This window comes from Aliihoeflea sp. PC F10.4 (assembly GCF_054612275.1).
The window spans coordinates 2,990,267-3,047,937 of sequence record NZ_JBTSWH010000001.1 but is presented as its reverse complement, the minus strand read 5'-3'; the positions used below and the strand labels follow the sequence as shown (position 1 = coordinate 3,047,937).

At 60.6% G+C, this 57,671-nt stretch carries 43 protein-coding genes (2 of these 43 running past the window's edge); 29 read left to right on the top strand and 14 right to left on the bottom strand.

Annotation, left to right across the window (positions count from 1 at the left end; genetic code table 11):
- The 3 genes from ACX82Z_RS15250 to ACX82Z_RS15240 form a co-directional block, all read right to left on the bottom strand.
- Window positions 1-6,404: the 5' portion of a GH36-type glycosyl hydrolase domain-containing protein gene (locus tag ACX82Z_RS15250; protein ID WP_459589928.1), read on the bottom strand. Its footprint begins 2,122 nt before the window's first position; only the first 6,404 of its 8,526 coding nucleotides appear in the window; it begins with the start codon at window positions 6,402-6,404; its stop codon lies off the left edge, out of view.
- Window positions 6,405-6,616: 212 nt separating this feature from the next.
- Window positions 6,617-9,697 (bottom strand): efflux RND transporter permease subunit, encoded by a 3,081-nt coding sequence (locus ACX82Z_RS15245; RefSeq protein WP_459589927.1) that lies wholly within the window; start codon window positions 9,695-9,697, stop codon window positions 6,617-6,619.
- On the bottom strand, window positions 9,694-10,857 hold the full coding sequence (locus ACX82Z_RS15240; protein WP_459589926.1) for an efflux RND transporter periplasmic adaptor subunit: 1,164 nt from the start codon (window positions 10,855-10,857) through the stop codon (window positions 9,694-9,696). The genes ACX82Z_RS15245 and ACX82Z_RS15240 overlap by 4 nt, the downstream gene beginning before the upstream one ends.
- A 126-nt stretch (window positions 10,858-10,983) precedes the next feature.
- Here ACX82Z_RS15240 and ACX82Z_RS15235 point away from each other — a divergent pair, with 126 nt between their 5' ends.
- Window positions 10,984-11,556 (top strand): TetR/AcrR family transcriptional regulator, encoded by a 573-nt coding sequence (locus ACX82Z_RS15235; RefSeq protein WP_459589925.1) that lies wholly within the window; start codon window positions 10,984-10,986, stop codon window positions 11,554-11,556.
- Here the strand turns inward: ACX82Z_RS15235 and ACX82Z_RS15230 are convergent.
- On the bottom strand, window positions 11,534-12,268 hold the full coding sequence (locus ACX82Z_RS15230; protein WP_459589924.1) for an SDR family oxidoreductase: 735 nt from the start codon (window positions 12,266-12,268) through the stop codon (window positions 11,534-11,536). The genes ACX82Z_RS15235 and ACX82Z_RS15230 overlap by 23 nt on opposite strands.
- A 140-nt stretch (window positions 12,269-12,408) precedes the next feature.
- Here ACX82Z_RS15230 and ACX82Z_RS15225 point away from each other — a divergent pair, with 140 nt between their 5' ends.
- The 3 genes from ACX82Z_RS15225 to ACX82Z_RS15215 are packed head-to-tail and all read left to right on the top strand — an operon-like array spanning window position 12,409 to window position 19,000.
- On the top strand, window positions 12,409-15,714 hold the full coding sequence (locus ACX82Z_RS15225; protein WP_459589923.1) for a transglutaminase family protein: 3,306 nt from the start codon (window positions 12,409-12,411) through the stop codon (window positions 15,712-15,714).
- Between the two features lie 8 nt (window positions 15,715-15,722).
- Window positions 15,723-18,101, top strand: a complete 2,379-nt coding sequence (locus ACX82Z_RS15220; RefSeq protein WP_459911815.1) for a circularly permuted type 2 ATP-grasp protein — start codon at window positions 15,723-15,725, stop codon at window positions 18,099-18,101.
- The gene (locus tag ACX82Z_RS15215) at window positions 18,098-19,000 is read left to right on the top strand and encodes a transglutaminase family protein (RefSeq protein WP_459589922.1); all 903 of its coding nucleotides are present in this window, start codon (window positions 18,098-18,100) and stop codon (window positions 18,998-19,000) included. Before ACX82Z_RS15220 ends, ACX82Z_RS15215 begins: the two co-directional genes overlap by 4 nt.
- On the opposite strand, the gene ACX82Z_RS15210 is transcribed toward ACX82Z_RS15215, so the two are convergent.
- Window positions 18,985-20,388: a mannose-1-phosphate guanylyltransferase/mannose-6-phosphate isomerase gene (locus ACX82Z_RS15210; RefSeq protein ID WP_459589921.1), complete on the bottom strand. Its 1,404-nt coding sequence runs from the start codon at window positions 20,386-20,388 to the stop codon at window positions 18,985-18,987. The genes ACX82Z_RS15215 and ACX82Z_RS15210 overlap by 16 nt on opposite strands.
- A 60-nt stretch (window positions 20,389-20,448) precedes the next feature.
- Here ACX82Z_RS15210 and ACX82Z_RS15205 point away from each other — a divergent pair, with 60 nt between their 5' ends.
- Window positions 20,449-21,855 (top strand): phosphohexomutase domain-containing protein, encoded by a 1,407-nt coding sequence (locus ACX82Z_RS15205; protein ID WP_459911813.1) that lies wholly within the window; start codon window positions 20,449-20,451, stop codon window positions 21,853-21,855.
- Window positions 21,856-22,015: 160 nt separating this feature from the next.
- A complete protein-coding gene (glmS, locus tag ACX82Z_RS15200; RefSeq protein ID WP_459589920.1) occupies window positions 22,016-23,839 on the top strand; it encodes a glutamine--fructose-6-phosphate transaminase (isomerizing) in 1,824 nt (607 codons plus the stop codon).
- Here the strand turns inward: glmS and ACX82Z_RS15195 are convergent.
- Window positions 23,826-24,776 carry an NAD-dependent epimerase/dehydratase family protein gene (locus ACX82Z_RS15195; RefSeq protein ID WP_459589919.1) on the bottom strand — a complete coding sequence of 317 codons (951 nt, stop codon included), beginning with the start codon at window positions 24,774-24,776 and terminating at the stop codon, window positions 23,826-23,828. The genes glmS and ACX82Z_RS15195 overlap by 14 nt on opposite strands.
- A gap of 231 nt (window positions 24,777-25,007) precedes the next feature.
- Between ACX82Z_RS15195 and ACX82Z_RS15190 the strand changes: the two genes are divergently transcribed.
- On the top strand, window positions 25,008-26,981 hold the full coding sequence (locus tag ACX82Z_RS15190) for a polysaccharide biosynthesis protein (RefSeq protein ID WP_459589918.1): 1,974 nt from the start codon (window positions 25,008-25,010) through the stop codon (window positions 26,979-26,981).
- Window positions 26,982-26,993: 12 nt separating this feature from the next.
- On the opposite strand, the gene ACX82Z_RS15185 is transcribed toward ACX82Z_RS15190, so the two are convergent.
- The 5 genes from ACX82Z_RS15185 to ACX82Z_RS15165 all read right to left on the bottom strand — a co-directional run bounded on the left by ACX82Z_RS15185 (window position 26,994) and on the right by ACX82Z_RS15165 (window position 32,462).
- Window positions 26,994-27,560 carry an acyltransferase gene (locus tag ACX82Z_RS15185; protein WP_459589917.1) on the bottom strand — a complete coding sequence of 189 codons (567 nt, stop codon included), beginning with the start codon at window positions 27,558-27,560 and terminating at the stop codon, window positions 26,994-26,996.
- Window positions 27,560-28,552 carry a Gfo/Idh/MocA family protein gene (locus ACX82Z_RS15180; RefSeq protein ID WP_459589916.1) on the bottom strand — a complete coding sequence of 331 codons (993 nt, stop codon included), beginning with the start codon at window positions 28,550-28,552 and terminating at the stop codon, window positions 27,560-27,562. Before ACX82Z_RS15180 ends, ACX82Z_RS15185 begins: the two co-directional genes overlap by 1 nt.
- A gap of 23 nt (window positions 28,553-28,575) precedes the next feature.
- The gene (locus ACX82Z_RS15175) at window positions 28,576-29,691 is read right to left on the bottom strand and encodes a GumC domain-containing protein (RefSeq protein WP_459589915.1); all 1,116 of its coding nucleotides are present in this window, start codon (window positions 29,689-29,691) and stop codon (window positions 28,576-28,578) included.
- Window positions 29,691-30,989 (bottom strand): nucleotide sugar dehydrogenase, encoded by a 1,299-nt coding sequence (locus ACX82Z_RS15170; protein ID WP_459589914.1) that lies wholly within the window; start codon window positions 30,987-30,989, stop codon window positions 29,691-29,693. The genes ACX82Z_RS15175 and ACX82Z_RS15170 overlap by 1 nt, the downstream gene beginning before the upstream one ends.
- 129 nt (window positions 30,990-31,118) lie before the next feature.
- Entirely contained in the window at window positions 31,119-32,462 is a 1,344-nt protein-coding gene (locus tag ACX82Z_RS15165; protein WP_459589913.1) for a DUF2793 domain-containing protein, read from the bottom strand.
- Between the two features lie 448 nt (window positions 32,463-32,910).
- Here ACX82Z_RS15165 and ACX82Z_RS15160 point away from each other — a divergent pair, with 448 nt between their 5' ends.
- The 22 genes from ACX82Z_RS15160 (at window position 32,911) to mnhG (ending at window position 54,192) form a co-directional block, all read left to right on the top strand.
- Window positions 32,911-34,269 (top strand): hypothetical protein, encoded by a 1,359-nt coding sequence (locus ACX82Z_RS15160; RefSeq protein WP_459589912.1) that lies wholly within the window; start codon window positions 32,911-32,913, stop codon window positions 34,267-34,269.
- Window positions 34,270-34,289: 20 nt separating this feature from the next.
- On the top strand, window positions 34,290-35,357 hold the full coding sequence (gene wecB, locus ACX82Z_RS15155; RefSeq protein ID WP_459589911.1) for a non-hydrolyzing UDP-N-acetylglucosamine 2-epimerase: 1,068 nt from the start codon (window positions 34,290-34,292) through the stop codon (window positions 35,355-35,357).
- Between the two features lie 101 nt (window positions 35,358-35,458).
- The gene (locus ACX82Z_RS15150; RefSeq protein ID WP_459589910.1) at window positions 35,459-35,980 is read left to right on the top strand and encodes a GNAT family N-acetyltransferase; all 522 of its coding nucleotides are present in this window, start codon (window positions 35,459-35,461) and stop codon (window positions 35,978-35,980) included.
- Between the two features lie 307 nt (window positions 35,981-36,287).
- Window positions 36,288-37,400 (top strand): glycosyltransferase family 4 protein, encoded by a 1,113-nt coding sequence (locus tag ACX82Z_RS15145; protein WP_459589908.1) that lies wholly within the window; start codon window positions 36,288-36,290, stop codon window positions 37,398-37,400.
- Between the two features lie 4 nt (window positions 37,401-37,404).
- Complete coding sequence (locus ACX82Z_RS15140; RefSeq protein WP_459589907.1) at window positions 37,405-38,208, top strand: glycosyltransferase family 2 protein; 804 nt, start codon at window positions 37,405-37,407, stop codon at window positions 38,206-38,208.
- Window positions 38,205-39,287, top strand: coding sequence for a dTDP-glucose 4,6-dehydratase (rfbB, locus tag ACX82Z_RS15135; protein ID WP_459589906.1), 1,083 nt, complete (start codon window positions 38,205-38,207; stop codon window positions 39,285-39,287). The genes ACX82Z_RS15140 and rfbB overlap by 4 nt, the downstream gene beginning before the upstream one ends.
- Entirely contained in the window at window positions 39,284-40,153 is an 870-nt protein-coding gene (rfbA, locus tag ACX82Z_RS15130; RefSeq protein ID WP_459589905.1) for a glucose-1-phosphate thymidylyltransferase RfbA, read from the top strand. Before rfbB ends, rfbA begins: the two co-directional genes overlap by 4 nt.
- Window positions 40,153-40,557, top strand: a complete 405-nt coding sequence (locus ACX82Z_RS15125; protein WP_459589904.1) for a sugar 3,4-ketoisomerase — start codon at window positions 40,153-40,155, stop codon at window positions 40,555-40,557. Before rfbA ends, ACX82Z_RS15125 begins: the two co-directional genes overlap by 1 nt.
- Window positions 40,550-41,017, top strand: coding sequence for an acyltransferase (locus ACX82Z_RS15120; RefSeq protein WP_459589903.1), 468 nt, complete (start codon window positions 40,550-40,552; stop codon window positions 41,015-41,017). The genes ACX82Z_RS15125 and ACX82Z_RS15120 overlap by 8 nt, the downstream gene beginning before the upstream one ends.
- Window positions 41,014-42,117: a DegT/DnrJ/EryC1/StrS family aminotransferase gene (locus ACX82Z_RS15115; protein WP_459589902.1), complete on the top strand. Its 1,104-nt coding sequence runs from the start codon at window positions 41,014-41,016 to the stop codon at window positions 42,115-42,117. Before ACX82Z_RS15120 ends, ACX82Z_RS15115 begins: the two co-directional genes overlap by 4 nt.
- A gap of 107 nt (window positions 42,118-42,224) precedes the next feature.
- A complete protein-coding gene (locus ACX82Z_RS15110) occupies window positions 42,225-43,343 on the top strand; it encodes a DegT/DnrJ/EryC1/StrS family aminotransferase (protein WP_459589901.1) in 1,119 nt (372 codons plus the stop codon).
- 6 nt (window positions 43,344-43,349) lie between these two features.
- Window positions 43,350-43,901, top strand: coding sequence for a sugar transferase (locus ACX82Z_RS15105; protein WP_459589900.1), 552 nt, complete (start codon window positions 43,350-43,352; stop codon window positions 43,899-43,901).
- Window positions 43,902-44,070: 169 nt separating this feature from the next.
- Window positions 44,071-45,246, top strand: a complete 1,176-nt coding sequence (locus ACX82Z_RS15100) for a lipopolysaccharide biosynthesis protein (RefSeq protein WP_459589899.1) — start codon at window positions 44,071-44,073, stop codon at window positions 45,244-45,246.
- A 105-nt stretch (window positions 45,247-45,351) separates the two neighbouring features.
- Complete coding sequence (locus ACX82Z_RS15095) at window positions 45,352-47,307, top strand: acyltransferase family protein (RefSeq protein ID WP_459589898.1); 1,956 nt, start codon at window positions 45,352-45,354, stop codon at window positions 47,305-47,307.
- Window positions 47,304-48,392 carry a hypothetical protein gene (locus tag ACX82Z_RS15090; RefSeq protein ID WP_459589897.1) on the top strand — a complete coding sequence of 363 codons (1,089 nt, stop codon included), beginning with the start codon at window positions 47,304-47,306 and terminating at the stop codon, window positions 48,390-48,392. Before ACX82Z_RS15095 ends, ACX82Z_RS15090 begins: the two co-directional genes overlap by 4 nt.
- A 206-nt stretch (window positions 48,393-48,598) precedes the next feature.
- Window positions 48,599-50,914 carry a hydrogen gas-evolving membrane-bound hydrogenase subunit E gene (gene mbhE / locus ACX82Z_RS15085; RefSeq protein ID WP_459589896.1) on the top strand — a complete coding sequence of 772 codons (2,316 nt, stop codon included), beginning with the start codon at window positions 48,599-48,601 and terminating at the stop codon, window positions 50,912-50,914.
- Window positions 50,915-50,918: 4 nt separating this feature from the next.
- Window positions 50,919-51,326, top strand: coding sequence for an MnhB domain-containing protein (locus ACX82Z_RS15080; RefSeq protein ID WP_459589895.1), 408 nt, complete (start codon window positions 50,919-50,921; stop codon window positions 51,324-51,326).
- Window positions 51,323-51,706 carry a sodium:proton antiporter gene (locus ACX82Z_RS15075; RefSeq protein WP_459589894.1) on the top strand — a complete coding sequence of 128 codons (384 nt, stop codon included), beginning with the start codon at window positions 51,323-51,325 and terminating at the stop codon, window positions 51,704-51,706. The genes ACX82Z_RS15080 and ACX82Z_RS15075 overlap by 4 nt, the downstream gene beginning before the upstream one ends.
- Window positions 51,703-53,214: a Na+/H+ antiporter subunit D gene (locus tag ACX82Z_RS15070; protein WP_459589893.1), complete on the top strand. Its 1,512-nt coding sequence runs from the start codon at window positions 51,703-51,705 to the stop codon at window positions 53,212-53,214. The genes ACX82Z_RS15075 and ACX82Z_RS15070 overlap by 4 nt, the downstream gene beginning before the upstream one ends.
- The gene (locus ACX82Z_RS15065; RefSeq protein ID WP_459589892.1) at window positions 53,211-53,558 is read left to right on the top strand and encodes a Na+/H+ antiporter subunit E; all 348 of its coding nucleotides are present in this window, start codon (window positions 53,211-53,213) and stop codon (window positions 53,556-53,558) included. The genes ACX82Z_RS15070 and ACX82Z_RS15065 overlap by 4 nt, the downstream gene beginning before the upstream one ends.
- Window positions 53,555-53,845 (top strand): monovalent cation/H+ antiporter complex subunit F, encoded by a 291-nt coding sequence (locus tag ACX82Z_RS15060; protein ID WP_459589891.1) that lies wholly within the window; start codon window positions 53,555-53,557, stop codon window positions 53,843-53,845. Before ACX82Z_RS15065 ends, ACX82Z_RS15060 begins: the two co-directional genes overlap by 4 nt.
- Window positions 53,842-54,192, top strand: a complete 351-nt coding sequence (mnhG, locus tag ACX82Z_RS15055) for a monovalent cation/H(+) antiporter subunit G (protein ID WP_459589890.1) — start codon at window positions 53,842-53,844, stop codon at window positions 54,190-54,192. Before ACX82Z_RS15060 ends, mnhG begins: the two co-directional genes overlap by 4 nt.
- A gap of 63 nt (window positions 54,193-54,255) precedes the next feature.
- On the opposite strand, the gene ACX82Z_RS15050 is transcribed toward mnhG, so the two are convergent.
- The 3 genes from ACX82Z_RS15050 to ACX82Z_RS15040 form a co-directional block, all read right to left on the bottom strand.
- The gene (locus ACX82Z_RS15050; RefSeq protein ID WP_459589889.1) at window positions 54,256-55,308 is read right to left on the bottom strand and encodes an NAD-dependent epimerase; all 1,053 of its coding nucleotides are present in this window, start codon (window positions 55,306-55,308) and stop codon (window positions 54,256-54,258) included.
- On the bottom strand, window positions 55,305-56,672 hold the full coding sequence (locus ACX82Z_RS15045) for a UDP-glucose dehydrogenase family protein (protein WP_459589887.1): 1,368 nt from the start codon (window positions 56,670-56,672) through the stop codon (window positions 55,305-55,307). Before ACX82Z_RS15045 ends, ACX82Z_RS15050 begins: the two co-directional genes overlap by 4 nt.
- Window positions 56,673-56,824: 152 nt before the next feature.
- Window positions 56,825-57,671, bottom strand: partial view of an O-antigen ligase family protein gene (locus ACX82Z_RS15040; protein WP_459589886.1) — the 3' portion only. The gene runs 389 nt beyond the window's last position; the window shows 847 of its 1,236 coding nt (coding positions 390-1,236); the start codon falls outside the window, past its right edge; it ends in the stop codon at window positions 56,825-56,827.

The window sequence follows — 57,671 nt, the reverse complement described above, 5'->3', positions numbered from 1 at the left end:
AGCGGCGAAAACGCGTCACCTGTGTCGCGGTCGATGATGTAGATGCCTTCGCCCGGACGGTTCGTGACGGGATCGTTCGACCATGGCGTGACCTGAAAGTCGCGGCTGTTGCGGCTCCAGGTAAAGGCCGCGCCTTCGGCGGAGACATGGAAGCCGAAATTCTCGTTGGCGATCACGTTGATCCAGGGCTGCGGCGTGTGCTGCTTGGCGTCGAGCCGCACGACGTAGGAGCGACCCTTGTCGGCAAAGCCGCCATAGCCGTTCCAGTATTCCAGCCCGTCGCCGTTGGCGGTCGCCACCGGAGCCAGACGCGCGAGCGGCTTGGCGGCCGGCTTCGCCGCGTTTGCGCGCTGTTGCTGCGCCCACGCCTGCTGTTCGGTAGCTTCGGCACGGTCGATCTGGTCGAAGATCGTTCCGTTGCGCGTATGAAGGACGACGCGTGCGACGGACAGAAGCGTCTTGTAAGTCTCGTTGTCCATCAGGTCGCGGCGAACGGCGAAGATGTGCTGACGCGGCCCAAGTTCGCGCCCGCGCAGGCGGCTGTTGTCGCAAAGCTGCTCGATCGCCTGTTGCAGATCCTGCACATAGGACGCCGCCTGCTCGTTGACGATTACGAGGTCGGTAACCATGCCGTGCGCGCGCAGATATTCCTGCATGCGAAGCGCTGAGGAAACGATCTCCAGATCGGCGACATCCGCGATACGCAGCGCGAAGATCGGGAAATCGCCGGAGATGCTGGTCGGCCATAGCGCCGACTGGCGGCCGAGACCGTCCGCGATGAGTTCGGCAGGCGCGCGCAGCGCGGGTGTCGGGTAGAGCAAATATCGCGCCAGCCGCTGGACGCCTGCAGCGTCCGCGAGCGACAGCCCGACATGGCGGGTCTGAACCTGCGAACGCGTCCAGGCGAGCATCGCCTGACGCTCGAAGGAGCCGGGATTGCCGAAACGGATCGCCGATGCGCGCGCGTCGTCTTCCGTCGCGGTAACCAGCGTCCAGTAAGTCAGCGACACTTCCTTGCCGGCCGGCACCCGTACCTTGCAGCGGATCGACATGACCGGATCGAGCGTGAAGCCCTCACTTCCGCCAAATTGCGCATCGCGGTCGAAGGCCGCCGGATCGACGACCGAGCGGCCGCGTCCGAGAAACGCACGCCGGTCCGTTTCCGCGCGCGCCTCGCGCGGGATGCCGACGCCTGCGGTGACGAAATGGGCGAGCGCCACGGGCGCTTCGCTTTCCGCGCGCTTGTTGCGGCGCGCCAATATCATGCTGCCATCATTGGCGATGGTCGTTTCGACGAACATCTTGGAAAAGGCCGGATGCGCCTGATCGCTCGCGTCAGGTGCGAGCGCGATCTCGCCATAGGACGTGATTTCCAGATGCCGGTCGGTGTCGCCGCGATTGGTGATCGTGATGCGCCGGGCCTCGCCATTGGCTTCCGCCACGACGATCGCCTCGACTTTGGTGGTGAGCGTTCCCGCTCGCTTGACGAACGTCGCCTTGTCGTCGCTGAAGACGGCCTCGCAGCTTTCGCCATCTGCCGTTTTCGGATCGCCGGTAGCCGACCACCATGCGCCCGTCGCGGTATCGGTGACGAACAGGAACGTGCCCGACCGATCCTCGACCGGATCGCCGGACCAGCGCGTGACCGCGATTTCGCCGCTGCGGCTGTAGCCTGTGCCACGCGCGGTCAGCATGACGCTGTAATAGCCGTTCGACATCACGGTCGTTGCCGGAAGCGCGTTGACCGGATCGGCGATGACGCGCATGTCTGAACTGGTCTCGGCTTCCTCTGGCGTCGGCTGGTCGCCGGCTTCGGCGCGGGCCTTCGTCGCCGGCACGTCGCGCGGTGCCTTTTCCTGCAGAAGCAGTTCGGCCGCCTCGATAACCGCATCCGAATGGAAGCGATCGCGCATTCGGCCTTCGAAGATCACGTTGGCGACCGCGACGATCGACATGCCGGTGTGGTGCGCCATGTAGTTGCGCACGACGGCGTGGTCGGCCCCGGTGGGAACGCGTGTCGGGGTGAAGTCGATCGCGTCGTAATAGCCGTAGCGTCCGCGTCCGCCGATCTCGTCGATCTCAGCCAGATTGGCGACGGCCTCGCGTGGCTTGAACTGCGCGGCAAGAAGCGTGGCGTAGGGTGCAATCACGGTGTTCTGCGCAAGGCCGCGTTTCAGGCCCAGCCCCGGCACGCCGAAATTGGTGTACTGATAGGTCATCTCGCGGTCGCGTGCATTGTAGGCGCTTTCGGAAATCCCCCACGGAATCCCCTTCGAGCGCGCGTAACGGATCTGGCGCGTGATGACGAGATTGTTGGTCTGGTTCAAAATGCCGCCGAGCGGCTCCTTCATGACGAGCGGCGGCATGAGGTATTCGAACATCGACCCCGACCACGAGACGAGCGCGCCATAAAAGCCGACCAGCGTGACGGGTCTGCCGAGCCGCATCCAGTGATCCGTCGGCACGTCGCCCTTTGCGATGGCGAAGAGGCTCGTCAGCCGCGCTTCGGAGGCAAGAAGATCGTAGCAGGCTTCGTCGAGCTGGCGCTGATCGACGCGGTAGCCGATGGAAAGCAGCTTGCGATCCTCGCGCAGAAGGAACGAGAAATCCATTTCGAACGCGTATTTGCGCGACCGGTCGCGCAGTTCGACCAATTTGGCGCGCATGCTCGCGATGCGTTCGTCCTCGATATACGAATCCGAGATGTGGGACTGGCACGATGCGTCGAGCTTGTCGGCCCAAAGGGCCAAGGTTTCGCTTGCCTGGGAGCCGATCTCATCATGGATCGCGCGCGCGAGCTTGCGGATTTCGGCGGTAAGGACCGCAAGGTTGATGGTACGGATCGCTGCCGTTTCCGGTTCACTGCGGATCGTTTCAACCGCGCGGCGCATGCCGTCGATGCGCTCGCGAAGGCGCTGTCGAAGGGGGCGCAGCGGCCGCCTGTCATCCGGCAACTCGTCGAGGCTTTCGGCAAGGATCGTGACGGTATCGATGATGCCCGTATAGTCGCCTTGAAGATGCGCTGCCGGTGCCTGCGCCCAGATATTGCAGGTCGCCGCGACGGTCACGAGATGCCCGGCCAGGTTGCCGCTGTCGACCGACGAGACGTAGAGCGGCAAAAGCGGTTTCAGGGTCTTGGTATCGTACCAATTGTAAAGATGGCCGCGATGGCGCTCCATCCGCTCGATGGTGGAGATCGTCTGGTCGATCCTGTGAACGGCCTCGGCAAGGCTGATCCAGCCGAAGTCGCGTGCCGAGACGATCGAAAGCAGATAGATGCCGACATTGGTCGGGGACGTTCGCGGTGCGACGACCGGGGTCGGTATTTCCTGATAATTGTCCGGCGGCAGGTAATTGTGCTCGGCGGTCACGAAGGTTTCGTAATAGAGCCATGTGCGCCGGGCGGCGGTGCGCAGCTTGGCACCGTCGGCGGCGGTGACGATCAGCTTGTCTTCGGTTTCGGCCGAGCTGCTGATCAGCCAGGCGAAGGCTGGCGCGCCGCCCCAGAAAAGCAGGAACAGGCCGGCGACGACCATGCCCGAATGATCGGCGATGACGGCGAGCGAAAAGCCGATGAGGCCGATCACCACCGAGCCGATCATCATTGTATAGTAGCTCTGCAAATCCTCGCTGCCGGCGCGTGCCGCGTCGGAGGCCGTGCGCCATTCGAGCAGATGCCGGCGGCTGACGAACATGCGGTAGAGCGTGCGCAAGATGGCGTCCGCCGAGGCCCACGCCTGATGGGCGATAAGCACAACCTTCAGCACCACCTGACCGGTTGCGAATGCGACTTCGCGGCCGAGCGCGGAAAAATGGCTGCGAAGCGTCGCTTCGTTGTCGCGCGGCATCAGCGCGTCGACGATCGAATAGGTGAGGGCGAGCACCAGGCTGAGGATAAGGAGTGCCTGCCACTGCACGGCGTAGGCGAACGGCAGGAGCATCCATCCCGCAATCGACGCAAGCACCCATGCAATCGGTACGAGCGAGCGGCGAAGATTGTCGATCATCTTGAAGCGCGAGAGACCGGGCACGCCGGAGCGCGGATCGAAGATGAAGGGGAGGAGCTGCCAATCGCCACGTATCCAGCGATGGTTGCGCGAGGCGTCTACCGAATAGCGCGTTGGGTAGTCCTCGATCAGCTCGACATCGGTGACGAGTGCGCAATGCGCATAGGCGCCTTCAAGGAGGTCATGGCTCAGAACGGAATTTTCGCCGATGCGGTCCTTGAGCGCGGCCTCCATCGCGTCGATATGGTAGAGACCCTTGCCGGTGAAGGTGCCGGAGTCGAACAAATCCTGATAAACGTCCGAAACGGCGAAGACGTAAGGATCGACACCGCGATTGGCCGAAAAGATGCGCTGGAAGAACGAGGCTTCGTTGCCCGTTGTCAGGGAGGGCGTTACGCGCGGCTGGAGAATGCCGTAGCCGCTGACGATCTTGCCCGTCTTCTGATCGACGACCGGCCGGTTGAGCGGGTGCGAGAGCTTTCCGACGAGCTTGGCGACGGCGTCGCGGGTCATGCGCGTGTCGGCGTCGAGCGTCAGCACGAACTGCACGTCTTCGGGGAGCGGCGTCGTCGGCGCCATGAAGGTCGTGTCGAGATCGCCGCGCAGGAGCGCGTTCAACTCATGCAGCTTGCCGCGCTTGCGCTCCCAGCCCATCCACACGCCTTCGACATCGTTAAAGAGCCGGCGGCGATGTAAAACGTGGAAGCGCGGCCGCGCGTCGCGCGGATAGCGTTCGTTGAGCGCGACGACGCGCTTTTGAGCATAGGCGAGAAGTTCGGTGTCCTCGCTCGTCTGCTCCGATGCGCTGTCCTTCCAGTCGGAAAGGATGGCGAAGTCCAGTTCGCCGTGCATGTTGGCGAGATAGTGGACCTCCAGATTGTGAAGCGCGTCCTCCACATCGTCGCGCGACCCGATGAGGATCGGCAGCGCCACCAGCGTGCGTGAGCCTGCTGGCACGCCGTTCTTGTATTCGTAGCCGATGAGGCGCGTCGGCTCGACGATCAGGGAGGCGATCGTGTTGTAAAGGCCAAAGGCAGCCTCGCTCGCCGGCAAAAGGAACAACGCCAGAAGCAGGATCACCGCCCCCGCCGGAAGACCGATGCCGCCGAGTGTGAAGCCTACGACCGCCAGAAGTATCGCTGTGAGAAGGGCGGCCGGCAGGACGATCCCGGCCCAGCTCGTCAGCTTGTAGAAGCGGCGGATACGCGTTTGCCATTGCGGTCTGTAGCCGATGGCATGTTCCAGTTCCTGCCTTTTGGGGCCGACGACGAACAGGCCGATATCGGGCTGTGTGGCATGGCCGAACGCGCCGACGCGGTCCTGCGCCATCGCGATCGCGCGTTCGGTGACGTCGCCTTCGGTAAGGTCGGTGCCGCCCGCCAGTTCCTCGATGGCTCGGCGGTACTGGTCGCGCGAATGAAAGTCGAGATTGGCAAAATCCGTATGCGCGCGCAGCATCTGATCGACATGCGAAAGTTCCTCGAACCAGACCGTCCAGTCCGCATCGTCGACGAGCCGCAGACCCTTGATGATATTGCCTGTAGTCACGTTTCCGGCCGAGAGCGTCGCATGTTCGCGCCGCGCGATTTCCTCGGCGTCGAGGTCGAAGCGTTCCAGTTCGGTCTCGAGCCAGGCCAGCGCGCTTGACGCATATTGCGTGCCGTCGCGCAGGCGGAACAGAAGCTGGGTTGCAAAGGTGGTGTCGCGCGCATGCGCCTCATAGGTCGCCAGAACGCGCAGTTCCTCCTCGACCGAGCCTTGTGCCAGCGCCTGGTCGGCAACCTTGTTGGCGACGTCCCGCATCTCGTGGGCGCGCTTCACACGTACCGCCAGACGGCGCAGGTTTTCGACGAGCACAAACCGGAGCAACGAGGGCAGGGCCCACAATTCGCCGATGGCCAGCGGTTCCACTTCCTGAAAGGCGGCGACCATGGTCTCGAAGCCCGCGACGGAAATCGCGCTGTCGCAATGCGCGACATAGGTCCAGGCCAGGATCAGCGCGCGTGGCACGCTGCGGCCATCAGGCAGGGTCGTCATGCGCAGCTTGCGAAAGAAGCTCGACGGCAAGTCGCGCCGAACCTGAACGATCGTGTCCTCGACGAGATAGTGATTGTCGAGAAGCCATTGGGCCGCTGGTGTGATCGGGTCGGCGTTCTGCTGGGCGTGCCCAAGATAGGTGACGACGGACAGGATCGTGTCGGCATTCGCGGTCGCGCGTGCGCGTAGGTCCAGATCGTAAAGATCGAAATCAGGTTCGTAACGACCTGACGCAAGGTCGTAACCGAGCGCCTGAAGCGTGAAGTCGTTTCCGGGGGCAAAGCGAATGGGCGTGTCGACAGCGGCAGGCAGGAGCGGAGCGGCGTCGCTGATGCGGGCCGGGTCGGTCTGAATATTCATGCGTCAAAAAAATCCGTGAAGTGGCTGCCGAAAGCGCGACACAAGCCGAGCAAACGTTAAACCGATTCAGCGGGGAAAGGTTGCAACGTATTTTAGCGAACGCTACACGAAAAATGTCGCAGCGATATAGTCGCGTGCCAAGTGGGCCGACCCACCATAAAAAAGGGGCGACGCGGATGCCGCGTCGCCCCTTTTGATTTTGTTCCGAAGCCTTACTCAGCCGGTTGCGCGGACGCCTCGGTTGGAACGTGGCGAGTTGCCTCCGAACGCTCGCGCGAAGTGATGAACGTATAGAACATCGGCACGACGAAAAGCGTGAAGAAGGTGCCGATCAAAAGGCCCCAGAAGATGACCGTACCCATTGCCTGACGTGCGGCCGCGCCAGCACCGTCGGCGATCATTAGCGGCACGACCGCCAGAGCGAGTGCCGCCGTCGTCATCAGGATCGGGCGCAGGCGCACCTTGGCCGAATGGACGATCGCTTCGCGGATCGACATGCCTTCGTCGCGTTGCTGGTTCGCGAACTCGACCATGAGGATGCCGTGCTTGGTGATGATGCCGATCAGTGTGATCAGGCCCACCTGCGTGTAGATGTTCAGCGTGGCGATACCGAGATTCAAAGGCAGGATCGCGCCGAAGATCGACAGCGGGACCGACATCAAGATGATGAACGGATCGCGGAAGCTTTCGAACTGCGCCGCAAGCATCAGGTAGATCACGATGACTGCGAGCGAGAAGGCGATCAGGATCGTATTGCCTTGCGTGACCTCCAGTCGCGACTGACCCGAATAGTCGATGAAGAACGAATCCGGCATCGTGTTGCGGGCGATATCGGTGATCGTCTGGATCGCCGTACCGGTCGTCACGCCCGGCATCGGCATCGCCTCGATCGTCGCCGAGTTCAACTGGTTGAACTGTTCGATGGCAGCGGGCGATGCGTTGGTGGTGATGGTCACGACAGCCGAGAGCGGGATCATGGCGCCCGTCGTGGAGCGGATAAAGAAATCGCCCAGCGCTTCGGGATTGTTGCGATACTCCGCCGGCACCTGCGTGATGATGTCGTAGCTGTTCGACTCGCGGTCGAACTGCGAGATGGCACCGCCGCCGACCAGTGCGCCGAGCGTCGTTCCGATATCGCTGACCGGAACGTTGAGCGCTGCCGCCCGCTCGCGATCGATCGTAACCGTTACCTGCGGCGCGTCGAACGACAGCGAGTTCTGGACGATAATGAATTGTCCCGTCGCCTCTGCTTCCTGACGGATGCGGTCGGCGACATCGAACACTTCGGAGGCCGCGCCCGTCGACTGGATGATGATGGAGACCGGCAGGCCGCCACCGGCGCCGGGAAGCGTCGGCGGTGCGAAGACGAAAGACTGCACCCCGTCGACCCCGTTGATGCGGGCCTGGATGTCCTGCTGGATCTCAGCCTGACCACGCTCGCGATCGGACCAGTCATGAAGCCCCCAGACCACGAAACCAGTATTCGTCTGGCCGGGTCCAAGACCGATGATCGAAAAGCGCGTCTTAACGTCGGTGATGTCGGTCGTGACCTCGTTCATCTCCTGTGCGTAGCGCTGGGTATAGTCCACCGTCGCATAGCGCGGGCCGTTGACGATGGCGAACAGCGCGCCGACATCTTCTTCGGGTGCAAGCTCGCTCGACGTATTCATGAACATGAAGCCGGTGACCGCGACGAATGCGATCGTGATGAACATCGTCACGGGACGATAGTTCAGCGAACCCGAGACGAGGTTCTCATAGAAATTGGCGAGCCGGTCGAAGGAGCGGTCGACGAATTTCTGGAAGCGGCTGTGGCCGCCGGCTTTCAAAAGCCTTGCCGACATCATGGGCGTGATGGTGAGCGCCACCATGCCCGAAATGACGACCGCTCCTGCAAGCGTGAAAGCGAATTCGCGGAACAATGCGCCTGTCAGGCCGGCGGTAAAGCCGAGCGGCATGAAGACGGCGACCAGCGTCAGCGTCATCGCGATGATGGCGAGCGCGATTTCCTTCATGCCCTTGATCGTCGCATCCATCGGGCTGAGGCCCTCTTCGATGTGACGGTGGATATTCTCCACGACGATGATGGCGTCGTCGACCACGAGGCCGATCGCCAGCACCATCGCCAGAAGTGACAGAAGGTTGATCGAATAGCCCAGCATCATCAGGAAGAAACAGACGCCGATGAGCGACAGAGGGATCGTGACGACCGGCATGATGACCGAGCGGAACGAACCCAGGAAGAGCAGGATGACCACGACGACGATGACGACGGCTTCGGCGATCGTGACGAAGACTTCTTCGACGGAAGCGCGGATCGTGTCGGTGGCGTTGTAGACCATCTCGACGCTCATGCCTTCCGGCAGGCTTTCCTGGATCGACGGCAATTCTGCGATGACGGCGTCTGCAGTATTCAGCGGGTTTGCCGATGGGGTCGGGAAGATGCCGATGAAGGTGCCGGCCCGCCCGTTGAAGTTGACGATCGAATCGGTGCTCTCGGCGGCAAGCTCGATAGATGCGACGTCACGCAAGCGCACGACCTCGTCGCCTTCGGACCGCAGCGGCAGCGAACCGAACGCCTCGGGCGTCTGGAGGGTCGATTCCAGCGTGATCGAATAGGCGACGTACTCGTTGCGCGTGGTGCCCGGCGCGGCCAGGAAGTTCGACGCATTGATGGCCTGAACGACCTCGGACGCGGTGACGCCGCGGCTGGCGAGGCGAATCGGGTCGATCCAAACGCGCATCGCGTAGTTGGCGGCACCCATGATCTGCACTTCCGCCACGCCGTCGATGGTCGACATGCGCGGCCGGATGACGCGTTCGAGATATTCGGTCTGCTGTTCGGCCGTCATGTTCTCGTTCTGGAAAGCCAGATACATGATGGCGAACTGCTGGCCCGTACCCTTGACGATCACGGGATCTTCCGACTCACTCGGCAGTTCGCTTCGAACCTGCTGAACGTTGGCCATAACCTCGGTGAGCGCGATATCCGGGTTGGAACCGAGCTGCATGTTGACCGTCACGGTGCTGACTGACGGACGGCTTGCCGACGTGACGTAATCGATGTTTTCGGTCGTGGCGACCGCGCGCGAAATCGGCGCGGTGATGAAGCCCTGAATGAGGTCCGCGCTCGCGCCCGGATAGGTCGTCGTGATCGTGATCACGGTCTCTTCGACTTCCGGATACTCGCGCACCGAAAGGTTGAAGAGGCCCTGAAAGCCCAGAAGCAGGATCAAAGCGCCGAAGACGGTCGAGAGGACCGGCCGGCGCGTAAAGAGTTCAGGTATGCTCATTGTGCATCGCCTTCGACTGAAGCTGCTTCAGCGGGTTGTTCCTGATCGTTTCCGTTGCCGTCGCCGGACTGCGAAAGCGTGACCTGCGAGCCGTTCGAAAGCCGGTTCTGGCCGGCGGTGACGACGCGGTCGCCCGCCGAAACGCCCTCGGTGACTTCGACCTGATCGCCGTAGCGGCGGCCGGTCTGCACGAACACCTGCCGCACCACGAAACGCTCTGGCTCGCCCTCGGCAGTTTCGATCGGCTGTTCTGGATCGCGGACGATATAGACGTAGTCGCCATAAAGGCTGGTCGTCACCGCGGTCTGCGGCACCGCGATCACGTCATCCTCGAGCGGAAGCTGGACGCGAACGCGTACGAACTGGCCGGGGTTCAACCTGCCTTCCTGGTTGTCGACTTCGGCACGCAGGGAGACGAGACGCGTCTGCGGATCGATGCGCGGCTCGATGCCGGTGATCCTGCCCGACGCCACCGCATTGCCGGCCTCGGTCGCGATGGTAACGGTCTGGCCTGCCGAAACGCGCGCAAGCTGCTGCTCGGGCACCGTGAAATCGACACGCAGCGTGTCGAGATCCTGAAGCGTGGCGACGGTGGCTCCGGCCGAGACGAACTGCCCGGCTTCCACGCGCGGAATGCCGACCGTTCCGGAGAACGGCGCTTCCAGCGACTTCTGGCTGAGGATCGCGTTCAGTCGTTCGATCTGGGCAAGAGCGGAGGAGGCAGCCGCCTCGGCATCCTGAACGGTTGCGGCCGTGCTGACGCCACGATCGGAAAGGGTGCGTGCTCTTTCGAGCGAAGCATTGCTGACCTGAACCTGTGCGCGCGCGGCGACAAGGTCGGCCTGCTCGACCGCATCGTCGATCTGGACCAGAAGCTGACCTTCCTCGACCTCGTCATTCGCCTTGAACTCGACCGAGCGAACCACGCCACCGGTCTCGACCGCAAGGTCGATGCCGCGCGATGCGTAAACCGTGCCGATGGCCTCGATGCCCGGCTGCCACTCGCCGTTTTCGGCGCTGACGATCGAGACCGGATAGGCGGTAGCCGGCATATTGGCGAAAAAGTCCGCGATCATCCGGTCGCGGAACATATTGAACCCGACGATGCCGCCGACGACGACAGCAACGAAGACGATGGCGATGAGAAACCGCTTGATCATTTTGAATTCCGCGAATGTATGGCCATTGGACGCATTGCGCCCTTGCAATTGTGCGCCGCATTACTGTACCGTCTGGACGGTGATGTCAACACGGCAGATAACACTCTGCCATCCATGAGGTGAAAATTGAAGCGTCCATCCGGCCGGCCGAGTTCTAGGGAGCGCCTTCTCGACGCCGCCGAAGCCCTTGCCCACGAGCAGGGATCAGCAAATATCTCGCTCGATGCGGTCGCGGCGAGGGCTGGCCTGTCCAAAGGCGGGCTGCTTTATAATTTCCCCACCAAGGCCAAGCTTTTGGAGGCTTTGGTTGAGCGCCATATCGCCCGTGCGCAGGAAGCACTGACCCAGAGCGAGCGACTGCACGAGGCCGGGCCGAACGCCGTTGCACTTGCCTATATCGACTATTGCCGCAATGAAATGTGCGTGCACCCCAAGCCTGCGTCCGGCATTCTGGCCGCCATTGCCGAAAATCCAGGGTTGATCGATCCGGTGCGCCGCCACCAGCGTCATCTCGTGGCGACGATGCGCGAACAGTCGAAAGACCTGCCGATGTCGCTGATCGCGCTTCTTGTGATCGAAGGTATGTGGTCGATGCGCATGTTCGAGACGAACTGTCTCGGCTCGGAGGAGACAGACGCTGTTTTCGAGCGTCTGTCGGGCGAGCTTGCGGGGAAAATCAAAGAGAGCGCAAGTCCGTAATCGGCTCCGTGCCGAAAGCGTCCGAGAGAAGATAGGCGACGAGTTTGGCGCCCGCTTCCTGCGGTGAGGACAAGGCGCCTTCCGACTTCATCGCCTTGAAATCGTCGAGCGCGGGAAACTGTTCGACGGTCGCGCCGCGAATGTCGGCCTGCATGTCTGTGTCGATGACGCCGGGGGCAAGGCTGGTGATCCTGAGGCCCGATACGGCGTCTTCCTGCACCGCGCGTACGTGGTTGTCGAGTGCGGCCTTGGTCGCGCAATAAACGCTCCATCCGGCCATGCCGCGACGGCCCGCGCCGGATGAAACATGCAGGATACGCCGGTCGGCGACCGGTGAGGCGACCGTCTGGAAAAGATCGGCGAGTGCGAGCGGCGCGGCGACGTTGAGCGTTACGGCCGTCATGATGGCCCCGACGCCTCCCGTGCCAAGCGGCCCGATCGGGCTGACCGTTCCCGCATTGTTGACGAGAATGGCGCGCTCCGCTCCCGACAGGAATTCTTCGAGACGATCCATAAGACTCTTGTCGGAAAACGCAGCCGGATCGCCAAGGTCGATCGCGATCTGTTCGAACGACGCTTCTGGTCCTGCGGAGAGTGCGGATGTCTCCTTGCGTGAGAGGCCGAGCACGTCGACGCCCTTTTCCAGCAGCGATGCCGCGATCGCTTCGCCCAATCCCCGGCTATGTCCGGTCACCACCGCCTTGGTCTTCATAACATCCTCGCTTTTGTTGTCGGCGCAAATTGGTGGTTCACGCCAACGAGCGCAACCGATTTCGAACAAAGCGGTGGTGCAGCGCACCTATTTGTGGAAACGTCCGGGCGACTGCTCACAGACGGAACCGCATACGACCGATGTCCATCCTTGCCGCCATCAGCCACCTGACTCATTACATATACGACCGCCCGGTCACGCTCGGTCCGCAGATCGTCAGGTTGAGGCCCGCGCCGCATTCGCGCACCCGCGTCGTCTCGCACGCGCTCAAGGTTTCGCCGGAAAACCATTTCGTCAATTACCAGCAGGACCCCTACGGCAACTGGCTCGCGCGCTATGTCTTTCCCGAACCGGTGCGCGAACTGAAGATCGAGGTCGATCTCGTCGCCGACATGACGGTCTATAACCCCTTCGATTTCTTCGTGGAGGAAGAGGCGGAATACTGGCCGTTCGATTATCCGCAGGCGATCGAACCCGATCTCGTCATCTACCGTCGCCCGGAACCGGCAGGCCCGCACCTACAGGCTTTTCTCGACACGATTTCGCGCGAGCGCCAGCAGACGGTCGGCTTTATCGTCGAACTGAACGCTCGCCTGTCGCGCGAGATCGGCTATGTCATCCGTATGGAAACGGGCGTCCAGACGCCCGAAGAGACGTTCGAACGCGGCACCGCCTCGTGCCGGGATTCAAGCTGGCTTCTGGTTCAGGCGTTGCGGCATCTGGGTTTTGCCGCGCGCTTCGTGTCCGGCTATCTGATTCAGTTGAAGCCGGACCTTATTTCGCTCGACGGGCCGGCCGGAACGGACAAGGACTTCACCGATCTTCACGCATGGGTGGAGGTCTATCTGCCGGGTGCCGGCTGGATCGGGCTCGACCCGACATCGGGCCTTTTGACCGGCGAAAGCCATATACCCCTTGCCGCGACGCCGCATTTTTCCAATGCCGCGCCGATTTCCGGCATGGCGAGCTTCGCCGAGGTCGAGTTTGCGTTCGACATGAAGGTCGAGCGGGTCGCCGAACATCCGCGTATCACGAAACCGTTTTCGGATGAGGCGTGGGCTGCGCTCGACGAACTTGGCGAAAAGGTCGACGCGGCGTTGAAGCATGGCGATGTGCGCCTGACGATGGGCGGCGAGCCGACCTTCGTGTCGATCGACGATTTCGAATCCGCCGAATGGAACACGGACGCCGTCGGTCCGACCAAGCGCGCGCTGGCCGATCAGCTTATCCGCCGTCTGCGCGACCGTTTCGCGCCGGGTGGGTTCCTGCATTATGGGCAGGGCAAATGGTATCCGGGCGAAACGCTGCCGCGCTGGACCTTTTCGCTTTATTGGCGCGATGACGGCAAGCATATCTGGAAAGACGCAGACCGCATCGCGCCGGAAGCGGCGGATGGCGAGGCAAGCGCGGCGGACGCCGAGGGATTGCTTCGGGCGATCGCGGGCGAACTCGGGCTGCCGGGCGAAAATGTCGTGCCGGCCTACGAGGACCCGGCCGAATGGCTGATCAAGGAAGGCCAGCTTCCCGAAAACGTGACGCCAGAAAACTCCGAGCTTTCCGATCCCGAGGCGCGCTATCGCATGGCGCGGGTCTTCGAGCGGGGCCTCGACCAACCTTCGGGCTATGTCCTGCCGGTCCAGCGCTGGCAGGCGGCGGCCGACGCGCCGCGCTGGATGTCGGAGGTCTGGAACGTCCGTCGCGGGCACCTCTTCCTGGTGCCGGGCGACAGCCCGGTCGGCTACCGCCTTCCGCTCGGCTCGCTGCCTTATGTGCCGCCGTCTCAATATCCTTATGTGAACCCGGCCGATCCGACCGAGGAGCGCGGGCCTTTGCCCGATGCGCCGGAGCCTCACCAGCATGTCGCAAGCTTCACCGCCGTGACGCCGGGGCAGGCCATCGTGCCGCAGGAGATAGGCGAGCTTGGCGGCGCGGTGCGCACCGCGCTTTCTGTCGAGCCGCGCGACGGTCGGCTTTGCGTCTTCATGCCGCCGGTCGAGCGGATCGAGGACTATCTGGAACTGGTCGCCGCTGCCGAAAGCGCTGCCGAACGCCTCGACGTGAAGGTTCATATCGAAGGCTACGCGCCGCCGTCCGATCCGCGGATGAATGTCATCCGCGTCGCGCCAGATCCGGGCGTCATCGAGGTCAATATCCATCCGGCATCGAGCTGGCGCGACTGCGTGGCGACGACCGAGGCGATCTACGAGGAGGCGCGCCAGTGCCGGCTCGGCGCCGATAAGTTCATGATCGACGGGCGGCATACCGGCACCGGCGGCGGCAATCATGTGGTCGTCGGCGGTCGCACGCCGATGGACAGCCCGTTTCTGCGCCGACCCGATCTCTTGCGCAGCCTGATCCTCTACTGGCAGCGGCACCCGTCCTTGTCCTATCTCTTTTCCGGCCTCTTCATAGGTCCGACGAGCCAGGCCCCGCGCATCGACGAGGCGCGTCACGATGGCCTCTACGAACTCGAGATCGCGATGTCGCAAATTCCCGATCCCGGCGAGGGCGAGCGGCCTTTGCCGTGGCTGACGGATCGGCTATTGCGCAACCTCCTGACCGACGTGACGGGCAACACGCATCGCGCGGAAATCTGCATCGACAAGCTCTATTCGCCGGACGGCCCGACGGGACGGCTTGGACTGGTCGAGTTTCGCGGCTTCGAGATGCCGCCCAATCCGCGCATGTCGCTGGCCCAGCAACTTCTCGTCCGCGCCATCATCGCGCGGCTCTGGAAGGACCCGCTCAAGGGCGATTTCGTGCGCTGGGGCACCGCGCTTCACGACCGTTTCATGCTCCAGCATCATGTCTGGACCGATTTCAGCGATGTCCTTGCCGATCTCGACGCGCATGGCTTTTCGTTCCGCAGCGAATGGTTCGAGGCGCAGGCCGAGTTCCGCTTTCCCTTCTGCGGCGAGGTCGAATATGAGGGCGTGAAGCTGGAACTGCGGCAGGCGCTGGAGCCGTGGCATGTTCTCGGCGAGACGGGCGCGATCGGCGGAACGGTGCGCTATACCGACAGTTCGACCGAACGCTTGCAGGTGAAACTCGAAGCTGCCGATCCCGGTCGCTACGCGGTGACGTGCAACGGGCGGCGAGTGCCGCTCGAAAAGGCCGGCAATGGGGTGTCGGTCGCAGGCGTGCGTTATAAGGCGTGGCAGCCATCGACCGCGCTTCATCCTGTGCTGCCCGTCGATACGCCGCTCACCTTCGATATTTACGACACGTGGAACGGCCGCGCGCTTGGCGGCTGCGTCTATCACGTCGCTCATCCGGGCGGGCGCAGCTACGACACCTTTCCGGTCAACGGCAACGAGGCGGAGGCCCGGCGGCTCGCCCGGTTCGAAGGTTGGGGCCATACGGTCGGGACCTATGCGGCCTCACCCGAAATCCCGCATCCCGAATTTCCGTCCACGCTCGACCTGAGGCGGCAGGCACGGCGATGAGCGCGCGAATGGAAGAAACGGGGCCGACGAGGCGGCGGGCCGCCTTGATGGGAAGCTATCATCCGCCGGCCGGAGCCTATGATGAGCTTTTGGACGCGACGGGGGCGGTGCGTCCGCTCTGGCGACCGATGGTTGGGGAATTGTCGCGTCTGTCGGCCGAAAAGGTCGAGGCGCGCATCGCGCGCGGCGACGAATATCTGCGCGATGCGGGCGTCTATCTGCGCCAGTTCGGCAGCGATGACGCCGACCGTGTCTGGCCGCTGAGCCATCTGCCGGTGTTGATCGACGAGGATGACTGGTCGTCGCTCGTCGAGGGCCTTGCCGAGCGTGCCGACCTTCTGGAGCGCGTTGTGGCCGATCTTTACGGCGAGAACCGTCTCGTCGCGGAAGGCCATTTGCCGGCGAGCCTCATAGCGCAAAGCCCCGAATGGCTGCGTCCGATGGTCGGCGTCGAGCCGGCATCCGGCCACCGCCTGCATCTGATCGCGTTCGATGTGGCGCGCGGTCCGGACGGGCGCTGGTGGGTGCTCGGCGATCGCACGCAGGCACCGTCCGGCGCAGGTTTCGCGCTGGAAAATCGCGTGGCGACCGCGCGTGTCTTCTCCGAGCTTTACGCGCGTTCCAACGTCCATCGCCTCGCCGGCTTCTTTCGCGATTTCCGCGAGAATCTGCAGGCGCTCGCGCCGGGGCAGGCGCGTTCGGCGATCCTGACGCCGGGGCCGTTGAGCGAGACCTATTTCGAGCACGCCTATATTGCGCGCTATCTTGGCATGACGCTTCTGGAGGGGGAGGACCTCGTCGTCGAGCAGGGCCGCTTGATGGTGCGCACGGTATCCGGTCTGGAGCCGGTCGGCGCGCTGTGGCGGCGTCTCGACGCCAGCTATGCCGATCCGCTCGAACTCGACGGTCGCTCGCAGCTTGGCACGCCAGGGCTCGTTTCCGCCTTGCGCGCCGGTACGCTCTCGATGGTCAACGCGCTCGGCGTCGGCATTTTGGAAACGCGGGCGCTGCTCGCCTTCATGCCGCGTCTCGGCGAAATCCTCACTGGCCGTCAGCCGTGCCTGCCCAATGTCGCGACATGGTGGTGCGGCGATCAGGCGGCGCGCGCTCACATCGACGGGCGCACCGACCTCCATTGGTCGGCGGCGCTTTCGACGCGTCTGCCCTATGAGGGCGACCTGCCGCTTGGTACGCACGGCTTTGCCGATCCATCCATGACGCCGGATGCGCTTCGTCTGGCCCATCCCGAACTTTTCGTGGCGCAGGAGATCGTCTCGCTGTCGGCGACGCCGGTTCTGGAAGAGGGGTGTCTGGCAGCGGGCCAGTGCAGCCTGCGCGTCTTTCTCGCCCGCACGCCGCAAGGGTGGCAAGCGTTGCCGGGTGGCTATGCGCGCATCGCGTCCGGCGAGGGCGGGGCGGCTTCGCTCGGACAGGGCGGACGGGTCGCCGATGTCTGGGTCGTCGCGAAGGCACCGGTCGAGCGGGTCAGCCTGCTCGGCACCGAGCAGATCGCGGGGCAGGGGCCGCGCCAGGGCGCGCTGCCGTCTCGTGCGGCCGACAACCTCTTCTGGCTCGGCCGCTATGTCGAGCGGGCGGAAGATACGATGCGGCTGGTGCGCGCCTATCGCGTCAGGGCCGACGAGACCGGTGACGAGGAAACGCCGCTGTTGACGTTCTTCACCGACTACCTGACCGAACTCGGTGTCGACACGGACCAGCGCCTGCCCGAAGGGCTCGCCATGACGATCGGTTCGGCCGTGTTCAGCGCCTCGAAGGTGCGCGACCGGCTTTCCATAGATGGGTGGGCAGCCCTGAAGGATTTGTCTGCGACCGCGACGAGCATGCAACGCAATGCCGATCTTTCCGATGCGGGCGGAGCCATCATGGGCATTCTCCTGCGCAAGATCACCGGCTTTTCCGGCCTTGCGCATGAGAACATGTACCGCTTCGCAGGCTGGCGCTTCATGCGCATCGGCCGGTCGCTGGAACGTGCGGCGGCGACGTCCGCCATGTTGTGCGGGATGTTCGACGAGGAAGCGCCGGGCGGTGCGCTTGATATCGCGCTTGAGGTCGGCGATAGCGTCATGACGCATCGCAGGCGCTATTCGCTGGAGGCAAGCGCGGCGAGCGTGGCCGCGCTTCTGGTCCTTGACCCGATGAACCCGCGCTCGATCCTTTTTCAGGTGAGCGAGATCGACGAGCAGGTAAATCTTTTGCCCGATGGCGGACTCACCGGTCGCGCAGCCGGTCTCGCGCGCGCAACGATCCGGTTGCGGACACTGCTTGCGACAGCGCTGCCCGACGAGGTTGATCCAGCGTTCCTCGACCGCATACGTCTCGAACTCGAAGCCATCTCCGATCACATGAGCCGCATCTATCTCGCATGACAACGCGCTACGACATTCGCCTCACCATGGAATTCGCCTATGACGGCCAGTCTGGCGGCGGCCGCCACGCGATCTGCGTCCTGCCGCGCAGCCTTGACGGCGTGCAAAGGCTGATCGCCGGCCATGTCGATGTGACGGCCACCCCTTCGGAACGGCTCGAACGTACCGATTTCTTCGGCACGGGCGTCGTAGATTTTGCCTATGACGCGGTCGAAGACGATCTCGTCTACCGCGCACAGGCACGCGTGGAGCGGTCGGCGCCGATCATCGATGCCACACTGTCCGCACCGCTTGACGATATCGCGATGGAACTGGCGCGAGGCACCGGCCTCGATGCGTTTTCGCCAGCGCATTTCGTGGCCGCATCGCCTTTGATCACGCCCCATGCCGGCATTTGCCGATATGCGCGCGACGTCACGACCGGCAGCGCGAATGTCTTCGATACCGCCCGCGCTTTGACCGCCTCAATCTATCGCGACATGCGCTACGATGCCGACGCGACCGACGTGAACACGCCTCTTGGCGAAGCGTTCGAGGCACGGCACGGCGTCTGCCAGGATTTCAGCCACATCATGATTGCGGGCCTGCGGCATCTGGGCATTCCAGCCGCCTATGTCAGCGGCTATCTGCGCACGATCCCACCCGAAGGAAAGCCGAGGCTGGAAGGTGCGGACGCGATGCATGCGTGGGTCGCCGTCTGGTGCGGGCAAAGGCTCGGCTGGGTCGAGTTCGATCCGACCAACGATCTCGTCGTCGCTGCCGATCATATCGTGGTTGGATATGGCCGGGACTATTCCGACGTTGCCCCGGTGCGCGGCGTCATTCGGACAGCCGGCAGCCAGACGACCAAACAGGCTGTCGACGTCATCCCGGTCGCCGATGCTCATGACCGTCCGTAACGATCCTCGAAGCGCACGATGTCGTCTTCGCCGAGATAGGAACCGGTCTGCACCTCGATCAGCTCGAGCGGGATCTTGCCGGGATTTTCCAGCGCGTGGACCGCACCGACGGGTATGTAGACGGACTCGTTTTCCGAAACGAGGATCATCTCCTCGCCCTTTTGCACCTTCGCCGTGCCGCGCACGACGACCCAGTGCTCGGAGCGGTGATGATGCATCTGGACGGAGAGCTTCGCGCCCGGATTGACCGTGATCCGCTTGACCTGATCGCGTTCCCCGACATCGATGCTGTCGTAATGGCCCCACGGACGATAGACGTCGCGATGGTTGAGGTGTTCGCTCCGGCCTGCCGCCTCCAGTTCCTCGACGATGCGGCGAACGTCCTGAACCTTGTCGCGATGAGCGACAAGGAGGGCGTCCTTCGTTTCCACCACGACGAGATCGTCGACGCCGACGAGTGCGACGAGGCGCCCGTCCGCCCTTGCGAGCGTATTGCGGGTGTCGATCGCCATCACGTCGCCGGAAAGCGAGTTCCCGTCCCCGTCGCGCTCCTGCACCGAGAGAAGCGCCGACCATGAGCCGATATCGCTCCAGTCCGCATCGAGCGGCAGGACGACGGCATCGCACGTCTTTTCCATGACCGCGTAGTCGACGGATTCGGCGGGGCAGCTTGCAAAGGCTTCCGCGTCCACGCGCACGAACTGCATGTCCGGATGTGTTTCGGCCATTGCCTTCCGGCAGGCGTCGAGTATGTCCGGCCGGAATTTTTCAAGTTCCTCCAGATAGCGCCCGGCGCGGAACATGAACATGCCGGAATTCCAGAAGTAGGAACCGTCGGCGATGTAGCGGGCGGCGGTGTCGGCGTCGGGCTTTTCGGTAAAGGCGGCGACTGCGAAACCGTCGCCAACCTGCCCGCCTTTCTCGATATATCCGTAGCCGGTTTCCGCATGCGTCGGCACGATGCCGAAGGTTACAAGTTTGCCGTCCTTTGCCAGCGCAAGCCCTTTGCGCACGCAGTCCCGAAAGGCCTCGCCATGCCGGATGTGATGATCGGCGGCGAGAACCAGCAGCACTGGATCGGAGCCGTCGGCCGTGGCCTTAAGCGCGGCGAGCGCGATGGCGGGCGCGGTGTTGCGGCCGAAAGGCTCGAGGAGGATCGTCGCCTCGCCCTGACCTGCCACGCGCATCTGTTCTGCGGCAAGGAAGCGCTGCTCCTCGTTGCAGATGACGAGCGGTGTTTCGGCTTTAAGCCCGTCGAGCCGCGTGATCGTTTCGTGCAGCATGGTTCGCTCGCCGGTGAGCGCATGGAACTGCTTGGGATAAAACTGGCGCGAGAGTGGCCACAGGCGCGTGCCGGAGCCACCGGCCATGATCACGGGCAACAACATATTATCGGTTTTTCCTTCCAGCCGCGTGATGGCAATTTTACGTTTAGATGCCATGAATGGATTTCATACAAGAACGCGGCCGTCGCCGCGAAGTTCGGGAGAACGGTTCTGGGGTCGCCATTCAAGGCTTACGATGTGCGCGGGCGCATACCCGGCGAGATCGATGTCGCCTTCATGTATCGTTTCGGAAAGGCCGTGGCGCGAGAACTGCGCACGCGAAAAATAGTCGTCGGACACGACATGCGCCGGGAAAGCCCGGCCTTCGCGATGGCGCTGGCGCAAGGGCTGATCGATTGCGGCGTCGATGTGCTGCCGGCCGGGCTGTGCGGCACGGAGGAGGTCTATTTTCACACCGCTTCTACCGGAGCCGATGCGGGGTTGATGATAACCGCCAGCCACAACCCGGATGATTATAACGGCTTGAAGATGGTGCTCTCGGGTTCGCGCGCCGCAACACGCGAAAATGCGTTCGATGCACTCGAACGGATCGTGCTGTCCGACGCGGTGCTTGAGCCGGTCGCGACATATTCCGAGCGCGGCCAATTTGCTGATCCATTGCTGCGCGGAGCCTATATCGACCGCCTTCTGGAATCCGTCGCCGGCAAGGCGCTGAAGCCGATGAAGATCGTGGTTCATTCGGGTAATGGCTGCGCGGGGCCGATCGTCGATCTTCTGGAGCCGCATCTGCCGTTCGAGTTCGTGCGTGTCGATCACGAGCCGGACCCGCGCCTGCCGAACGGCATTCCCAATCCGCTTTTGCCAGAAAAGCGCGAGCGCGCGAGCCGCGCCGTGCGCGAAAGCGGGGCCGATCTCGGCATCGCGTGGGATGGCGATTTCGACCGTTGCTTTCTCTATGATCACGAGGGCACGTTCGTGGAAGGCTACTATCTCGTCGGCATGATCGCGGCGGCGATGCTGCGCGACCATCCCGGATCGACGATCCTTTATGATCCGCGCGCCTGCTGGAATACGCTTGATATCGTCGAAAAGGCGGGCGGGCGCGCCATCGCATGCCCGACCGGCCACGCCTTCTTCAAGCAGAAGATGCGCGAGGAAGATGCCGTCTATGGCGGCGAGATGAGCGCGCATCATTACTTCCGCGATTTCGCCTATTGCGATTCAGGGATGCTCGCCTGGCTCGCCGTCGTCGCCGAGCTTTCGGCACGCGATGTGCGGCTGGCGGACCTTCTGGCCGATCGCATCGCGATGTTTCCCTGTTCGGGCGAGATCAACTTCAAGGTCGCAGACGCCCGAAAAACGCAGGCGCGCATCGCATATTTCTATTCGGCAAAGGCTGTGTCGACCGACACTCTCGACGGCGTGTCGATGGAGTTCGACGACTGGCGGTTCAACCTGCGCGCTTCCAACACCGAGCCGCTTTTGCGGCTCAACGTCGAGACGCGAGGCGACAGGGCGCTGCTGCGGGCGAAGACCGACGAACTGAAATCGCTGATCGTCTTGGATTAGCCGGAATAAGGCTCCATCTGCGCTCTGCTTGCCCGTCATTTTCACGGATGCTATGGGCTTTCCAACCTGCCGGGCGCTTTCGCGACCTTTACCGCGAAACGGCGTTTTTCGATCTGATTAGGTGCGGTTCCCGCTCCCATAATTTCTCAAGAGGTGCTTCATGTGTGGAATTGTCGGTATCGTCGGAACGCGTCCGGTTGCGCCGCTCATCGTCGATGCCTTGAAGCGCCTCGAATATCGCGGCTACGATTCGGCCGGCGTCGCCACCGTTTCGGATGCCGGCCTTGATCGTCGGCGTGCCGAAGGCAAGCTCGTCAATCTGGAGAAGCGTCTTTCGGACAGCCCGCTCGATGGAACGATCGGCATCGGCCATACGCGCTGGGCCACTCACGGCGTGCCGAACGAAACCAACGCGCATCCGCACTTTTCCGGCGATGTCGCCGTCGTCCATAACGGCATCATCGAGAATTTCGCCGAGTTGCGTGAGGAACTGCGCCAGAGCGGCTACGACTTTTCTTCTCAGACCGACACCGAAGTCGTCGCCCATCTCGTCTCGCGCGGCATGGCCGAGGGGCTTTCAGGCATCGAATCCGCCCATGCTGCGATCAAGTGGCTCGAAGGTGCGTTCGCCATCGCGATCATGTTTGCTGGCGAGGACGATCTGATCGTCGGCGCACGCAACGGTCCTCCGCTTGCGATCGGCCACGGTGAAGGCGAGATGTTCCTCGGCTCCGACGCGATCGCGCTCGCGCCCTTCACCAGCGCCGTAACCTATCTGGAGGATGGCGACTGGGCGGTGATCCGCCGCAACGCCTTCTCCATTTTCGACGTCGAGGGAAATCCCGTCCAGCGCGAGCGCCGGCAGGCTGCCAACACGGCCTATGTGGTCGACAAGGGCAACTACCGGCACTTCATGGAGAAGGAAATCTTCGAGCAGCCGGAAGTCGTCTCGCACACGCTCGCGCACTATCTCGATTTTTCGACCGGCCGCGTTCGCCAGATGGATGCGCCGTTCGATTTCGGCTCGATCGACCGGCTCGCAATTTCGGCCTGCGGAACGGCCTATCTTGCCGGCGTCGTCGGCAAATACTGGTTCGAGCGCTATGCGCGCCTGCCGGTCGACATCGATATGGCGTCCGAGTTCCGCTATCGCGAAATGCCGCTTTCGGCCAAGGACGCCGCGATCTTCATTTCCCAGTCGGGCGAGACGGCCGATACGCTCGCCTCGCTGCGCTACTGCAAGCAGGCCGGCATGAAGATCGGCTCTATCGTCAATGTGCGCGAATCCACCATCGCGCGCGAATCAGACGGCACGTTCCCGACGCTCGCCGGGCCTGAGATCGGCGTTGCCTCGACCAAGGCATTCGCCTGCCAACTTTCGGTTCTCGCTTCGCTTGCGGTTCGGGCGGGCGTTGCGCGCGGCGTGATCGATGAGGCCGAGGAAAAGCGCCTTGTGCGCCAGCTCGTCGAGGCGCCGCGCTATGTCAATGCGGCATTGAAGACAATTGACCAGATCGAGCGTGTCGCGCGCGAACTCTCCCATGTGCGCCATGTGCTCTATATGGGGCGCGACACCAGCTTTCCGCTTGCGGTCGAGGGGGCGCTGAAGCTGAAGGAAATCTCCTACATTCACGCCGAAGGTTATGCAGCCGGCGAACTGAAGCACGGACCGATCGCGCTGATCGACGAGGACATGCCGGTGATCGTGGTCGCGCCGCATGACCGGGTCTTCGACAAGACGGTTTCGAACATGCAGGAAGTCGCCGCGCGCGGCGGCAAGATCATCCTGATCACCGACGAGAAGGGCGCAGAAAAGGCCGGCATCGAGACGATGGAAACGATCGTCGTGCCGAATGTGCCCGAACTGATCGCCCCGCTGGTGCTGACGGTGCCGCTACAGCTTCTGGCCTACCATACTGCTGTACTGAAAGGCACGGACGTCGATCAGCCGCGCAATCTGGCGAAGTCCGTTACCGTCGAATAGCGATATAGTCGCGGCCGGAACGCCGGATGGCTTCATTTGGCGTTTCGACGGGGGACCATCCGAATGTCTGACAAAAACGCGAGCCGTCGATCTCGAGATTGCCGAAAAGGCTTCCGGCGATTTGCGAGCGGCCTGCAAGCTGCAAGGGCGCGCGCATAAGGGCGGGCGGGACGGGAAGAAGGCCGGGCCTGCGCCCCATTCCCTCGCGCAGCCACGCTACGATATCGGCTAGGCTCACGCTTTGCCCGTCCGTCACGGCATATGCACCGCTTCGTTCGCTCGATGTGCTTATGGCAGCGGTGAGAAAAGCACTCGCCAGATTGCCGGCGGAAACAAGCGTGCGGCGATTGTGGACCTGTCCGAAGGGCAGGAGCGCCTTTGACGACGCGAGCCTTTGCAATTGCCCCCAGCTTCCTCCGGCTCTCGGGCCGTAGACAAGCGGTGGCCGCAGGACAATGCCGCAACGCTCGCTATCGCCGGCAAAGGCGGCAACGCTGGCCTCCGCTTCGAGCTTGGAGCGGCCATAGGCCGTCGAGGGGCGAGGGGGCGTATCGTCATCGATGATCGCCGCCGCTTCACTGGACGTAACCGCACCGATGCTCGATGCCAGAACGAAAGTCCGCACACCGGCCTCTGCGGCCTGCCGCGCGAGCCGATCGGTTCCGCGCGCGTTGGTGTTAAGGAATGCGTCGTCCGGTAGACCGGGGGAAGGCAGGAGGCCGGCCAGATGAACGACCGCCTCCCGGCCCTCCAACGCGGCGCGCCAATCCGTATTGCCATCGACTGCGCCGATGACGTGGACGGAAACGTCATTATCCGGCGGATCACGCCGTTCGCGCCTTGTGGCGATCGATACGGTGTGATGCTGTGCCCTGAGTTGCCTGACGAGTTCAGCCCCCACCAGACCCGTGGCGCCGGTTACGAGAATTTTTGTCACATGCCGCTCCGTACTGTCGGGCTGTTTTAGAAAAGCGCAGGGCCCGATGGCAAGCATCGGTCATGGAGCGCACATAGTTTCACTGCAACGTGCTGTCGGTTCGACCGTTGCACTTTGCCAGCTTGGCTTCTATGACCCACAATGCAGGGGTGCATCGGCATTCGTACGTAAGCAGGAACACTGGCGGCTGATTGCCGACGCGTCGCTCGCAAGCAAGTAAATGGTACGGCTGTGACCAGAAAAACAAAATCGATTGGCCTGCGCGCTGGAAGCTTCCTTCTGGACATGGCGGTCGCGACCGCTGCCTTTATTGCGGCATATGCCATTGTCTACGATTTTCATCGCCTTCCGCTGATACCGAGCCTCTCGGAAAAGGCGGTGGCTTTTGTGGGCATCAGCGCCGTCACGTTCTTCCTGTTCGGCGTTCACCGGGGGTCCTGGCGCTTCGTTTCGCTGCCCGAGGTGCTTAATCTCCTCAAGGCCGCGATCGCCGCAGTCGTGGTCTATACGGTGAGCGTGTTTCTCGTGTCGCGCGGCCACAACGTCCCGCGCAGCGTACCGCTTCTCACAGCCTTCTTCATGATCGCGGGTCTCATCGGGCCGCGTATCCTCTATCGCCTCGCCGTGGAAGGCCAGTTGCTGCCTCCGCTCGGTGGGAAGCGTCCCGAAGACGGGGTGCGCCACGTCATCGTGCTCGGCTTCACGACGTCGGCCGACAGCTTCATCCGCAACTCCCGGCGGATCAAGAACAGCCCGTTCGTGGTGGCGGGTATCCTCGATGGCGGCGGCCTGGCCAATTCGCAATCCATTCAGGGCGTGCCGGTTTTCGGCGGCCTCGACGTCCTGCCGGCGTTGGTCGACAAATTCGCCGCTCAGAATTTCCCCATTACCGAACTGGTGGTCGCCGAGAATGAGCCCGGTCGTCAGCGTCTGAGCGAGATCGTCGAACTTGCGACCGCCAGCGGCCTAAAGACCACCCGCATTCCCGGGCCGACGGAGACGGCGGCGATCGGCAGCGACGGGCTGTTCGAGCCCAAGCCCATCGAGCTTGGGGATTTGCTTGGACGGCCCGAGATCAAGACCGATATCGAAGGTGTCGCAGGTCTCATCGCAGGTCGCACCGTGCTGGCGACCGGAGCAGGTGGTTCGATCGGCTCCGAGCTGGTTCGACAGATCGCGCAGTTTTGTCCCAAGCGGCTGATCCTGACCGATAATTCCGAACACAACACCTATCTTCTCGATACGGAAATACGCGAGAAATTCCCCGAACTGGACATCGTCACGCAACTGGTCAGCGTGCGCGACAAACGCCGCCTGGACAATGTGTTCGAAACCTATCGTCCCGACGTGGTCTTTCACGCCGCTGCGCTGAAGCATGTGCCGCTCGTCGAGGACAACCCGATCGAGGGCATCAAGACCAATGTTCTGGGTACGCGAAACGCGGCTGACGCGGCCGTGCGGTGGGGTGCGTCCACTTTCGTGATGATTTCCACCGACAAGGCGGTCAACCCGACGAATATCATGGGCGCGAGCAAACGCGCCGCCGAAGCCTATTGTCAGGCTATGGATGTTTCGGCCGAGGGAACGCGCTTCAAGACGGTGCGGTTCGGCAATGTTCTCGGCTCAAACGGTTCTGTCGTGCCGCGCTTTCGCGAGCAGATCGCGGCCGGTGGCCCGGTGACCGTGACCCATCCGCAAATCGTCCGCTTCTTCATGACCATTCCAGAAGCAGTGCGCCTTGTTTTGCACGCCTCCGCACACGCGCTCCAAAACAAGAAGGAACGCGGACGTATCATGGTGCTGGACATGGGCAAGCCGGTTCGCATCGTCGATCTTGCGGAGCGGATGATCCAGCTTGCCGGCTTCAAGCCGCACGTCGATATCGAGATTGCCTATACGGGGTTGAGGCCAGGCGAAAAGCTTTATGAGGAGCTTTTCGATCCTGACGAGGTTCAGGATATGCGCACCGAGGACGGGTATGTGGTGGCCTCGCCGCGAGTGATCGACGCCTCGTTCCTGCTTCGTACGCTCAAAAATCTCGAAGTTGCTGCCGAGGAGGAGGATTCTGAACGCGCGATCCAGCTTCTCCTCCACATCGTTCCGGAATACCGGCCCGGCGGGCAGACAAAGGCGCTGCCGGTCGAGCAAACGCTTGCGCTGCCGATTTCGGATAAAGCCGTAGTGACGAAACACCCTGCCGAGTGACGGCAGTTCTTCTCAGTCGGTAAGCTGGAGGCGTCCCTCGACCACGGCGTAGCGCTCTTGCGTGCGGGGGCACACGAGATCGTCGCCGAGGATCTCTCCTTCGCGGGAGACCCATCCCATCTGTCGTGCCGGGACGCCTGCCATGAGGGCGTGCGCCGGCACGGGTCGAGTGACGACGGCACCTGCTGCGATCAGGCAGTAGTCGCCAAGTTCGTTCCCGCAGAGGATCGTCGCATTTGCGCCGATGGAGGCGCCACGCCCGACGCGCGTCGGCCGGAACTCCTCCTTGCGTTCGACATGAGCCCGGGGGTTGATCACATTGGTGAACACGCAGGACGGCCCGCAGAACACGTCGTCGGCAAGCTCTACGCCCTTGTAGAGCGAAACGTTGTTCTGGATCTTGCAGCCGCTTCCGACCGTCACATCCGGCCCGATCATCACGTTCTGCCCGATCGAACATCGTTCGCCGATTGTCGTGCCCGGCAGGATATGACTGAAATGCCAGATCTTCGTTCCCTTTCCGATGACGGCGCCGTCATCGACATAGGAACTTTCATGAACGAAGAATTCGCTGTTCATCATCGATCTCCCCGGTTGGCGTCGAGGCCGAGATTGGCTTTTAGCGCCTGTTCAGCAGCTTCCAGAACACGCAGGACGCGCAGCCCCTCGCGGCCGTCTGTGCGAGGGCGCGCGCCGCTGGCGATGCAGTCGAGGAAATGACGGCATTCGTCCTTCAGCGGCTCCGACTTCGTGACCTCGATACGCCTGCCTTCCGCCTTCGTGGGGACGGGCACCGGCCCGGACGAATCGATCTTGTGGTCATAGGCGATCAGCTTGTCTTCCCACGCCGGGGCGCTGTCCTCGAAGACGGCCATGCCCTTGTCGCCTATGACGACAAGACGCTGCTCCTTGAAGGGGTGCATCCAGCTCACCTGCACGTGAGCGCTGGCCCCGCCGGCGAACTTCATCTGTGCCGTTGCAAAGTCGGCGACGCCGGGCGTGTAGGCGACGTGGCCCTGTGCGCTCACCGCGACCGGCTCTTCGGGAATAAGGCCGAGCAGCATGGAAATATCGTGCGGGGCGAACGACCACAGCACGTTCTCCTCGCGGCGGAACTTGCCCAGCGACATTCGGTTTGAATACGCGTAGCTAACCTTGCCGAGTTCGCCCGCTTCGACCATTCGGCGCAGTTCGAGATAGACTGGATGGTACTGGAGCAGATGCCCGACCATCAGGACAATATTATTCGTGTCCGCGAGTTCGCACAGTGCCTCCGCCTCATTCGTGTCGAGCGCCAGCGGCTTTTCGACGAAAACATGCTTGCCCGCTTCGAGCGCGCGGCGCGCGAGGTCGAAATGAAGCTCGGCCGGCGAAGCGATTGAAAAGCCGGTGATCGCATCATCTCGAAGCGCATCCTCGAAGGTTATCGCGCGCGTTCCGAGCGCTTGTGCGCCTTCTTGTGCGGACGGTTCGTGCGGGTCGATGATCGCGCCAAGCGCACCGAGCGAGGCCAGGTTTCTTGCGATGTTACGGCCCCAATAGCCGTAGCCCATATGCGCGATCGACGCCATGCGGTGTCCTTCGAAAATCAGGATCAGGAAAGAGCGCGTGCCGGTGTCAGGACGCGACGCAGGATGATGATGGCAAGGCCGAGGCCGAAGCCGAAAATGACGCCGCCCGCAATAAAGTAGGTCAGGCGCGGCGCAATCGTCGTCGAATAGGCCGCCGGATTTATGCGCGCCAGAACGGCGGTGGCCGGGTCAGCGAAAGGTGTTTGTGCGATGCGTTGCTGCATTTCATCCGCGACGACATCGCTTTCTGCAACGAACAGACGCTGTTCAAGCAGGCGAAGGTCAGCGTCGCTGAGCGGCGCGTCACTGTCGGCTCGAAGCTGTGCGATCTGGGCGTCAAGCGCCTCGTACCCTTCCAGATACGAACCGAGCTCGTCTGAACGAGTGTCGGATACCTGGATATTGGCGGTCGTGCCGGCTTCGACGGCGTCGAGAGCGCGCTGCTGAGCCGAACGGGCGAGATTTATCGAACGGGCAATTTCCGCCTGCTCTTCCAGATGCGAGATCCGGTCTTCGCGCCGTGTGCGAAGTGCCTCTCGTTGCGCTTCGATGTCGACGCGTAGCCGGGACGCGATAATCTCGTTCTCACTGCGTTCGGTGGCGATCCGGGCGTCGATCTCGGCAATCAATTCGCTCACCGTCGCTTCGTTCGCCAGCCGTGCCAGTTCCGCTAGAAATGCGGATGCCGAAGCGGCGTCGCCGGAAATGAGCGACATTTGAACCGAGGACGTTTCGCTGACTACCTGCGCCGGATTGATCGTAAGGCGCTGATAAAGGTCCTGAAGGGCGCCTTGGCGCGCGGCCGGCTCCGTCACCGCGACGACGCCACTGGTTTCTGCAGCTTCGCCGATCACTTCCATGTCGCGTGCGCTGGAGGCGAATACAGCAAGCATGCTGGTTGGCGTGTGGCTGAAGAACGTCTCGTCCACAGCAGGTAGATAGCTTGCGAATGCGGTGCTGCGAAGCGGCTCCACGGTGAGTTGTGTACGATAGGACTTTGGCATCATGAAATAGGTGCCCAGCGCAACCGCCAGGACGAGAGCGAAAGTGGTCAGGAGTAACAGCTTTCCGTCCCAGACGAGCCTGATCAACTCGCCCAGCGTTACGACTTCGGCATACTCTTCATTACGCTCTGGCATCAGGCTTTCACTACCTTGTCGCTCGAAGCGCGGAATTTTCCACGTGTGTCGACCAGCAGGTCAGCATGTTTGAGAATGCCATCATAGTCAAAGTCCGAGTGATCGGTAAGAAGCACGATACAATCATAGGACGAAATATTTTCCGGCGTCAGATCGACGGATCTGAGGTCAAAACGATGTTCGCGCATTCTCGGGAAGACCGGTACCTTGGGATCCGAATAATCGACCTTCGCGCCGCGCTCGCGCAAAATCTCCATCACCATGACGGACGGCGATTCGCGCATGTCGTCCACATCGCGCTTATAGGCGATGCCGAGCGCGAGAATTTTGCTGCCCTTGAGTGATTTGCTTCGATCGTTCAGCGCAGCGGTGATTTTTTCCACGACCCAGCGCGGCATGTCGCGGTTGATCGAGCCGGCCAGTTCGATGAAGTGGGTATTGAGGCCGTATTCGCGCGCCTTCCACGTGAGGTAGAACGGGTCGATCGGGATGCAGTGGCCGCCAAGCCCGGGGCCCGGATAGTAGGGCGTAAAGCCGAAAGGCTTGGTCGCCGCCGCGTCGATGACCTCGAATATGTCGATGTCCATCTTGTCGGCGATCGTCTTCATCTCGTTGACGAGGCCGATATTCACGGCGCGGTGGATGTTCTCCAAAAGCTTGGTCAGTTCTGCGACCTGCGTCGAGGAGACGAGCACCACTTCATCGATCGCCGGCCGGTAGAGCGCCTCGCCGACGGCGCGGCATTCGGCAGTGGTTCCACCGACGATCTTGGGAATGGTCTGCGTGTTGAAATGGGCGTTGCCCGGGTCCTCGCGCTCAGGCGAATAGATCAGGAAATAATCCGTACCGATCTTGAAACCGCGCTTTTCGATATAGGGCTGGAGAACTTCCGCCGTAGTGCCGGGATAGGTCGTGCTTTCCAGCGAAAGGACCTGATGCGCGCGCAGGTGCGGCGCGATCGTGTCCATCGTCGAGACGATGAAGGTTAGATCCGGCTCACGATGCTTGCTGAGCGGCGTCGGCACGCAGATAATGATCGCATCCGCGTCGGCGATACGCGCGAAATCGGTAACGGCCTCGAAGCCTGACGCGCACATTGCCGAGACGTCCTCGTTCGGGATGTGTGCGATCGGGCTCTTGCCAGCGTTGAGATTGGCAACACGCTCTTCGTCGATGTCGAATCCGATGACCTTGAAGCCAACGCCCGAAAAGCGCAACGCCAGTGGAATGCCGACATAGCCGAGGCCGATGATGCCGACGACTGCCTGCCGGGCGTTGATTTTCTCGAGCAATGACATCGATGATCGATCCGTTTTTTGCGGTGCCGAATTGTGCGGTGCGTTTATGCGGTATCGGATATCGTTGCAAGTTTGTCGACATCGCGGCACACGGGCCTCAAATGTCGACATCACTCACGAAATGCATCGTCATGCTTTCCAGTTGTCGGCGCCGGCAATGATTCCGACATTCTGGTCGACCAGGGTCGTGCCCGACATAAGAGTGGGGCAGGCGATCCGCCAGCGATTGCCGGTTGCTCTCGCATAGACGGTGAAGATGCGGGGCCGGTAGCCGTCGCCAGCGCGTGGATTGGCGATCCGGTCGGTGATCATCACAGACGTCCAGCCGTCCGAGGGCGTGATCACGCAACTTTCGAAGATGCGCGTCCCGTTGCGCCGGATGGTCTGGCCCGTCTCAAGCGGGACCATGATCGGCGCGTCCACGGCGCGCAGATAACAATGGAACGAAAGCGCTGGCGGGCGCGGCCCGTCGCTCGTGTAAAGGCTCAGATAATATGTGACGCCGTTGCTGGTCGCCGCGATGGTGGTGGCGCCTTGGGTAATCTCAGCAACCCAGAACTCCAGGCCGTAGCGCCGAAATGCCGGCTCGCGGATTTTCTCTATGAGCGCCTTTACATCGGCATGCAGCACACCGGACGTTCCGCCGTGATCGGTGTTGTTATGGATGAATTTTGCGAGTGCCGCAGCAGTTCCCCCACCATAGACGGTCAGATAAGCCGGAAAGGCAAAGTTGCCGGTCACGACGCCGGTTCCACTGCCGAAACGCCCCGAATCGGAAAAGAGGTTGAGCGCGAAATTCGACAGGAAGTTGGAGGCAGGCAAGGCGACCGCGCCGGTCTTGTTGTCGACGACGAGCGCCTCGCGCCATTCGCTCCCGGTTTCGGAGACCTTGAATGACAGGTGATCGGTGCCGGAGATGCCGATCTCGGCGCGGCCGCTATAGCCGGTCTGGAACAGAAGCGAAGCTGTATTCGCAGCAGCTTCCTTGCCGACCTTGACGCGCATGTCGCCATCGCCGCCTTCCTCAACCGTCGCGGCCTGGATGAGCGCGTTACGCCCCTTCATCGCGAACTGGTTCGCTGCGTCGCTCGGCGTTCCGATACCCAGCCCCTCGACGACCGGCGTCTGCCTGAGTTGACCATCGTCCTCGACCCATTCGCCGTCGTTCCACCGCATATATCGTTGCTCAGCCTCCAGCCAGGCCCGCCATCCGGTTCGGGGCGCGACGAAGGCCCAGCCGCCGCCCACGCCGATGGCGAGCTTACCGCTTTCCCCCTGCCAATCGCCCGTCGGCGAATTGTCGACGATGTGGACATCGCCTTCGATCGAGGCCGGTGGCGCATCCGAGCGCGACTGAATACGCAGTTGGACGAGCGCGTCGACAAGCACGAGCGCCTCGTTGTGCGTAACATGCTTTTGTGCCTGCGAGGGCATGAGCAGCGGTAGGTTCAGATTGGATGTGGTGGTGATCATGGACCGGCCGGAATTCCTCTTATTGCGTTACCGCGCAGATTACGGCCTGTTTCATGTGCGGGGATAAGTTGGCTTGACCGCCATGGTCGAAGCACCTACTCGATGGACCTCACGTTCAGGTCGCATCTCGCATCGGCGTCTTGGCTAGGAGAGGGATTCGATCTATCGCGGCATGTTGCTCTTGACGCATATCCGTGAAAGCGTGTCGCTGGTTGGCGTTGCTCCGGTCCGGTTAGATGGGCCCCGTCACATTTGCTGGAAGCGTTTGATTGCCAGCGCGAGTTTAATCGGTTACGTCCTTGCAACTTTCAGTGTCATTTATCGTGACGGGCGTTATAAAGCCGCGCGTTGAAGTGTTGTGCGAACATCATTGTTGTCATAGAGAGATTTGCGGAATTCTACTCGCAAATAGATGCAGAATATCATTACCCTAAGCAGTGTATGATCGATGCCAGGTTCATATCTTACGGAAAATAGGCGTCGCATTGTTGTGCTTGGAGAAGACAGCGCGCTCGCCATTTCGCTTCTCGTTTATGTGACGTCGATACTGGTCGCCTACCTGATCTTGCGCGACAATCTTGTCTGGCTCTATTTCGCGAGGCACATTGAATTTCAGGCGCCGAATTGGCCGTTCGCGCTGATCGTTGGCTATATAATAGTTCTGCCTCTGACCTATCTGTTCTGCCGTCGCGCCGAGGCTGACCTGTTCGCGCTGATATTGCTGCCGCTTGTTCTGATTGGTGGTGTTTCAGGATCGATCGTTCTGGCCTTCTCCGGAGATTTTGCGCGGTGCTTTTTGTTCTTGCTCTATTTCATCGCCATGCCTACCCTGCTGTCGACCATTCGCGTGCCGACTGTTGACTACCCGCGTATCCGCATGGGCCGGCGCGGTGACGGCATATTCATAGTCGTTGGCATTGCCTCACTGGTGCTCGCGTTCTACTGGGCGTGGAAATACCGGGACATGCTCGGATTGCCTGGCCTTGCCGACGTTTATGAATATCGGCATGCGCTTTCGGCCGTCATTGAGCGCTGGGAGCGCTATGGAATGATCTTCACTAAATTTGTTGGTGGCTTCTCGCTTGCCTATGTCGCCGTCACCACAGGAAAAGTGAAGTATCTGCTCGGCTCGATATTGATTTTCATTATGGATTATATGTTGGCGGGGCATCGGGCGTCGCTCGGTTTCATCGGTGTAATATTAGCTGCTTATTGCTGGTTCGTGGTGTTGAAGCAGCGTTTTTATATCAGCCATGTCATTCTTGCGCTTGCAGGCGGGAGCGCTCTGTTTAGTTCCGCAATACTTATAAGTGGTCGAATCTCACCCTACGTGATTGCAATCTACGACCGCGCCTTTCATGTCACGCCGACCTTGTTTCTTCAGTATTATGAGCAGGCGCATGATATCGGATTTTATCGAGGTGGTGATGGAATGCTGGGCGTCTTGTTTGGTGGCAATGGCCAGAATTACCGTACGGATATCGGGGAACGATTTTACAGCCCAAATGTCTCTGCCAATGCCGATATCATCAGCGACGCCTACATAAATTTCGGAATCATCGGACCGTTGGTCGCACTTATTATTTTGCGACTGCTCGTATCGAGGCGTGATGCCGATTTTTTCAGACGAAATCGCGAGGCGGTGGTAGTATTCATTGTGCCTTATATGCTTGCATTGTTCAGCATGGGGCTTCAGACGGCCCTGCTCACCGGAGCGCTCGCCTTTGCACTTATGCTGATGAAGCTGGCCGATGTAAGTCCAGTGAGAGGTCGTTTCGCGCCGTTTCGGCATCTGCGAACTACGTGATCATCTGATTTCGAGGATTTATGAAAATACTGACGATTATCGGTGCTCGCCCTCAATTCGTGAAGGCGGCTGTGGTCTCGAAAGCGCTGAACGAATTTGCCGAAGTCAACGAGACTATGGTGCATACTGGTCAGCATTTCGATGCGAACATGTCGACGGTCTTCTTCGACGAGCTCAATATTCCTCGTCCCGCTCATGCCCTCGGTATCCATGGTGGTCACCATGGGGCGATGACGGGCCGTATGCTCGCTGAGATCGAGGCGCTCATCCTGTCCAAGCGGCCTGATCGCGTGCTGGTGTATGGTGATACGAACTCGACTCTTGCCGGCGCACTGGCAGCAAGCAAGCATCACGTGCCGATCGCGCATGTCGAGGCCGGTCTTCGCAGCTTTAACATGCGGATGCCGGAGGAAATCAACAGGATCGTGACGGACCGTCTCAGCGACATTCTGTTCTGCCCGACACTGGCGGCGGTCCGCAATCTCGAAGCGGAAGGTGCGTCTCACCAAAATTCGACGATTATCAATGTCGGCGATGTGATGCAGGATGCGGCGCTTCAATTTCGTACAAAGGCCTATAGGCCAAAGAATTTCACACTTGAGGTGCCTTTCGTTCTGGCGACCATGCACAGGGCTGAGAACACAGATGACCCTCGCCTGCTCGCTGAAATTGTCGAAGGGCTCAACGCGGTCCACCACGATGTAGCGCCTGTCGTGCTTCCTTTGCACCCGCGCACTCGCGCGGCGATCTCCAATGCAAAACTGGCGTTGGACGTAGAGGTCATTGAGCCGGTAGGTTACCTCGAGATGCTGTGGCTCCTCGATAAATGCGGTCTCGTTGTCACCGATAGCGGGGGTGTCCAAAAAGAAGCGTTTTTCTTTGGCAAGCCTTGTGTGACGATGCGAGAGCAGACCGAATGGATCGAATTGGTTGAAAGAGGAGCCAATACGCTCGTGGGGGCCGATTCCGATGCCATTTTAAAGGCATCTCGCTACGCCTTGGGTGCGCAGATATCAGATGCCGAGCGACTCTATGGCGGTGGCGATGCGTCTAGACGAATCGCGTCCATACTTGCCAACAAAGCCTGACGTGATGAAGATATGCCATTTCACGTCATTACGATCGTCGGGTATATGCTTACAGTAGTGTTCCCGTTGCGTGTGAAAGATTACAAGCCTACCGTGTTCTCATGAAAGCAGCCTCGATAAATTTTCGCTTTGTGGTTCCTGACGATGCCGATTTTATCGTCTCGCTCCGAACAGATGCGACAAAAAACGCGCATCTTTCTGCAACCGCGCCCGACGTCGAGGCCCAGCGCGATTGGCTGAAAAGTTACAAAGAGCGCGAAACCGCCAAGATGGAGTTTTATTTTATTATAGAAACTTTGACCGGTGAGCCATGTGGCGTTGTTCGGCTCTACGATTTTCGCAGCAACTCGTTCTGTTGGGGCAGTTGGATATTGGCTGATAATGCTCCCCGCAAGGCTGCGATCGAGAGCGCTCTTTTGGTATATGAGTTTGGGTTTGGTGAACTCGGTTTCGAACAGTCGCATTTTGACGTCCGGTTGGATAATGAAAAGGCTCTTTCTTTTCATGATCGCTTCGGAGCCAAGCGCACTTATGCGGATGAGGTCGACCAGTATTTTGTTTACTTCAAGTCGGATTACGAACGGGCGCGACCGGGATACTTGAATTTTCTTGATCGCCAATGACCACCGGCACATCGGTCCAGTACTCTTCGACCGGCCCCTTGCTGTCCCATACAGAAACAAATTGTTGGAGTCGCAATGGCTCGCTTTCGTTTTGCGCGAAAAACCGCAAGATAGGTGTTTTGGTCATGTCAACTCCATCTCGAACTGATTATTTAGCGCGACCTTTATCAAATGCCTAGCGGTCCCGTCACGCATTACTAAAAAGAACAAAGAAGGGTGATTGCGTGCTTGCGCTTGCTGCGAGCAAAAGGACCATCCGATTTCGAGGAATTATGAACATAATGAAGATGATAGGGGCGTACCCCGAATGAAGGTATGCCACTTAACCTCCGTACACGGCCGTGACGATATACGGATCTTCAGAAAGCAGTGTCGAACCTTGGCGCATGCTGGCTACGAAGTCGTGCTGATCGTCGCTGACGGGAAGGGAAATGCCGAGACGGACGGCGTTCGCATCGTCGATGTCAACCGATCGACAGGTGGCCGCATATCGCGAATGCTGAACACTACAAGACGGGTTCTAGCGGCCGCCAGAGCAGAACAGGCCGACCTTTATCAGTTTCACGACCCTGAACTGTTGCCTGCGGGCCTTGCGCTGCGCAAAGAGGGCAGGCGTGTCGTGTTCGATTCCCACGAGGATTTTTCCGCCGATATTCGCACCAAAGCGTATTTGCATCCTGCTGTCCGAAGCTCGATCGCGATCGGCTTTTCCGGCTTTGAACGTATTGCATGCCGACGAATGACGCATGTGATCGCTGCAACACCGGCGATCCGCAGGCATTTTTTGTCGATTGGTTGCCGGTCAACAGACATCAACAACTATCCATTCGCGCATGAACTGGAAAGTGGTGACGATTCGCGAAGCTCTGCGCGTTCGATCGTTTACGCAGGGGGAATAACGTCTATCCGCGGATTTCCTGAAATTGTAGACGCCATGCAATATGCGGATGCGGGTATAACACTTGAAATTGCCGGATCGTTTGCAGAAGCAGGACTTGAAGATCGATGCCGCTCCAGTCGTGGTTGGGCGAGGGTTCAATATCACGGCCAAGTAGGAAGAAATGAGGTTGCCAGCCTCCTTGCGCGTTCATTTGCTGGAATTGTCACCTTTTTGCCGGCACCGAACCACGTCGACGCTCAACCGAATAAGATGTTCGAGTACATGTCCGCCGCGTTACCGGTCATAGGGTCCAATTTTCCCTTGTGGCAGCAGATTATAGAGGGAAATGGCTGCGGTATTTGCGTTGATCCTGAGAACCCGAAATCGATCGCTTCCGCTATCAATGAATTGGCCAACAACCCGCAGCTTGTTTCTCAAATGGGAGCTGCCGGCCGGCAGGCCGTTCTGACGAAATATAACTGGGAGGCAGAGAGCGGGCGTTTGCTTAAGTTATACGACGAACTTGTTTCGCAGGATTGATTCGTTGAAAAAAATCAGCGTCATCATTCCCAGCTACAATCACAAATCCTTCGTCGAAGCGGCGATTGCAAGCGCGGTGGCGCAGGAGCACGAGGGCTTCGAGCTCGAAACCATCGTTATCGACGACGGTTCAAGCGATGGCAGTGTCGAACTTTTGCGCGAACTTCATTCGAGTGGAAAATACCCGTTCGAACTGGTGACGAAAGCCAATGAGGGGCTTTGCCGTACGCTCAATCGCGCGATCCGTGAGCATTCGACGGGCGACCTTGTAGCTGTCCTCGCGTCCGACGACATGTGGACACCTGACAAATTGCGCGTCCAGGTCGAGATACTGTCGCAAAACCCGCAAGCCGAGCTGTGTTTCAGCAATGCGCAGACTTTCGGGAAAGAGGGCCAGGCGGGTAACTCGTCGGCATTCCTGTTTTCTGGTCGGGTGCTGCGCCCGTTGACGATCTACAATTTCATTCCGGCTGGCACGATGTTGTTCACCCGTGCGCTGTTTGACCGGATCGGCGGTTTCGATGAGACGGGGCTAAAGCTGGAAGACTGGGATTTCCTGCTGCGCGCCGCAGCCGTGACGCAGTTCTGCAATTCGCCGCGCAACCTTCTTCTCTACCGTGTGCATGATGAGAGTTCGCTTGAAAGGATGCGCCGCGCAGGCACCCTTTACGACGAGAAGATGAAGGTTCTGGCCAAGAACCGAGAGATCACCAACCCGGTTTTGCGAATGATTTCGAGCGTCCTTCATTTCGCCCTTGATCGCGTTTACCGACCTCTTCGCTATCGCATGCAGGAGCGCCGTGCATGAATATCCTGATTACCGGCGGCGCGGGCTTCATCGGCTCGGCCGTCGTTCGCCATCTTGTTTCCGACACCGATCATCAGGTGCTGAACCTGGACGCTCTGACCTATGCGGGCAATCTGGACTCGCTGTCGCCTGTGTCGGCGTCGAACCGGTATCGTTTCGTCAAGGCGGACATTTGCGACGCACAGGCGGTGGCGGAGGTTTTCGGCGAATTCCGGCCTGACGCGGTGATGCATCTTGCTGCCGAGTCCCATGTGGATCGCTCGATCGACGGTCCGGCGAAGTTTGTCGAGACCAATATCGTCGGAACCTACACGCTGCTGGAGGCGGCGCGACGCTATTGGGCCGGGCTGGAAGAGCCTGCGCGCTCGCGCTTCCGGTTCCACCACATCTCCACCGACGAGGTTTATGGCGATCTGGAGGGGACGGAGGATCTGTTCACGGAAGAGACGCCTTACGCGCCGAGTTCGCCCTATTCGGCAACGAAGGCAGGATCGGACCACCTCGTTCGCGCCTGGCGTCGGACGTATGGGCTGCCCACCCTCATTACGAACTGTTCCAACAATTACGGACCGTATCATTTTCCCGAAAAGCTGATACCGCTCGTCATTCTCAATGCGCTCGAAGGCAAGGCGCTGCCGGTCTACGGCAGGGGCGACCAGATTCGTGACTGGCTCTATGTGGAGGATCACGCGCGGGCGTTGATCGAGGTTTTGCTGTCGGGCTCTCCCGGCCGCACATACAATATCGGCGGTCACAACGAGCAAAAAAACATCGATGTCGTGCGTGCCATCTGCGGGCTTTTAGAAGAACTCGCGCCAGGCAAACCCGATGGTATCGCACGATACGAGGATTTGATCACCTTCGTCGCGGATCGGCCGGGGCACGACAAACGCTACGCGATCGACGCGTCGAGAATCGAAAACGAACTCGGCTGGACGCCTTCGGAAACCTTCGAGACCGGTTTGCGCAAGACGGTCGAGTGGTATATCGCCAACCGCGACTGGTGCGGGCGCGTGCAGGACGGAAGTTACATGCGCGAGCGGCTGGGGCTGACCGGAAACGGAGAGGACACGGCATGAAGGGCATCATTCTGGCCGGCGGGTCGGGCACACGGCTTTTCCCCATAACCATGGGCGTGTCGAAGCAACTTCTGCCCGTTTACGACAAGCCGATGATCTACTATCCCCTGTCGGTTCTGATGCTGGCCGGAATACGCGAGGTTCTGGTCATCACCACGCCGGAAGATCGGATCAATTTCGAGCGTCTTTTGGGAGATGGTTCACGCTTCGGCGTCGAGATTTCCTATGCGGTGCAGCCGCGTCCGGAGGGACTGGCACAGGCGTTCCTCATCGGCGAGGAGTTCATCGGCGACAGTCCGGTGTGTCTCGTGCTTGGTGACAATATCTTCTACGGGCAGGGTTTTACGCCCATGCTGCGGCGCGCTGCGGCGCAGACGCAAGGTGCAACGGTTTTCGGCTATAAGGTCAAGGACCCCGAGCGCTTCGGCGTCGTCGAATTCGACGAGAAGATGAAAGCCGTTTCGATCGAGGAAAAGCCTTCAAGGCCGCGATCGAACTACGCGGTGACCGGCCTTTATTTCTACGGTTCCGACGTCGTCGATATGGCGCGTCAGGTCAAACCGTCGGCGCGTGGCGAACTGGAAATCACCACGCTCAACGAGGCCTATATGCGGCGCGGCGATCTGCGCGTGGAGATACTGGGACGCGGCTTTGCGTGGCTCGACACGGGAACGCATGAAAGCCTGTTGGATGCCAGCATGTTCGTCCAGACGATCGAGCACAGGCAGGGGTTCAAGATCGCCTGCCTCGAGGAAATTGCGATGACCAGCGGCTGGTTGTCGACCGAGCACGTTGCCGAGGCGGCGCGCGCTTTGGGAAAAACCGCCTATGGCGATTATCTGGCTTCGCTGGTGGCAGAGGCCTGATGTCGCTGATCAGCCTCCTCAAATTTCGCTCTTTGGGCGATGAGCGCGGCGAACTCGTCGCGCTCGAGGGCGAGCGCAACATTCCGTTCCCCATCCGCCGGGTCTACTACATGACGGGCATGAAAGCGGACGAGCCACGCGGTTTTCATGCTCACAGGAAGCTTCAGCAAGTCGCCATCTGTGTCGCCGGTCGTTGCCGCATGGTGCTGGATGACGGGCGTGCGCGTGAGGAGGTGTGGCTCGATCAGCCAGATGTCGGGCTGGTCATCGGCGATCTCGTCTGGCGTGAAATGCACGATTTTTCCAGCGATTGCGTGCTTCTGGTCCTTGCCAGCGAACTCTATGACGAGGCGGATTACATCCGCGACTACGACGCATTTTTGAAGGTCGTGCAAAATGGCTAAAATTCATCGGCTGGCCGATGTGGCGCCAGGTGCCAAGATCGGTGAAGACACGCGCGTTTGGCAGTTTGCCGTGATTCTCGACGGCGCGCGTATCGGAAGCGGATGCAATGTCTGTGCTCATACCTTCATCGAAGGCAATGTCGTCATCGGCAATGACGTGACGATCAAGTCGGGCGTCTATGTCTGGGACGGAACTCGCATTGGGGACAGCGTATTTCTTGGGCCAAATGCGACCCTGACGAACGATCGCATGCCGCGATCGAAGGTCTATCCCGAGCGGTTCGACGGGATAACCATTGAGAATGGAGCCAGCATCGGAGCCAACGCGACGATCCTGCCCGGCTTGACGATCGGCGAAGGGGCGCTGGTCGGAGCGGGTGCTGTCGTCACGCGCGACGTACCGCCCGGCGTGATCGTGGCCGGCAATCCGGCGCGTATTTTGCGAAAGATTCAGGAATGATCAAATTTCTCGATCTTCAGGCGGTCAATGCGCAATACGGCGCCGACCTCGTCGAAGCGTGCCGCCGCGTGGTCGGATCGGGCTGGTATATCGGTGGCGAGGAACTCGCGACGTTCGAGACGGACTTTGCTTCCTACTGCGGAGCGGATCACTGTGTCGGCATGGCGAACGGGCTCGATGCGCTGGTCCTGACCTTGCGTGCCTGGAAAGAGATGGGCCTGGTCAAGGAGGGCGACGAGGTCATCGTTCCCGCCAATACCTATATCGCCAGCATTCTGGCCATCACGGAAAATCGTCTCGTGCCCGTTCTGGTGGAGCCGGACGAAGAGAGTTTCAACTTGTCGGCGGAGCGCTTCGAAGACGCGATCACGGCACGAACGCGGGCCGTGATGCCCGTGCATCTTTACGGTCAGTTGTGCCGGATGGACGCCATCATGGAAGTCGCCGAACGCAAGGGGCTACGGGTGCTGGAGGACGCGGCGCAGGCGCATGGCGCGGCGCTGCATGGAAAGCGCGCAGGCACATGGGGCCATGCGGCCGGGTTCAGCTTCTATCCGGGGAAAAATCTGGGCGCGCTTGGAGACGCTGGCGCGCTCGTGACGGCAGAGGCCGATCTGGCGAAAACAGTCCGCACCCTCGGCAATTATGGCTCCGTTGCCAAGTATCAGTGCGACTATAAGGGCGTGAACAGCCGTCTCGACGAGATTCAGGCTGCAATGCTCGCCGTAAAGCTCAGATATCTCGATGGTGAAATCGCTCGCAGGCGAGCGGTTGCGGATCGTTATCTTGGCGCGATCGAAAATCCGCAGGTCGCTCTTCCGAAGGTTGCCGATCCCGAAGGGCACGTCTGGCACCTGTTCGTCGTGCGATGCGCGCGTCGTGAGGAGTTGCGCCTGCATCTGGAAGCGAACGGGGTGCAGTCGCTCATCCACTATCCGATCCCGCCGCACAGGCAAAAGGCCTATCGCGAACTATCCGACCGCTCGCTTCCCATCACCGAGGCGATCCACGACACCGTGCTGAGCCTGCCGATGTCGCCGGTCCTGTCGGGTGCGGAAGTCGACAAAATTATCGAGGTCGTCAACGCTTTCGACAGGTGAGTGTCGAATACCTCGTCGCTGCGCCGGTTGCGAGGCAGGAGGCCATTGTGTATTCCGGCCGCATTCCTCCGGGGCGGCGAATCCAGTTTTAAAAGGGTTATCTCGACATGACGATCGCGTTCATCGACCTTGCTGCTCAGCAAAAGCGTCTGCGTTCCGGCATCGACAATGCGGTTGCGAAAGTGCTCGACGAGGGCAAGTACATCATGGGCCCGCAGGTCGCCGAGTTCGAGCGTCAGCTCGCCGCGTTCTGCGGAGCGGGTCATGCGTTGTCCTGCGCCAACGGAACCGATGCGCTGCAACTGGCGCTGATGGCGCTCGGCGTCAAGGAAGGCGATGCCGTCTTCGTGCCCGCCTTCACCTTCGCCGCTACCGCTGAGATCGTGCCTTTCGTCAACGCGACACCGATTTTCGTCGACGTCGATCCGCGCACGTTCAACATGGACGCCGAAAGCCTCAAGCGCGCTATCGGTCATGCGAAGGAACTCGGGCTTCGGCCAGCCTGCGTCATTCCCGTCGATCTCTTCGGTTTGCCTGCCGATTACGATACGCTGATCGCGATCGCGCGCGAAGAGAAGATGCACGTCGTTGGCGACAGCGCGCAGGGATTTGCGGCCGACTACAAGGGCAGGCGTACGGGCTCGATCTGCGATGTGAGCACGACGTCCTTCTTTCCGGCCAAGCCTCTCGGCTGCTACGGCGACGGCGGCGCGGTCTTTACCAACGATCCGCAACTGGCAGCGCTGATCGATTCCTTCCGTGTCCACGGCAAGGGCACCGACAAGTACAATAACGACCGCCTCGGCCTCAACAGCCGGCTCGACACGCTTCAGGCGGCGATTCTCCTGGAAAAGCTGGCAATTTATGGCGAGGAGATCGAAACGCGGCAGAAAGTTGCCAAGCGCTACGACGCCGCGCTCGGCGATCTCTTCGAGACGCCTTATATTCCCGATGGGCTGACCAGCGTTTGGGCGCAATACACACTGAAACTGGCGGACGAAGCCGCCCGTTCCGCATTGCAGGCGCGCGCAAAGGAAGCCGGCGTTCCGACGATGGTCTATTATCCGGTGCCGCTGCACAAGCTGAACGCGTACAAGGAATTCCCACGCGATCCGAAGGGGCTGGCCGTCAGCGAAGATCTTGCCACGCGCGTCGTCAGCCTGCCCATGCATCCCTATCTCGACGACGAGACGCAGGACACTATCATCGGCGCAGTTCGCGGATAAGATCCGGTGAAGCGGCTGATCGATTTCGTGCTGTCGGCGGGCGGCCTTGTGGCCACCGCGCCCGTCCTGGCCGTGCTCATCTTTCTGATACGGCGCGATTCACCCGGCCCCGGCATTTTCCGGCAGGAGCGGGTGGGCAGGCACGGCGTGACATTCATCTGCTACAAGCTGAGGACGATGGGCATGAATGCGCCGAACGTTCCGACGCATATGGCGCAATCGGTTCAGGTCACGAAGATCGGCGCATGGCTGCGCCGCACCAAACTGGATGAAATACCGCAATTGTGGAATGTGGTCCGGGGCGACATGAGTCTCGTCGGTCCGCGCCCCTGCCTGCCGTCCCAGGTTGAACTGGTGGAGGAGCGCGGCAAACGCGGCGTTCTCGAACTGCGTCCAGGCATTACGGGTTTGGCGCAGGTCAATGGCATCGACATGTCGGACCCGGTGCGTTTGGCTGACAAAGATGCGCAATATTTGAAGACGCAATCACTGATGCTGGATATGCGGCTTCTTGTCCAGACGGTGCGTGGCAAAGGGCAGGGCGACAAGATAGGCTGAAGTCGTACGGGTCCCGTTTCCGGTCGCTACGCATATTCTCGGGGGTCGGTTCGAAGGCCCGGGCGGGCTGCTTCGGCTTTCGACATCATAATCTCGGCGGTGGGTATTCGTGACATTTTGGCGTCAGGTTGGCACTTTAGCGGGAGGAACGGCGGCGGGCCAACTCATCATGGTTGCCGCGTCGCCCATTCTCGCAAGGCTTTATTCGCCGGATGACTTCGGAATATATGCCGTTTTCCTAGCAATATTGTCCATTGCCGCGCCTGTCGTGTCCCTGCGCTACGAGCAGGCGATCATTCTTGCGGGAAACGATGTCGATGCTGCAAACGTAACCGCGGTTTCCGCATTGGCAACGCTGTTGGTTTCGGCGCTGCTGGCCGTTCCGCTCGTTCTGTACGCAAGCGAGATTGCAGGCATCCTCCGCACGCCGGCGCTGATTGCAGTCTTGCCCTTCCTGCCGATTGCCTTGTTGTTGATCGGAGCGTTCCAGATACTTAACGCTGCGTGCCTGCGCGTTGGTGCATACGGTCTCATCGCTCAAACTCGAGCTGTTCGCGCAACCGCGATCGTCGGCGCGCAGATCGCGGCGCACGGCCTGGGCGGTGCTGGTGCGATCGCTGGCCATCTGGTCGGGATGCTTTTTGGCATCGCGTCCCAATTGCGCCTTTTGAAGCGCTCCCTTTCGATGGGGGCGGTGTCCATGCCGCTTATGACAAAACTGGCATATGACTTTCGTGGATTGCCGCTCTGGTCGTGGGGGCCGCTTGCCGCGAGCATCGGAGCGCACCTGCCCGTCATCATCTTCGGACTTCTTTTCTCCATCGGCTTCGCCGGGTTGTTTGCCATGGCGACCCGCGTCCTTGCCGCACCGGTGCAAGTCGTCGGAGATGCCATAGCAGACGTGTTCTTTCGTGACGGGGCAGCAGCTTACCGCGAAGGACGGCTGGGGTCTCTAACCACCTCTATTGCGATCAAGCTGACTCTGATCGCTGCCGTTCCAACGATGATCCTTATCGTCGCTGCACCCTGGCTCTTCCGCATCGCGTTCGGTGAGGAGTGGATCGAGGCTGGTACGATAGCACGATGGCTCGCTCCGTCTCTTCTCGTAACTTTCGTAGCTGGCCCGCTTTCACGAGTTCTCGTGATAACGCGTCAATTTGGCCGTTTAACCGCGTTGCAGCTCCTGAACGGTGTTTTTCGAGCCGGCTCCATCTTTCTCGGCTATTACATCAGCAACGGAGATCCTTGGATCTCGCTGATCACCTTCGCCGTCGCGAGCACCTTCTGTTACGCCCTTATGCTCGTCGTCTGTTTGAACGCGGCACGGTCTGCGCCATCCCCATGACGACCAGTCGATGGAAATGGATGGGACGGTTCAAGTCTCTCAGCAATCAGTGGTGATTGCAGTTGAGGAATAGCGGCAGATCAGTGCGTGTGTTAACCGGATTGCATGCACGATACGGTCAAACAACACTCGGATTTTCGGCTCGCTCAAAGCGCTGAACTGCAGGGCCTTCGGGCGGTGGCCGTGGCGGCCGTGTTTCTCTATCACTTTGACAGCTGGCTATTGCCCAGCGGCTTTATCGGCGTCGATATTTTCTTCGTTTTGTCAGGCTTCCTTATCGGCCGGAAATTGCTGGCGGAGCTTGAAGAGACTGGCCGTATCAAGCTTTTTGCCTTCACCGCTGCGCGTGCCAAGCGGCTATTGCCCAATGCCACCTTGACCCTTGTCGCCACGGCAATCGCGACATGGCTGCTTCTGCCACCCTATCGTTTTTCTGACATTGCTTCGGATATCCGGTCCGCGGCCTTGTTCTTTTCGAATTTTCGCTTCGCGGATAATGCCATTGACTATCTGAGGATAGGCTCGCCGCCGAGCCCGGTTTTGCACTTCTGGTCGCTTTCGATCGAGGAGCAATTCTACATCGGCCTGCCGGCTTTGTTGCTGGCGATCGGCATATGCTTTCGGGGCTGGCGAATAAGAGCTGCCGTTATCCTCATTGGCATCATCGCGGCTATATCCTTTTTGCTTGGATGGAATGCTCTTCAGACATCGCAACCGTCGGCATTCTTCGAAACACAAAACCGGATCTGGCAGCTTGCAATTGGTGTTCTGACCGGCTGCTTCGTTGCAAAGTGCGGGTTGAGGATCAAACATAATCAGGCATTGGCAATTGCCATTGCCGCATGCGCCGGTATCGTCTGGTCCGCGACCATTTTGACGGGCTCGTATCCAGGACCCACCGCGCTTTGGCCCACGCTTTCGACATCGATCTTTCTGGTCGCAATCTTCTGCGGGCCGGAAACGGTGCTGCATCGTGCGTTACGCTTGAGGCCGGTTCAGTGGATCGGCGACCGCTCTTACAGTATTTACTTGTGGCACTGGCCTTTTCTGGTCATCGCGGGACAGTCCTGGCCTGGAAATACGCTGGCGCTCTGGCTGGCTGCTGCGATTTCCATTCTTGTTGCTCATCTGGTCTACGAGCGGGTGGAGCAGCCGATACGTGCTTTCAGGCTTCGAGCATTCCAGGCGGTGCCGGGCGTTTTGGGCGCTATCTCCATGGCATTGCTTGCATCTGTTGCGATCCCATACGCGCCATTGCCGCAAGCTGCTGAGGATAGGCTTGCCGAGATCGAGCGAGCATCCAAGGATTTTGGCCGGAACTATGCCGATGGTTGCCACCTTGGTCTGACGGACACCGAAATTCGTGAATGCGCGTACGGTGATTTGGAGTCGGACCGAACGGTTATGTTGTTCGGCGACAGTCATGCCGCGCGTTGGTTCGAGCCAATTCGCTTGGCTGCCGAGGAGGAGGGATGGCGTTTTCTCACGCGCACCAAAACATCCTGCCCGCCAGCGGATGTGGATATGTGGTACCCCCCGCGCCAGGCATCATACGATGAATGCGCTGTCTGGCGCGCCAATGTGATGGGTGAAATCGCTGCTGAAAATCCGGACGTTCTGATCGTGGCAAGCTTCGCTGACTATCGTGGCTGGATCGAACGCGATGGCCGCTCGGCCGGGATCGACGAAAGCATCGCGCTTTGGTCTGCTGGCTTCCGGTCGATGACGACCGAACTCCCGGCCGATATTCGTTTGGTGTCCATTCGCGACAACCCGCAAATGTTCACGAATTTCATGCACTGCCTGAGCTTCGGTGACGAATGCGATCGATCGAGAGACGACGCACTTCGAAGTATGATCGATGACCGGCGCGTCGCTGCGGAAGCGGATCGCGAAATAGAATTTCTTGATCTCACCGACTATGCCTGCACGCAGACGAAATGCTCACCCCTGTTTGGCGATGAGATCATATATCAGGATCATCATCACTTCACGTCCACCTACGCGGGGAGATTTGCTGACACGTTCGTTCGTCTATTTGGACAGGATGCTCCTCAATGATCGGCAACAAGCTACGGACGATCGGCCGTTTCTTCAGGTCACCGCGCGGGATTGCAGCAAGCGTTGTCGCGTTCATCATGGTTGCCGGTGCCGCATTCCTTTTGCCTGCGCGCGACGATCTAGAGGCAAATTACGTTCGTCTCAGTGCGTCACTCGATCCGGAATATCCCGGTCGTGGTCGTGAGGCAGGGGTGGATGATCGCGACGAGGCAATGGCATACGCTTCTATCGCGACCGCAGCATCCATCGTTGGCGATCGCGAACTTGCCATTACTGCGGCCGACTGGCTCGTGAGCGATGCTGAAAAAGGCGATGGGCGCGTTGGATGGGGCCTGTCGCACGCCTGGGACGCGTTTCAAGATGGGACGGTAAATCCTGCCGATACGATTTACGGGATCACTCAGGGATTCGCCGTCAAGGGATTGCTTGCGGTATATGAGCTTACTGGCGATGAACTCTATGCCGATACGGCCCGCAAAGCGCTCGACTATTATCTTTCGGCCGCAGGCGAATATGTCGAAGATGGTCTGGTTTTCAGATATTCAGATCAGCAGGCCGATCGCCCGTTTGAGGTCTACAATATTGGTGCCTATCTTGCGCCTCAATATCGCAAAGCTGCTGATCTGCTGGGTTCGAGCCACTACGAATCTGTCGCTGCGCTGACGATCCAGAGCCTCGCCGCCAAAACCCAACGGCTGCCATCGGGAGCTGCGTTCTGGAATTACGGCGACTACAACCCCAACCAGTTCAACGATGCCACCCATGCCGGTTTCTTTCTGTACGGCATGTCTGCGGGAGGCGCACCGGAAGGTCTGGTCGAGGGCGTTTCGGCATATCTGCTTGAATTCGAAACTCCCGACGGACACGATTTCTTCCATCCGCATCATCTTCCGGTCTCTTATGACGAATCGCCGCAGGGAAATGCGTGGAGCCTCGGAGCCATGATGTTCGCGCTTTGCAATTCAGGAGATCGGGATTCGGCGATGCGGTTATGGGATAATGGCAGAGAGTTGGTCGTCGACATCGACGGCATACGCCCTAAAGCGCAGGCGCTGCTTGGTTTAGCGAGTTGCCAGCGGCTATAATTCGCAAAATTCTATCCAAGATATGATAGACGAAAACGCTAGACGTCTGCATGTTTATTAAAAAGCGTGCACGGCGCGTGTCGATAAGCCATTCGCATAGTGACGAGATATGAAGTGGCCAAATATCTCGTTTATCACCGTGACAACCAAACTTAACGAGTGTTAGAACCCGGCCCGTATCGGGTTTCAAGCTCTAGGGCATAAGCATGCAACTCCTGACAATGTTAGCCGTTGCACTCGCCGCCGCGGCCTGTGCCCGTCCACTTGCGCCAGTCGCCGGTCGGGCCTTCGGTTGGCTCATGGCACTGGTGCCGTTCGGGCTCTTCGTCTTTTTTCTGTCGCATCTGCCGGATGTCGCCGGTGGTCAGGCGATCGTCCAGTCCGTCGAATGGGCCCCGTCGCTGGGCATCGATCTGGCGTTCCGTCTCGACGGGTTTTCGCTTCTCTTCACGCTCCTGATTACGGGCATCGGCGCGCTTGTCGTGATCTATGCCGGCGCGTATTTCGCCGAAAAGCCGGCGTCGGAGGGCGGCCGCTTCATCGCCTTCATCCTCATGTTCATGACGGCGATGCTGGGCACGGTTTTGGCCGACGATCTTGTCGTCATGTTTGTCTTCTGGGAGGCGACGAGCCTCATTTCATTTGCACTGATCGGTTTCGACGCGCGCACCTACGAGGCGCGCCGCGCAGCACTGCAATCGCTTCTGGTAACGGGCGGCGGCGGCCTTGCGCTGTTTGCCGGCATCCTGCTGATCGGCGCCGAGCTTGGAACGTTCTCGTTCAGTGAGGTTGCGCTGCGCGCGGACGAACTCGTGGCAAGCCCGCTGATGCCGGCGATACTCGTGCTCGTCCTTGCCGGTGCGTTCACCAAGTCGGCGCAGGTGCCGTTCCAGTTCTGGCTGCCCAACGCCATGGCCGCGCCGACGCCGGCGTCCGCATACCTGCATTCGGCGACCATGGTGAAGCTCGGCGTCTACCTGCTCGCACGGTTCGATGAAATCTTTGCATCGGTCCCGGCCTTTGGCACGACGCTCGTCATCGTCGGTTCGCTGACGATGCTGGTCGCCGCCTTCGAGGCGTTGCGCGCGACAGGCTACAAGGCGGTGCTGGCGCAGTCCACGGTCGCCTCGCTCGGTATTCTCGTCATGCTGATCGGGCTTGACGGTGAGGTCGCGCGGGTCGCGACCATCGGCTTCATCATTGCCCATGCCTTCTACAAGGCTGCCCTCTTCTTCTGTGCGGGAACGGTCATCCACGCCACGGGCATCGCGGGGCTGCGCCGTCTTGGCGGGCTGGCGCGGTTCTTGCCGTTCACAGCCGCAGCGGCAGTTCTGGCAAGCCTTTCCATGGCTGGCCTGCCGCCTTTCGCCGGCTTCATCGCCAAGGAATTCCTGTTCGAGGCTCAACTCGAAAGCGGATTTTCCGTCGTTCCCGTCGCCATTGCGGTGATCGTCAATGCCGTCATGGTCGCGGTAGCCGGTGTCGTGGCGCTCAAACCTTTCTTCGCGAAGGCGGAGAAGGATGTGAAGCTGAAACATGGCGAGACCGCCGGCATGCTCGTCGGGCCCCTGTTGCTGGCGCTCGCCGGTGTCGCCATGGGGATTGCGCCCAACACCTTCATGCGCGCGCTGGTCGAGCCTGCCGCGAGTGCGCTCGGCGGAGCGCCCGTCGACGTGTCGATTTCGCTGTGGCACGGGCTGACCCCGATGCTTGCCTTGAGTGCCGCCGTCGTGACAATTGGCGCGCTGGTGTTCTTCAATTGGCGCAGCATCCACATCACGTTGCGCCGCCAGCGTCTCATCCATGATCTTTTCGGCGATCGCGGCTATCAAAAAGTGCTCGATTCCGTACTCGACGTTGCGAAAGCCTCGACGCGTTTTCTACAGAACGGAGACCAGCATCGCTACACGGCGGTGGTGGTGGCGAGCGCTGTCTTCATCGTCGCGTTCGGCGTCATCGTGGGCAGCGGCATGTCAGGCTTTTCCGCCGTCGGCGAGTTGAACGTTCCCGTCGTGATCGTTCTTGCCATCGCGGTCGTCGGCGCGTTTGCTGCCGTGGCGTCACGATCGTTGATCGCTGCGGTCGTCGCCGTCGGCATCGTCGGCTTTGCAGCCGCCATCATCTTCATGCTCAATGGCGCGCCGGACCTTGCTTTGACGCAGTTCTCGGCCGAGGCGCTGCTGGTGCTTATCCTCACGGCCGTGCTGGTGCGCGTACCAACCTCGCGCGATCAGAGCCGGACGATCGGCGAGCGCCGGTTCGATCTCATGCTGTCGATCGCCTTTGGCATCGTCATTTTCATCGGTGTCGCGTCGATGACGTCGGAGCCGCTCGATCTGCGCCTGTCTGAGTTCTTCGCGCAGTCGAGTTATGTCGACGCCTTCGGGCGCAACGTCGTCAACGTCATTTTGGTGGATTACCGCGCCATCGATACGCTGGGCGAAATTGCAGTCGTCGGTTTTGCGGCCATCGGCGTGTGGGCGCTGTTGCGACGCTTGCCCGCCCGCAAGAAGGAGGGCTGACGCAATGCCATCTTTGATACTGACGACGATGGCCCGCCCGTTCTGGATCATCATGCTCGTCGCATCGGTCTATATCCTCCTGCGCGGTCATAACGAGCCGGGCGGCGGGTTCGTCGGTGGGCTGATGGCCGCCGCCGCCTTCGCCATGCTTGCTTTCGCTAATGGCGTCGAGGCCGCGCGGCGAGCGCTCTATTTTCATCCGGTGGCGCTTGTGGGAGCGGGCGTTCTGGCCGCGATCGTCAGCGGCATTCCGGGCCTCTTCACGACCGGCTCGTTTCTGACGCACCTTTGGCCCGAAGTCGCCGGCATCAAGCTTGGCACGACGATCCTGTTCGACATCGGCGTTTATCTCGTCGTCCTCGGCGGCGTACTTTGCCTCATCCTGCGCCTTTATGAGGATGACGACGAATGAACCTGATTTTCGCCTTCGCGCTCGCCTGCCTGATGGGCTGCGGCGTCTACCTTCTTTTGTCGCGCAACATCATGCGCATGATCCTCGGTATTTCGCTTCTTTCAGCGGCGACGAACCTGCTTTTGTTCGTCTCCGGTCGGACGGGCCGCACGGTTCCGCCGGTCATCGAAAGCGGCATCGAAACGCTTGGCGCAGAGGCGGCCAATCCGCTGCCGCAGGCGCTGATCCTCACTGCGATCGTGATCGGCTTCGCGTTGACCGCGTTCGTGGCGGCGCTCGCCCTACAGACCTGGCGCTCCTTTGGCACGCTTGACGGGCGCAACGTGAACACGGCCGAGGAACTTGGTACGCCCTTCGATGACGAAGGCACCGCGAAATGACGGAATCCATTACAGACATGCTTCTTCTCTGGCCGCTGGCCATTCCGTTCGCGACCGCCGCCATCTGCGCCTTCGCCGTCAGCGCGCCGCGCATCCAGCGCATCGCCGCCGCCATCGGCCTTGCGGCCATGTTCGTCGCGTCGGTGCTGCTCGTCATGGCCGTCTTTCGCGACGGTATTCTGGCGATGCAGTTCGGTTCCTGGGCACCGCCCTTTGGCATCACCTTCGTCGCGGATAGGTTCAGCGCGTCGATGGTGCTCGTCACGGCCATTCTTGCGGTCGGGGTCGCGATCTTCGGCATATCCGATATTCGCCGCCGTCAGGAAAAGGCCGGGTTTTATCCGCTTTTCATGGGCTTGCTGACGAGCGTCAACGGCGCGTTCCTGACAGGCGACATCTTCAACCTCTATGTCTGGTTCGAGGTGATGCTGATCACCGCGCTCGGGCTGATCCTGCTCGACCGAACGCGCGCGCAGGTCGACGGCGCGATGAAATATCTGGTCCTGAACCTGTTCGCCACGCTTCTCTTCCTGATGGCGATCGCGCTGCTTTACGGCGTCACCGGAACGCTCAACATGGCCGATCTGGCGCGTGTGCTGCCGGAGACACAGATGTCGACGGCGCTGACGATCTCGGCAATGCTGTTCCTCATCGGTTTCGGCACGAAAGCGGCGTTCTTCCCCGTCTTCTTCTGGCTGCCTGCCTCCTACCATACGGCGTCGATCGTCGTATCCGCGCTGTTTGCGGGCCTTCTGACGAAGGTCGGCGTCTATGCTTGCTTCCGCGTCTTCACGCTGTTCTTCGACGTCGACGCGACAGGCATTCGCCCGCTGATGGGCTGGGTGGCGGCCGGCACGATGCTGTTCGGCGTCTTCGGCGCCGCGATCCAGTGGGACGTGCGGCGCATCCTCGCCTTCCACATCATCAGTCAGATCGGCTATATCCTGCTTGGCCTTGCCATCGCGACGCCGCTCGCATTTGCGGGTGCGATTTTCTATACGATCCACCACATCATCGTGAAGGCGAACCTCTTCTTGCTCGCCGGCGCGATCTACCGTGCGACGGGCACCTACGACCTTCGCAAGGCGGGCGGGTTGATGGCGAGCCGACCGCTTCTGGCTGCGCTGTTCGTCATTCCCGCGCTGTCGCTGGCAGGCCTTCCGCCGCTTTCTGGTTTCTGGGCGAAATTCATGGTCATCGACGCATCGTTCCGCGGTGGTGAGGCATGGCTGGCCGCAGTCGCGCTTTTTGTCGGCATCATGACGATCTTCTCGATGAGCAAGATCTGGATCGAGGCGTTTTGGAAGCCGAGACCGGCGGGACACGTTGTGCGCACGACATTGCCCGGCCTGATGCTGCTGCCGATCGGCCTGCTTGGCGCGATCACCGTCTTCATCGGCCTCAACCCCGAGCCGCTGGCTGCATACTCGCAGGCAGCCGCCGCCGAGTTACTGGACGCATCCGGCTACATCCAGGCGGTGCTTGGCCAGAGCGGAGGTGTCCAATGAGCCGCCGCGTTTCCTGGCCGCTGCGCATATGGCGCATCGCGGTCCTGATCCTCGTTCTCCTGCGCGAATTGTGGCTGTCGTCCGTCGCGGTCGCACGCGCCGTTTTCGCTGAAAAGGGTTCGCAATCTTCCGCGATCGTCGCTGTTCCGCTCAAGTTGCGCACGGATCTCGGCATCACGACGCTGGCGAACTGCATCACGCTGACGCCGGGAACGACATCGCTGCATGTCAGCGAAGACCGGTCTACCATCTACGTCCACGCGCTTAATTCGGAATCGGCGGAGGAAGTCGTCGAATCCATCGCGGTCGCGTTCCAGAACCGAATTGCGGAGATCGAAGGATGATCGAAACCGTCGACAGTCTGTTGACCGGCACCGCGATGGTGCTTCTTCTTCTGGTCATGGTGCCGCTGGCGATCTCGGCCTGGCGCATGATCGTCGGCCCCGGCTATGCAAATCGCTTCATCGCGCTCGACATGCTGACCGGCGTTGCCATCGCCGTCGCTGCACTGACGGCGGTCGCGACGGGACGGCGCCAGTTTCTCGACATCGCGTTCGGCGTGGCGTTGATCGGCTTCATTGCCACTTGCGCCTTCGCCGCGCTGCTCGAACGTAAGGGAGACGGCCAATGATCGTCGCCATCATCGCCATATTGCTCAAGCTTGTCGGCGTCATCTTCCTGTTCATCGCCGCGCTCGGCATCCTGCGCCTGTCCGATCCTTTTCAGCGTATGCATGCGGCGACCAAGGCCGGCACGCTTGGGGCCGGCCTCGTCGTCGCGGGTGCCATGGTAGCGATCGGCACGGTAACGGCGATCGTCATCGGCACGCTGACGGTGATCTTCCTGCTGTTGACGGTCCCGGTCGCCGGGCACCTTCTGGGCCGTGCGGCCTATGTGTCGGGAGCCGAGCTTAACGTGGCAAGCGGACGCGATGCGCTGGAAGGTGTTTTGCCGCGTGGCGGCGACCGAAAAGGATAAAGCGCGTCGCCCGAGAGCGCATGAAGCGATAAACGCCACGCGATGCGAGTCAAAGAATTCGCGTTATGTCCGCACCGACGCTTCGGTGTCGGGCAAGCCATTGTAATAGGCTTGGTACCATTCCACAAACCGCCTTACGCCTTCGGTGACGCTGGTGGTGGCCTTATAGCTGAACTTTGTCCTCAGATCACTGATGTCGGCATAGGTATCGAGAAGGTCGCCCGGCTGGTGCGGGAGTAACTCTAGGATCGCCGTCTTTCCCAGAGCCTGTTCGATCGCATCGATGTACTCGCTCAGCTTCACCGGCCTGCTATTGCCGATATTGTAAATGCGGAACGGCGCGTTGGAGGAGGCCGGGTCCGGCGCATCGCCGTTCCAGTCCGGATCGGGCTTTGCGATGGCGTCGCTTGCCCGTATTACCCCTTCGGTGATGTCGTCGATATAGGTGAAGTCGCGCGTGTGGTTGCCGTTGTTGAACACCGGAACGGGACGGTTTTCCAGAATGTTCTTCGTGAACTTGAAGAGCGCCATGTCCGGCCGGCCCCAGGGACCGTACACGGTGAAGAATCGCAGCCCGGTCGTCGGCAGCGCGAACAGGTGCGAATAGCTGTGCGCCATCAGCTCGTTGGCGCGTTTTGTCGCCGCATAGAACTGGAGCGGGTGGTCGGCGATACTGTGCTCGCTGAACGGCATCTTCGTGTTTGCGCCGTAGACGCTGCTGGTGCTCGCGTAAGTCAGATGCGGCACGTTCGAATAGCGGCAGGCCTCCAATATGTTGGTAAAGGCGACGATGTTGCTTTCGACGTAGGAGTGCGGGTTCTCCAGGCTGTAGCGAATGCCTGCCTGCGCAGCCAGATGGATCACGCGGTCGAAACGATGACTGGTGAAGCAGGCCTCGACGGCCTCACGGTTGGCAAGGTTGGCGCGTAAAAAGCTGTAGCCTCCGCCATGCCTTCTCGAAATATCGTCCAGATGGGCGAGCCTCGCTTCCTTCAGGTCCGGATCGTAATAGTCGTTGACCACGTCGAAGCCGACAACCTCGTCGCCGCGTTCGATCAGGCTCTTTGCGACATGCGCGCCGATGAACCCGGCATTTCCCGTTACGAGGATTTTCATCCCAGTTCCCTTACGGCCTGAAGGGCGGGTTGAATGGTCGCGCGCCCGATGCTGACATAGTGCCAGCCATCATGGGCAAGCCGTTCCGGCACATAGATGTTGCGCCCGTCGAAGATAAGGCGCGCATTCATCCGTAGTGCCATTTCGTCGAAATCGGGCGCTCGAAACTGCTGCCATTCAGTACAGATGGCCAGCATGTCCGCGCCTTCAAGAACGGCGTATTTATCCGCCGCCAAGTGAATTTCGTCGCGTTCGCCATACAGACGGCGGGCTTCCTCCATCGCAGCCGGATCGAAGGCGCGAATGCGTGCGCCGGCGTCCAGCAAGGAATCGATCAGCACCCGGCTCGACGCTTCGCGCATGTCGTCGGTGTTGGGCTTGAACGACAGTCCCCAGATCGCAACGGTCTTGCCGCGCAGCTTGTCGCGACCGCCGAAATGGCCTGCGATCTTTTCGAAAAGCCTTGTCTTCTGGCGGTTGTTGACGGCCTCGACGGCAGCGATCAGCGGCGCTTCGTAGCCGATCTCGTCAGCGGTTCGGAACAAGGCTCGAACGTCCTTGGGAAAGCAACTTCCGCCATAGCCGAGGCCTGGGTAGATGAAGTGGTAGCCGATCCTGGGGTCTGCGCCGATGCCTCGTCGCACCTGCTCGATATCCGCGCCGAGCCGTTCTGCTAGATTGGCGATTTCGTTGATGAACGAGATCTTGGTCGCCAGCATTGCGTTCGCGGCATATTTGGTCAGTTCGGCCGAGCGCACGTCCATATAAAGCGTCCGGTCATGGTTCCGATTGAACGGCTCGTAGACCTCCGCCATCACGGCGCGAGCACGCTGCGAAGACGTTCCGACGATGATCCGGTCCGGTTTGAGGAAATCGGCGACGGCAGCGCCTTCCTTCAGGAACTCCGGGTTGGAAACGACATCGAATGGGAGGGATGACCCCTTTGCCCTCAGGACCGAGCCAAGCTTTTGCGACACCTGATCACAGGTGCCGACCGGTACGGTAGATTTCACCACCACGACCTTGGCGCTTGTCATGTGCGTGCCGATGCTTTCCGCAACAGCGAGGACGTATTGCAGATCCGCCGCCCCGCTTTCGTCCGGCGGCGTGCCGACCGCCACGAACTGGAGGTCGGCATGCTTGACCGCATGCTCGACGTCGCATGTGAAAGAAAGTGTGCCGAGCCGCATGTTTCGCTCGACGATCGCCTCGAGACCGGGCTCGAAAATGGGGATTTCACCCTGGAGCAATCTGTCGATCTTGGCCTGGTCGACATCCATGCAAACCACTTGGTGGCCGACATCTGCCAGGCACGCACCCGTTACCAAGCCTACATAACCGGTTCCAAAAACTGTCAGGCGCATAATCGACCTCTAAGTGATTCCGCTTGGCAAGGCCAGATACATGGCCCAGCCGATCCTGACTTAACTCTGGGCTCGCGACGCCGCTATGACGCTTCCGACGGGCTTATCGCTGCGCAGGAACAACCGTCAACGATATGAGCTTCGCCGGAGTTTTAGCCTGCTACCGGCGATGGCGTGATCTTGTATGCGGCGGACATTCGATCGCGGCTGGTCTGCGCCATCAGGACACCGATATAAAGGAAAATTGCTGCAATGGTCGTCTCGTGCAGCATCGGATTGTGAACCATCCCATAGCTCAGCACCGTAACGGTCACGTAGGCGATATTTAGCCTGACGGATGTGTCTGCATTCCGGCGGTACAGATGCACAACTGCCGTCCATAGCGCGCCGAAGAGCAAAGCGAACCCGATCAGGCCCTGTGAGATCAGTTCGTCGAGAAAGATGTTATGAACATGCTGGTACTGAGCGATGGCTTCGTTCATCGCCGGCGCCAAGAGCACGACAGCATCCATGCGCTCCACTCCCAAACCGATGAGGGGGCTTTGGAGAAACGCCTTCAGTGCGCCAAGCCACATATACAGTCTAATAGTGTCGGAATCGCCGCCGCCCCATTCGGGCGCGTTACCGAGCGCGAATTGGATGGCGGGCACAATCCGTCCTTGGAGAACGCTGTAGAACGGATCGATGAAGCTGAGCGCGACGAGCGCGGCGAAACCTGCGACGGCTGCCGTTGCCCGAACCGTCCAGCTCTTGTTCGAAAGCCACCGCGCGGCTTCCACCAGCACGATGAGCAGAAGCGGCGCAAGCACGGCGCGCGTCTCGGATGCCGCAACCGCCAGGATTCCCGCCAGAAGATAAAGGCTCGAATTGGGTGCCCAGGACGGCGCCGATTTCATCGGCATCATCGCGGCTACCGCACAAATGGAGACGATCAGCGACCATGGCGCCGGATTTCCGCCCATTCCGAAGCGGGCGTTCCCGATAATTCCTATGACGATC

Coding starts and splice junctions, on each gene's coding strand:
- ACX82Z_RS15245 (WP_459589927.1), bottom strand. CDS start 9,697: ATGAGCATACCTGAACTCTTTACGCGCCGGCCGGTCCTCTCGACCGTC.
- ACX82Z_RS15240 (WP_459589926.1), bottom strand. CDS start 10,857: ATGATCAAGCGGTTTCTCATCGCCATCGTCTTCGTTGCTGTCGTCGTC.
- ACX82Z_RS15230 (WP_459589924.1), bottom strand. CDS start 12,268: ATGAAGACCAAGGCGGTGGTGACCGGACATAGCCGGGGATTGGGCGAA.
- ACX82Z_RS15225 (WP_459589923.1), top strand. CDS start 12,409: ATGTCCATCCTTGCCGCCATCAGCCACCTGACTCATTACATATACGAC.
- ACX82Z_RS15220 (WP_459911815.1), top strand. CDS start 15,723: ATGGAAGAAACGGGGCCGACGAGGCGGCGGGCCGCCTTGATGGGAAGC.
- ACX82Z_RS15215 (WP_459589922.1), top strand. CDS start 18,098: ATGACAACGCGCTACGACATTCGCCTCACCATGGAATTCGCCTATGAC.
- ACX82Z_RS15210 (WP_459589921.1), bottom strand. CDS start 20,388: ATGTTGTTGCCCGTGATCATGGCCGGTGGCTCCGGCACGCGCCTGTGG.
- glmS (WP_459589920.1), top strand. CDS start 22,016: ATGTGTGGAATTGTCGGTATCGTCGGAACGCGTCCGGTTGCGCCGCTC.
- ACX82Z_RS15185 (WP_459589917.1), bottom strand. CDS start 27,560: ATGAACAGCGAATTCTTCGTTCATGAAAGTTCCTATGTCGATGACGGC.
- ACX82Z_RS15180 (WP_459589916.1), bottom strand. CDS start 28,552: ATGGCGTCGATCGCGCATATGGGCTACGGCTATTGGGGCCGTAACATC.
- ACX82Z_RS15175 (WP_459589915.1), bottom strand. CDS start 29,691: ATGCCAGAGCGTAATGAAGAGTATGCCGAAGTCGTAACGCTGGGCGAG.
- ACX82Z_RS15170 (WP_459589914.1), bottom strand. CDS start 30,989: ATGTCATTGCTCGAGAAAATCAACGCCCGGCAGGCAGTCGTCGGCATC.
- ACX82Z_RS15165 (WP_459589913.1), bottom strand. CDS start 32,462: ATGATCACCACCACATCCAATCTGAACCTACCGCTGCTCATGCCCTCG.
- ACX82Z_RS15160 (WP_459589912.1), top strand. CDS start 32,911: ATGCCAGGTTCATATCTTACGGAAAATAGGCGTCGCATTGTTGTGCTT.
- wecB (WP_459589911.1), top strand. CDS start 34,290: ATGAAAATACTGACGATTATCGGTGCTCGCCCTCAATTCGTGAAGGCG.
- ACX82Z_RS15150 (WP_459589910.1), top strand. CDS start 35,459: ATGAAAGCAGCCTCGATAAATTTTCGCTTTGTGGTTCCTGACGATGCC.
- ACX82Z_RS15145 (WP_459589908.1), top strand. CDS start 36,288: ATGAAGGTATGCCACTTAACCTCCGTACACGGCCGTGACGATATACGG.
- rfbB (WP_459589906.1), top strand. CDS start 38,205: ATGAATATCCTGATTACCGGCGGCGCGGGCTTCATCGGCTCGGCCGTC.
- rfbA (WP_459589905.1), top strand. CDS start 39,284: ATGAAGGGCATCATTCTGGCCGGCGGGTCGGGCACACGGCTTTTCCCC.
- ACX82Z_RS15125 (WP_459589904.1), top strand. CDS start 40,153: ATGTCGCTGATCAGCCTCCTCAAATTTCGCTCTTTGGGCGATGAGCGC.
- ACX82Z_RS15120 (WP_459589903.1), top strand. CDS start 40,550: ATGGCTAAAATTCATCGGCTGGCCGATGTGGCGCCAGGTGCCAAGATC.
- ACX82Z_RS15115 (WP_459589902.1), top strand. CDS start 41,014: ATGATCAAATTTCTCGATCTTCAGGCGGTCAATGCGCAATACGGCGCC.
- ACX82Z_RS15110 (WP_459589901.1), top strand. CDS start 42,225: ATGACGATCGCGTTCATCGACCTTGCTGCTCAGCAAAAGCGTCTGCGT.
- ACX82Z_RS15100 (WP_459589899.1), top strand. CDS start 44,071: ATGGTTGCCGCGTCGCCCATTCTCGCAAGGCTTTATTCGCCGGATGAC.
- ACX82Z_RS15095 (WP_459589898.1), top strand. CDS start 45,352: ATGCACGATACGGTCAAACAACACTCGGATTTTCGGCTCGCTCAAAGC.
- ACX82Z_RS15090 (WP_459589897.1), top strand. CDS start 47,304: ATGATCGGCAACAAGCTACGGACGATCGGCCGTTTCTTCAGGTCACCG.
- mbhE (WP_459589896.1), top strand. CDS start 48,599: ATGCAACTCCTGACAATGTTAGCCGTTGCACTCGCCGCCGCGGCCTGT.
- ACX82Z_RS15080 (WP_459589895.1), top strand. CDS start 50,919: ATGCCATCTTTGATACTGACGACGATGGCCCGCCCGTTCTGGATCATC.
- ACX82Z_RS15075 (WP_459589894.1), top strand. CDS start 51,323: ATGAACCTGATTTTCGCCTTCGCGCTCGCCTGCCTGATGGGCTGCGGC.
- ACX82Z_RS15070 (WP_459589893.1), top strand. CDS start 51,703: ATGACGGAATCCATTACAGACATGCTTCTTCTCTGGCCGCTGGCCATT.
- ACX82Z_RS15065 (WP_459589892.1), top strand. CDS start 53,211: ATGAGCCGCCGCGTTTCCTGGCCGCTGCGCATATGGCGCATCGCGGTC.
- ACX82Z_RS15060 (WP_459589891.1), top strand. CDS start 53,555: ATGATCGAAACCGTCGACAGTCTGTTGACCGGCACCGCGATGGTGCTT.
- mnhG (WP_459589890.1), top strand. CDS start 53,842: ATGATCGTCGCCATCATCGCCATATTGCTCAAGCTTGTCGGCGTCATC.
- ACX82Z_RS15050 (WP_459589889.1), bottom strand. CDS start 55,308: ATGAAAATCCTCGTAACGGGAAATGCCGGGTTCATCGGCGCGCATGTC.
- ACX82Z_RS15045 (WP_459589887.1), bottom strand. CDS start 56,672: ATGCGCCTGACAGTTTTTGGAACCGGTTATGTAGGCTTGGTAACGGGT.